Consider the following 56,550-nt stretch of genomic DNA (forward strand, 5'->3'; position numbering starts at 1 on the left):
TCGGGCGGCGGCTGTGGGAGGTCCCGGTCGGCTTCAAGTGGTTCGTCCCCGGCCTCATCGACGGGTCGGTCGGCTTCGGGGGTGAGGAGAGCGCGGGCGCGAGCTTCCTGCGCTTCGACGGCTCGGCGTGGACGACCGACAAGGACGGCATCCTGCTGGCGCTGCTGGCCAGTGAGATCCGCGCGGTCACCGGCAAGTCGCCCTCCCAGCTCTACCGCGAGCTGACCGAGCGCTTCGGCGACCCGGTCTACCAGCGGGTGGACGCGCCGGCCGGCCCCGAGCAGAAGGCGGCACTGAGCAAGCTGGACGGCGAAGCGATCACGGCGACCGAGCTGGCCGGCGAAGCGATCACGGCCAAGCTGAGCCGCGCGCCCGGCAACGACGCGCCACTCGGCGGCGTGAAGGTCGAGACGGCGAACGCCTGGTTCGCCGCCCGCCCGAGCGGAACCGAGAACGTCTACAAGATCTACGCCGAGAGTTTCGTCGGCGAGGAGAACCTGCGCGAGGTGCAGGAGGAGGCGAGGCGCATCGTCGGCGACGCCCTCGGCGCGTGACCGCGCCTCGACGCCCTTTCCCTCCGCCGAAGGGCGCCCTAACGCCCTCAAAACGCGGTTTTAGGGGCGTTGAGGCGCCCTTCGGCGCCTCCCGTCACAGTTAGTGGTATTCGGTTCCGCCCGGCACCCCGAAGAACTCCTCCAGAGTCGTCACGCCGGTCGCCCTCAGTCGGGCGGCGAGCGGCGCTCCGATGTAGCGGAAGTGCCACGGCTCGAATGTGTAACCGGTCACGGCGACCTTGTCGGCCGGGTACCGCAGCAGGAACCCGAACCGCCAGGCGTTGGCGGCCAGCCACCTGCCCTGCGGGGTGTCGGCGAAGCACGCATCGAGCGAGCACTTCGCCGGCACGGCGCTGATGTCGACCGCGAGTCCGGTCTGGTGCTCGCTGTGGCCGGGCCGCGCGGTGTCGGTATCGGCGTACGCCTGGCCGTGCCGCGCCATGTCGTCGTCATAGACGCGGGTCTGCGACTCGAACGAGCGGTAGGCGCTCTGCACGGAGAAGTCGAGACCGGCCTCCGCCCTTCCCGCCGCGAACATCGCCACGAGCGCTGCGGCCACGTCCGGGCGCATCGGCTGGCGGTTGACGTAGGTGACGTCCGGGTAGACCAGGGAGGGCGGCGTGAAGTCGATCGGGTTCAGCGGCCGGGGCTTGTTCACCACGACCCAGGTGCTGTTCGGGTCGTCTACCGACTGGGCCGCCTTGTCGAAGCCGACGGCCGTCGGGGTCGGGCTGACCGTCGGCAGCGCACGCGGGGTGTGGGACGCCTGTGTCTTCTGCGGATGCGGCTGGCGCCGGTGCGCCGCGGGCGACATGGCCATGCAGCCGGACACGGCGAGCACGACGCTGAGCGCCGCCGCCGCTGCCATCACGGCACGTCGGCGCGCACGCCTCCCTGCGCCCGGCTCCCGGCGGGAACCCCCCAGAATCACGGGATGAGCATAGCGCCTCCGCGTGACGCGTCCCGCCGACGGCCCGCGGAGCCGCGGCCGCCCGAAAGCTACTTCGACAGGCTCCAGAAGTGGCCGACCGCACCCGGGTGCTCGACGGTGATGGTGTGGTCGAAGTCGCGGTAGTTCGTGTCTTCGTTGTGCCCGACCATCTGGATGGTGATCTTGCCGTTCACGTTCTGCACACCGGAGACGATCTGCACATGGTCGAGCGAGTCGTTGTCGTTCCAGTCGAACATGACGATGTCGCCGATCTTGATCTTGTCGCGCTGGTCGAACGAGTATTCCGTCAGGCCGAGCTTGGCGGCGTTCTCGCGGAAGTAGTCGTCCATGGCCGGCACGTAGCCCCAGGCCGGGCTCCAGTCGGCGGCCGCGTCGTGGTTGTACCAGTCGGCGTTCATCTGCCAGCCGCGCGCGATCAGAGTCTGGCTGACGAAGTTCGCGCAATCGCCTCCGACGGGGTTGAGGTCGCCGTACTGCGCGGTGTTGTAGTTGTTCCAGTGCGCCATCGCGTAGGCGAGCTGCTGGTCGACGGGCGTGACGACCTGGTAGGTGTACGTCTTGCCGTCGGTCGCCACGGGCTTGCCGGCGGAGTCGGTGACGGCGACCGGGACGGCTCCTGCCGCGAAGTTCTGGGCCGCGGGCACGGTGACCACGACCTTGTCGGATGTCGCCTGCGTGATGGCGGCCGGCTGGCCGCCGATCGACACCGAGGCGACCTTCTCGAGGTTGGCCCCGGTGATCGTGACCGTGCCGCCGGACACGCTGCCCGACGCGGGCTGGAGGCCGGAGACGACCGGGTCCTTCGACTCGGCGACGGGAGCTGCGCCCGCGATCGCCTTGGTGACGGGGGACGGCTCGCCCGCGCATCCGGTGAAGAGGAGCGCGGCGGCTGCAGCGACAGCTGCGAGAGAGAACAGGCGGGAACGGCTGAGAGAACTCATACGACCTTAAAGGAGGGTTCGGAGGATTATTCGGGTCGGCTCCCCCAACGTACGCCTGGCTCCTTTGCGGCACCTGGACGGGGGGCAATCCGGTCATCGAGAACCCGAACGAACGGCGGATGAACCGCGTGATCTCGCGACATTCACCCGTTCGTTCGCCCGTGGCGAACGGCCTCCCGAGGGCGTAGTCTCACGTTGCTGAAAGACTCGCACCGGGTGTAAGTTTGCACTCTCCGCAAAATTCTTTGCCCCACACCGGTGTGACGTTCGAGTGACGGGCGTCCCCGCACACGACTCTCGACACGGAGACAGATGTCCAGTCAGACCAGCGCGGCGGTAGCCGCACCCAAACCGATCATGTCGCATCGCCAGATCCTGCTGGTGATCTTCGGCCTGATGGCCGGCATGTTCCTCTCGGCCCTCGACCAGACCATCGTCGGTACCGCCATCCGCACCATCGGCGACGACCTGCACGGGCTCAGCCAGCAGGCGTGGGTCACCACGGCCTACCTGATCCTCTCGACGATCTCGACCCCGATCTACGGCAAGCTCTCGGACATCTTCGGTCGGCGCCCGCTGTTCATCATCGCCATCGTCATCTTCATCGTCGGATCGATCCTGGCGTCGTTCTCGACCTCCATGCTCGAGCTCGCGGCCTTCCGCGCGATCCAGGGTCTCGGTGCCGGCGGTCTGATGTCGATGCCGCTCGCCATCATGGGCGACATGCTCGCCCCGCGCGAGCGAGCCAAGTACCAGGGCTACTTCCTCGCCGTCTTCGGCATCTCGAGCCTCATCGGCCCGCTGATCGGCGGCCTCTTCGCCGGAGCCGACCAGATCCTCTGGATCGCAGGCTGGCGCTGGGTGTTCCTCATCAACGTGCCGATCGGCATCGCCGCGCTGTTCATGGTCATGCGCTTCCTGCACCTTCCGAAGCACGACCGCGGCTCCGCCCGCATCGACTGGTGGGGAGCCGCCGGCGTCATCGTCGCGCTGGTGCCGCTGCTGCTGGTGGCCGAGCAGGGCCGCGAATGGGGCTGGAGCAGTGCCGGCTCCATCGCCTGCTATGTGATCGGCGCCGTCGGCATCATCGCCTTCATCCTGATCGAGCGGGCCATGAAGGACGACGCGCTCATCCCGCTCAAGCTCTTCCGTTCCAGCACGTTCTCGATGGCAACCGTCATCGGCGTGCTCGTCGGCTTCGGGATGTTCGGCGCGATGCTGACCCTGCCGCTCTACCTGCAGATCGTGCTCGGCGCGACCCCCACCGAGTCGGGCCTCCAGCTGCTGCCGATGATCCTCGGCCTGATGATCTCCTCGATCGCCTCGGGCCAGATCATCGCCCGCACCGGTCACTACCGGCAGTTCCCGATCATCGGAACCGCGATGCTCGCGGGCGGCTTCTTCTACCTGACCTTCCTGAAGTTCGGTGACTCCTACTGGTTCATCGCCGGCGCGATGCTCCTGATCGGTCTCGGCCTCGGCCAGCTGATGCAGACGCTGACGATCGCCAGCCAGAACTCGGTCGGCCTGCGCGACATGGGCGTGGCCACCTCGGCCTCCACGTTCTTCCGCCAGATCGGTGGAACGCTGGGCACCGCCGTGCTGCTCTCCCTGCTGTTCACGGTGTTCCCCACGAACATCCAGACCGCGCTCACCGACAAGCCCACGCTGACCAGCGCGATGGAGGCCGCCCTGACCCCCTCGGTCGCCTCGGCACCCGAGAACAAGGGCATCATGGACAAGATCTACACGCCGATCACCAGCAAGGCGACGGCCGCGACGCAGCAGGCCCTCCAGAAGGCCGTCGACGGCGCGAAGTCGGCCGCCACCGCGGCAGTCGACGCGCAGGTCGCCGCGGGGCGCATCCCGGCCGAGGCCCAGCCCCAGGCCGAGGCGGCCGCCCAGCAGCAGGCCATCCAGGCGGCGGCGACGAAGATCGAGGCGCAGGCCCCCTACGCCAAGGTCGCCGGCGACGGAACGGTCACGCTCGACTTCTCCGACGAGGCCGCCCGCTCGGCGTACGTCGACACCCTGGTGCCCCGGCTCCAGAGCGAGCTGAAGAAGAGCAACAACGCGAACAACAGCTCGGATATCAACGACACCTCGTTCCTGAACAGCGCCGACGCGCGACTGTCCAAGCCGTTCCTGGTCGCCTTCAACGCGTCGGCCGTTCAGGTCTACTGGGTGGCGATGATCGTGGTCCTGGTCGCGTTCGTGCTGTCGCTGTTCTTCAAGACCCCGCCGTTGCGTGCCAAGTCGGCGCTGCAGGAGGCCGCGGACGCCCGCACGGAGGCGGCGGCTGCCGAGGCCGCAGCCGCCGGCGAGCGCGAGCCGGTGCCGGCGGGTGCGATGGCATCCGATGCCTCCGAGCGGGAAGAGCTCGAGGAGACCGACCTGGGGCTCATCGCGAGCCGAGTGGCCGGCGAGACCGGAGCGCTCATCGAGCCCGTCATCGACACCGCGTCGGTCGCCGCGCAGCGACCGCGGCCCGCGACCGACTGAGCCGCGGACTAATCCACCTCACCGACGGGACGGCCGTCGCCCACCCGGGCGGCGGCCGTTCCGCCGTCGTGTGCCGCCACCCGTCGCAGCACGAGCGGCGTCGCCACACCGTGCAGCAGGATGCTGCCGACGACGGTGAGCACCGTCACGCTCAGCACGTCGGCGCTGTCGCTGTCCGGCAGGTGGTTGAACGCCAGCAGGCCGAAGACGATCGTCGCCGTTCCACGCGGACCGACCAGCCCGATGTAGGTGCGCTCCCGCCAGGTCACCGGCGAGCCGAGCATGGCGAGGTACACCGGCAGGGCGCGGAAGAGCGTCAGCGCGAGCACAGCGATGATCAGGATGCGCCAGTCGATGCCGTCGGCTATCACGGCCGTGGTCATCCCGCCGAGGATGAACCAGACGAAGTTCGCCGCGACGGTGCTCGCCTCCTCCACGAGCAGGAGCTCGTCGTGCGGTACGGCTCGCTCGGCGCTGCGCCGCGTGCGGAGGACACGGAACATGACCCCGGCGACGAAAGCGGCGACGAAGCCGTTGGCCGCCACGTCGTGCAGCGTGGCGATCCCGTAGGTCAGCAGAGGCGCCAGCAGCATCACGAAGCGGATCCCGGACGCGTCGGCCCAGCCGCGGGTGGCGGCCCAGCGCGTCAGCAGGCCGAGCAGCGCCCCGACCACCACGCCGACGAGGATCGCGAACAGGGTGGCCGGCACGGCGCCGAAGAAGGCGAAGACGGCTTCGGACAGGTTCTTCTCGAGCTCTTTCTCGGTGGCGCCCGTGACCTGCTCGCCGGTGTTCGCGACTCTGAGCAGCGTCGGGAGCGCGACGGCGATCGCGAGCGACATGCTGAACAACGGCGAGATGAGACCGTCGTTGTAGCCGCTCTCGACGTTGAGGATCTGCCGGACCCGTGCGGGGACGCGCCCGCTGCGCAGGAGGGCCGTCGCGGGCGCGAAGTCGGTGGGCATCACGATGCAGGCGACGACGATCAGCACGAAGACGTTCAGCTCGGGCAGGAGCCATCCGGTCGCGAGCACGACGAGCACGAGCGAGATCGGGAGCGCGATCAGGACCAGCCGCGCGAGGCTGCGCCCCTCGCCGCCGAAGATCCCGCCGCGGACCTCGCAGGCGTCGACGAACAGCAGCACGGCCAGGATGAGCTCGACGACATGCTGCGCCACATCGCTGTCGATGGCGTCGGTGAACCCGTGCACATCGACGAGGACGACGATCGCGCCGAGCACCGCGAGCGCAGCCGGGCCGGCGATCCCGAAGCGTTCGAACCGCCGGGCCACCAGAGACCAGAGCGCAACGGCCGCGAGACCGACGAGGATGATGACCGGCATCCGCTGCTCCTCCCCTCGCCTCCGCGTTCGCGCTGCCCCCGCTCAGTCTCTCCCGCCTCACCCCCGCGCGCCAACCTCCGAGGGATCCCGGGGGCGCCCGAACGCCCTTATCCGCGCGTTTCAGGGGCGTTTAGACGCCCTTCGGGCACCCCTCGGACCCCTCGGGCGCCCCTGGAGGCTCGGGTCAGGGCGACGCGAGGAGGTCGAGCGCGAGGGCGCGGGCCTCGCGGAGGCGGCGGCGGTCGGCGTCGAGTCCGGAGCGGGCGAGCGCGCCGTGCAGCACGGAGGAGAGAAGCTGCGCGGTCCGCTCCGCGCGCACGCGGTCGGTGAGCTCGCGCAGGCTCGCAGTGAGGATGCCGTCGACCTCGGCACTGTGCCGGCGCACGACCTCCCGGCCGGGGTCGCCGAGCGGCAGCTCGGCCGCCGCGTTCAGCAGAGCGTCTCCGCGGTAGCCGGAATCCGGGGCGAGGGCGGCCTGGTCGAGATACGCGTCGAACACCGCCAGGGTGCGCGTGATCGGATCTGCTGCCCGGCGCGCTCGGCGGGCGTAGAGGGCGAGCCACTCCGCATGGCGGGCCTCGAGCGTGGCCGAGACGAGCGCCGACTTGGAGGCGAAGTTGTTGTAAAGGCTCATCTTCGCCACGCCGGCGTCGGCCGTGATGGCGTCGATCCCCGTGGCGGCGATGCCGTCGGCGTAGAACCTGCGCGCGGCCGCTTCGAGGATGCGCCGACGTGCGGCGCCCGTTCGTGCGCCGGTGTTGCGCGGCCCTTCGGCCATTGCGCCTCCTGTTATCTAGGTAGGTCAGTCTATCTAAAACCCTTCGGCCGAAGATCACGGTTCGGTCACGACCGCCGTCGGCCGGCCGCGAGATTCCGCGGCGCACGAGCGGTCGGCGGGTATCCCCGGTTTTCCAGCGATGAGAGCGCGACCACGTTGTGTCTTGACAAGTACGACACAACGGTCCTACATTCGCTTTCGATCCGTGAGAGCGCTCTCACCACACCCGAAGAGAGCGCTCTCACCGAGAACTAGACCCAACAACTCACACGCACAAGGGAGTGATCCGTGAAGCTTTCACGTCGCACCACGGTCGCGGCGGCAATCGCCGGCGCGGCCTCGTTCGCCCTCCTCGCGGCCGGCTGCTCATCGAGCGGCGGCGATGCGGGGACCAGCTCGAACCCGATCACGCTGACCGTCACGACGTTCGGCACGATGGGCTTCGACAAGCTCTACTCGCAGTACGAGAAAGAGCACCCGGGCATCAAGATCAAGGCGACCAACATCGACACCGGTGACAACGCCCTGACCGACTGGCAGACCAAGGAGGCCGCCGGCAGCGGGCTCCCCGACGTCCAGGCGGTCGAGGAGGGCTGGCTGTCCAAGGTCATGCAGGTCTCCGACCAGTTCAACGACCTCAAGGACTACGGCGCGAACGACATCAAGAGCCGCTGGGTCGACTGGAAGCTGAAGCAGGCCACCGACAAGAACGGCCGCATCATCGGCTACGGCACCGACATCGGGCCGGAGGGCCTCTGCTACAACGGCAAGCTCTTCGCCGCTGCGGGCCTGCCGAGCGACCGCGATTCCGTGGCCAAACTCTTCGGCGGCGCCAACGCCACCTGGGACGACTTCTTCAAGGTCGGCGAGCAGTACAAGGCCGCCACCGGCAAGGCCTTCTACGACCAGTCCGGCTTCATCTGGAACGCGATGGTGAACCAGCAGCCCGAGGGCTACTACACCAAGGACGGCAAGCTCAACATCGAGAACAACAGTGATCTGAAGGCGCTGTGGAGCAAGCTGGCCGCCGGCGCCGCAGCCGGCCTCTCGTCGAACCAGACCCAGTGGGACTGGGGCAAGGGCAAGGCGTTCACCGACGGCTCGTTCGCCACGTTCGTCTGCCCGGGCTGGATGCTCGGCGTCGTGCAGGGCCAGGTCAAGGCGGGCGGCGGCGACGCCTCCACCGGCTGGGACTTCGCCAACGTGTTCCCGGGCGGCGCGGCCAACTGGGGCGGCTCGTTCCTGACGGTTCCGAAGCAGTCCAAGCACCCGAAGGAGGCCGCGGCCCTCGCCGCGTGGCTGACCACCGCCAAGTCGCAGGTCGCCACCTTCCAGGCGGCCGGCACCTTCCCGTCCGTCACCGCGGCGCAGTCCGACCCCGGCGTGACCGGCCCGAGCGACCTCACGAAGTTCTTCAACAACGCACCGGTCGGCCAGATCCTGGCGAAGCGCGCGAAGGGCGTCGTCGCTCAGTACAAGGGCCCGGACGACTCGGTCATCCAGAGCCAGGTCTTCGGACCGTCGGTGCAGCAGCTCGACTCCGGCAAGGCGAACGGCGACCAGGCCTGGGCCAACGCGATGAAGCTCCTGAACCAGCTCGTCGTCAACAAGTAGTACACCTCACCAGTTCGGGCCCCGCTGCCGCAGGCGGCGGGGCCCGAATCCCGAACCATCCGCCCCACCCCCACCGGAGAACCGCATGACCACCGTCACCCGCACCCCGGACGCCGCGACCGCGGCCACCCGGCGCGACCGCGACGACCGCCGGGCGCTCACCTTCAAGCAGAAGCTCAGCCGCTTCGACGTCAAAGCCTCCCCCTACTTCTACATCGCGCCGTTCTTCGTGCTGTTCGCCCTGGTCGGCCTGTTCCCTCTCGTCTACACGTTCGTCGTCTCGCTCAACAACTGGAACCTCCTCACCGGCCCCGGCGAATGGGTCGGTTTCGCCAACTACCTCGCCGAGTTGAATGACCCGTTCTTCTGGAACTCGCTCTTCAACACCGTCAGCATCTTCCTGCTCTCCGCCATCCCGCAGCTGATCGGCGCCGTGTTCATCGCGGCGATGCTCGACCAGAACATCCGCGCGAAGACCTTCTGGCGGATGAGCGTGCTCCTCCCCTACGTGGTGACGCCCGTGGCGGTGACGCTGATCTTCTCGAGCGCGTTCGACGAGAAGTACGGGCTCATCAACAACATCCTTCATGCCGTCGGCCTCGACCCGGTGATGTGGAAGACCGAGGTGTTCCCGTCGCACCTCGCCATCGCGACCATGGTCAACTGGCGCTGGACCGGCTACAACGCGCTGATCCTGCTCGCCGCCATGCAGGCGGTGCCGCGCGACATCCACGAGTCCGCCGCACTCGACGGGGCGGGCCAGTTCCGGCGGTTCTTCTCGATCACGCTCCCCAGCATCCGGCCGACCATGATCTTCGTCATCATCACGGCGACGATCGGCGGCCTCCAGATCTTCACCGAACCCAAGCTGTTCAACCCGTCGAGCGCGGTCCCGGGAGGCCCGCAGCGGCAATACCAGACCACCGTGCTCTACCTCTGGGACATGGCCTTCAACCGCCAGAACTTCGGAAAAGCCTCCGCGATCGCGTGGATGCTCTTCCTCATCATCGTGGCGTTCGGCGTTCTCAACTTCCTCATCTCACGCCGGATCGCGTCCACCGAGGCACGCGTGCACCGGTCGAGGACGGCCCGACGGCTGGCGCGCAGCCGCGCGGCCACGACACCCGACGCCACCGCGATCGACACCGCAGCGACCGACGCGGAGGGGACCGGCGCCGACGGCGCCCTGAGCCTGGTCGCGGCGAGCGAGGAGAAGAACGTATGACCACCGCGATCCGTTCCGCGACCGACCGTCCCGCCCCGCGGGAGCCCCGGCGACGCGCGCTCGGCATCGACCGTCGGCCGGGCTTCCTCACCTACGGCATCCTGCTCGCGATCTTCATCGGTGGGGCCTATCCGCTGTGGTGGTCGTTCGTCGCCGGCTCGAGCGACAGCACGGTCCTCACGGCCACCTGGCCTCCCCTGCTCCCCGGCGGGCAGTTCTGGAAGAACATCGGGGCCGTGCTCGACACGGTGCCGTTCTGGCAGGCGCTGGCCAACTCGATCATCGTCTCGACGGTCATCACGCTCTCGGTGGTCGCCTTCTCGACGCTCGCCGGCTATGCGTTCGCCAAGTTGCGGTTCCGCGGCCGCGAGGGCCTGATGGTGTTCGTCGTCGGCACGCTCGCCGTCCCGACGCAGCTCGGCATCATCCCGCTGTTCATGGTGATGAAGCAGTTCGGCTGGACGGGAACCCTCGGCGCCGTGATCGTGCCGACCCTGGTGACCGCGTTCGGCGTGTTCTTCATGCGGCAGTACCTCGTGGACGTGATCCCGGAGGAGCTGATCGAGGCCGCGCGCGTGGACGGCGCGAACATGATCCGCACCTTCTGGCATGTCGGCGTCCCCGCCGCCCGGCCGGCCATGGCGATCCTCGGCCTGTTCACCTTCATGACGGCATGGACCGACTACCTGTGGCCGCTGCTCGTCGCCCCGCAGAACCCGACGCTGCAGGTGGCGCTGAGCCAGCTGCAGTCGGCCAAGTACGTCGACTACTCGATCGTGCTGGCGGGCGCCGTGCTCGCCACCATCCCCCTGCTCATCCTCTTCGTGCTCGCCGGCCGGCAGCTTGTCTCCGGCATCATGGCCGGAGCCGTGAAGGGCTGAGCGTGAGCGCGACCGACGACCGCACCCCTGAAAGCCCTGCCGCCGCCTCCGGATTCAGCCGGTCGGGGCGCCGTGAAAGGCCAAGAATGACCCTCTCGCCCCTCGCCCCCGACACTCGCTGGCCCGACGGCTTCCTCTGGGGGTCCGCCACGGCTGCCGCCCAGATCGAGGGCGCAGCCCACGAGGACGGCAAGGAGGACTCGATCTGGGATGCGTTCGCGCGCGTCCCGAACGCCGTCGCCGGCGGTGACACCCCCGAGAATGCGGTGGACCACTACCACCGGATGCCCGACGACGTCGCCCTGATGAAGCGGCTCGGCCTCCAGTCGTATCGTTTCTCCACCTCGTGGGCGCGCATCAAGCCGGGCGACCGCGCGGTCAACGCCGCCGGGCTCTCGTTCTACAGCCGCCTCGTGGACGAGCTGCTCGACGCCGGCATCCTGCCCTGGTTGACGCTGTACCACTGGGACCTCCCGCAGGCCCTCGAGGAGCGCGGCGGCTGGGCGAACCGCGACACCGCCTACCGGTTCCGCGACTACGCCGCGTCGGTCTACGAGTCGCTGGGCGACCGCGTCTCGCACTGGACGACGTTCAACGAACCGTTGTGCTCATCGCTCATCGGCTACGCCGGCGGCGAGCACGCCCCCGGCCGCCGCGAACCGCGCGCCGGTCTGGCCGCTCTGCATCACCAGCACCTCGCGCACGGACTCGCCGTGTCGGCGCTGCGCGAGCTCGCCGGCGAGGCGGACGCCGCCCGCGACCTCCGGCTCGGCATCACGCTCAACCTCACCACGGCGGTGCCGAACGATCCGGCGGACCCGGTCGACCTCGACGCGGCCCGTCGCATCGACGGTCTCTGGAACCGGATGTACCTGGAGCCGCTGCTGCTGGGAACCTACCCGGCCGACGTGCTGGAGGACGTGCGCGAATACCGCTTCGAAGAGCTGGTTCGCGACACCGACCTGCGGACCATCGCCCAGCCGATCGATTTCCTCGGCGTGAACCACTACCACGACGACAACGTGAGTGGCCACCCGCTGCCCGCCGATGCCGCGCCGGGGCTGCAGCCCACCGACCGCCCGAAGTCGTCGCCGTTCGTCGGCAGCGAGTTCGTCACCTTCCCGTCGAGGCACCTGCCCACGACGGCGATGGGCTGGGAGGTCAACCCGAACGGACTCCGTGACCTTCTGGTGCGGCTCACCGCCGAGTATCCGACGCTGCCGCCGCTCTACATCACCGAGAACGGCGCCGCCTACGACGATGTGCCCATGCCCGACGGGCACGTGCACGACACCGAGCGGACGGCGTACATCCTGGCGCACATCGACGCCGTACGGGAGGCGATCGCGGCGGGGGCGGACGTGCGCGGCTACTTCGTCTGGTCATTGCTCGACAATTTTGAATGGGCGTGGGGCTACGAGAAGCGCTTCGGCATCATCTCCGTGGACTACTCGACACAGGTCAGAACGGTGAAGGACTCCGGCCTCGCCTTCGCGGACGTCATCGCGGCGGCGCGCGAGACCGAGCGTGCCCTGCCCGCGGTAACAGCGTCCGCACGCGTCTAGCATGTGAGACGGACGACGAAGGGACCTCTATGACCACGGAACGGGTGGACGGCCGCGCCGTCCCCACCCTCGAGGCGGTCGCCGCGCGCGCCGGCGTCTCGCGGGCCACGGTCTCCCGTGTCGTCAACGGCTCCCCCAAGGTGACGCCGGAGGTGGTGGAGGCGGTCACGCGCGCGATCGCGGATCTCAACTACGTGCCGAATCGCGCCGCGCGTTCGCTGGCCTCCCGGCGCACCCAGGTGATCGCGCTGGTGGTGCCCGAGTCGACCGCGAAGGTGTTCGCCGACCCGTTCTTCGCCTCCATCGTGCAGGGCGTCGCCCTGAGCCTCGCCGACACCGAGTACACGCTCAACATGGTGATCTCGTCGGAGACCAACCCCGACAAGACCCGGCGCTACCTGATGGGCGGCAATGTCGACGGCGCCCTGGTGGTCTCGCACCACTCGGGCGACCACTCGTACGCACAGCTCGGCTCGACCCTCCCGATCGTCTTCGGCGGCCGCCCGGTGAGCGAGTCGCAGCACGAATCGTATTTCGTGGACGTCGACAACGTGGCCGGCTCGGCCGGAGCCGCCGAGCACCTGATCGCTCGGGGGCGCAGGAACATCGCCCTCATCACCGGCCCGCAGGACATGCCCGCCGGCCTCGACCGCTTCACGGGCTGGCGGGACGCCCTCCGGGCGCACGGGCTCGACACGTCGCTCGTCGAGTACGGCGACTTCTCCCCGTACTCCGGCTTGGAGGCCATGCGGAGACTGCTCGCGACCGGCCGGCCGATCGACGGCCTGTTCGCCGCGAACGACCAGATGGCCGCCGGCGCATACTCGGCGATCCACGAGGCCGGCCTCGACATCCCGGGCGACATCGCGGTCGTCGGCTTCGACGACGACAACTTCGGGCTCACGGCGACCCCGCCCCTCACGACGGTGCACCAGCCGTCGATCGGTCTCGGCGAGACGATGGCCCGCGTGCTCGTGCGCAGGCTCGCCGGCGAACCCGTCGACCGGGTGACCCTGCTGCCCACCGAGCTGGTCGTGCGCCAGAGCTCCTGAGCCGGTCTCCAGCGGAACGGATGCCCGTCAGCCGAGGCGGCGGTACATCCGGTTGCCCACCACGGCGAGCGCGAAGCCGGTCGTCGCGATCGCGGAGACGCCTCCCGCGTAGGCGATGAAGAGGTGCTCGGTGCCGTTCTGCGTCGAGTCGTAGGTGACCACCAGGGCGACGGCGGCGGCGATGCCGCAGGCGCCTGCGATCCACACCAGCGCCCACAGCTTCGACCGCACGGGCGGGTCGGCGGGCCGCAGCCCGAGGCCGGCGAGCAGCAGCCCGGCGATGCACGCCCAGAACGCCACCACGAGCATGCCCGCGATGACGTCGCTCGGCCGGTGCCACTGCTCCACCAGCGTCGAAGCGCCCGCGGCGATCGTGAAGATCGAGCCGAGCACTGCGGCGAGCGGACGGTATCGCGGCGCCGTCACCAGGAAGACCAGCAGTGCGGCGGAGGCCGCCACGGCCGTGTGGCCGGACGGGAGAGAGTTCGCGAGGCCCGTGTCCACACCCTTGGCGGGGCGGGACAGCACCGAGTACTTGAGCACCTGGGTGCTCACGTTGGCGGCGATCGCCGCCCCTGCGGCGATGGCGAACACGAGCCAGTTGCGTCGCACGATCACGATGACGAGTGCCATGATCGCCCCGATGACGACCGCGGCCACGGGCAGGGCGTTGAGGAACGAGTGGGCGAATTCGATCAGGTCGCCCTTCCACGCGTTGGCGCCGGCGAACGACCGCTCGTCGATCACCTGGCCGACGTAGCTGCGCACGAAGAACAGGTAGACCCCGACGAACAGAGCAGTCGCTCCCAGGGCACCCCAGAGGAACGGGAGGGCTCGGAGTGCGGCGGGTCGCATAGTCATCAACCCTCCCACACCGTTCCCGGGAACTCCTGGAAAGTCCGAGGGGGTTCCGCATGCAATCGGGTGGTGCGCCGGCCGCGCGCACGGTAGGACGAGCAGCATGAGGAGTTTCACCAACGTGATCGACATCGACGCGCCCGCGCACGACGTGTTCGTTGCCTTGCGCTCCGTCGACGGCTACGCCGCGTGGCTCAGGCACTCGATGGTCTACCGCGGCACCCGCACACCGGCACATCCGGCGGACGCGTCGCCACCGACCTACGAGGACTCGACGATGATCGGGAGGATGCGCGGCGAGCTGCTCGAGGAGCGGCGGGACCGCGAGCTCCGGTTCCACCAGGCCAAACGGTCCGGGCGCGTCGATGCGCTGATCGTCTACCGGGTCGCGAACTCCGGAGACCGCACCACGGTCACCCGCGTCGGCGAGCTGACCACGCACGGCATCTACCGCATGGTCGAACCCGTCTTCGTGCGGATGGCCTCCACCGAGAGCGCCCGCACGATGCGAGCGCTCAAAGCACACGTCGAGCGCGAAGTCCCGTCGAAGGGCGCGTAGACGCCCTCATTCGGGGGTTTTGAGGGCGTTTACGCGCCCCTCGGCGGCCCCTCGAACCGCACGTCGTCGGCGAACCGCGCACGCATCACGGCGATCGCGTCCGCGCTGCTGTCCACCAGCAGGAACCTGCGGCCGAGCCCCGCCGCCACGGCGCCGGTCGTGCCGCTGCCGGCGAAGAAGTCGAGCACCCAGTCGTCCTCTCGGCTGGAGGCCTGCACGATGCGGCGCAGGACGCCCTCCGGCTTCTGGGTGGGATAGCCGGTCTTCTCACGGCCGGTCGGCGACACGATGGTGTGCCACCAGACGTCCGTGGGCAGTTTGCCGAGCTCGGCCTTCTCGGGCGTGACGAGTCCCGGCGCCATGTACGGCTCGCGGTCGACCGCCGCGGAGTCGAAGTAGTAGCCGCCCGGATTCTTCACGTACACCAGGATCGTGTCGTGCTTGGCCGGCCACCGGTTCTTGGCCTTGGCGCCGTAGTCGTACGCCCACACGATCTCGTTCAGGAACGCCTCCCGGCCGAAGAGCGCGTCGAGCAGCACCTTCGCATAGTGCGACTCGCGGTAGTCGAGGTGGAGGTACAGCGTCCCACTGTCGGTGAGGAGCCGCCACGCCTCGATCAGTCGCGGCTCCAGAAACCCCCAGTAGTCCTCGAACCGGTCGTCGTAGCTCAGGAGGTCGCCCTTGATGCGCTCGTAGCTGCGTCCCTGGAACCCGATCACGCTACCGGCGCCGGCTTCCGTTCGGACGGCCGTGGTGCGCCGGCGCGCCTGCGCGCGTCCGGTGTTGAAGGGCGGGTCGAGGTAGATGAGCTGGAAGGCTCCGGACGGAAGGCCGGTCACGACGTCCAGGTTGTCGGCGTGGACAACCGTGCTGGGTCCGTCCGGCCGCCACAGCGCGGCGGGAGGCGCAGCGGGAGCGGGCTCGGACATACGTCCATTCTCGCGCATGGGCGGTGCCGGCGCGGGCAGAGGGTAGCCTGACGGCATGACGCTGACCGTCGAGAAGCAGCCCGACCAGTCCCGCTACGCCCTGGTGAAGGACGGCGAGGTGATCGGGGTCGCCGAATACGAGCTCCGCGACGACGCGATCGTCTTCGTGCACACGGAGGTCGACCCCGAGAAACGGGAGCGCGGAATGGCGTCCGAGCTGGTGCAGACGGCGCTCGACGACGTGCGCGACCGCACGTCGCTGCGGGTCGTCGCGACCTGCCCCTACGTGCGGCGGTGGCTGCAGGACCACCCCGAGTACCAGGCGTTGCAGCGCCGCTGACCGCACCCGGCCCGCGGTGACGCGGCCCGTCGGCGTCAGCCGCGGTGGGAGTCGGACGTGCGCGTCGTGGCGCGACCCTCCTCGGACGGCGTACGGCCTTCGGAGCGCTGCCCACGGCCGGCCGAGCCGAGGTCGATCGTGATCTTGCCGGCCTCCCAGACGCCCGGGCCGCCGTCGCCCGGGAGCGGGGCCGGCGCGGGGAGGAACGACTGGCGGTCCAGCTCCTGCTGAGCCTCGTGGCGGGTCGGCGCGAAGATCTCGTCGAAGGAGCCGCCGATGGCGCCGCTCACGGTTCCGGAGCCCCGGTTCGCCTTGTTGGAGAGGTCGATCCAGCCCAGTTTCACGCCCGTCACGATCACCGCGACGAGCATGCCCACGACGATCACGACCCACCAGTTCACCCGTCAAGGGTACCGGAGCGGCCGCGGAGGCCCGGTGGACGCACAGGAAGGACAAAGGCTGCGCGGGCCGCTCGCCGGGCGGACCGGCGTCACGGCACGCGGTAGAGCCAGGCGTCCGTCGCGAACTTCTCGGCCACCAGCCGCTCGGCCTCGGCGTACTCGGCGTCGGTGAGGTCGCCTTCTGTGGCTCCGTACAGGTTGCGGAACGTCAGCTTGAGCTGCTCGATGATCTCGGCCCGGGTCAGGCCGGTCTGGCTGCGCAGCGGATCCACCCGCTTGGCGGCGCTGGTGATGCCCTTGTCGCTGATCTTCTCGCGGCCGATGCGAAGCACTTCGGTCATCCTCTGGCCGTCCATGTCGTAGCTCATGGTGACATGGTGCAGCACGGCGCCCGAGCCCAGCCGCTTCTGGGCGGCGCCGCCGATCTTGCCCTTCGGGCTGGTGATGTCGTTGAGCGGAACGTAGCTCGCGTCGATCCCGAGCGACTTGAGCGCGATGATGGCCCATTCGTCGAGGAAGGCGTAGCTGTCGGCGAAGCTCATCCCCTGCACCAGGTCGGCGGGAGCGTAGATGGAGTACGTGACGACGGAGCCCGCCTCCATGAACATCGCACCGCCTCCCGTGATGCGGCGGACCACCTGCACGCCGTACTTCTCGGCGTTCACCGGGTCGACCTCGTTCTTCACCGACTGGAAGCTCCCGATCACCACCGCCGGCTCGTCCCACTCCCAGATGCGCAGGGTCGGCCCGCGCCGGCCCTCCCCCACCTCCGTGGTCAGCACCTCGTCGAGCGCCAGGTGGAGCTGCGGCGAGACGGCCTTCGCGTGCACGATCTGCCAGTCGTAGTCGCGCCAGCTGGTGGCGCGGGCGAGAGCGCGGCGGACGGCCACCGCGACGGCCTCCGGCGAGAAGCCGAGCAGCAGGGCGCCCTCCGGGAGGGCCTGCTTGACCGCGGCGGCGATCGCCTTGGAGTCGCTCTCGGCGGGGAGGCCGTTGACCGCGGCGTCGATGGCCTCGAGCGCCGTGTCGGGCTCGAGGAAGAAGTCGCCCGCGAGCCGGAACCCGGAGATCAGGCCGTCCACGACCTCCAGATCGACGACGACGAGCTTGCCACCGGGCACCTTGTACTCACCATGCATGCCCCCAGCCTAAATCCGCCGCCGAGCACCCATCGCTTCCGGACTCATACACGCTGCAGCCCGGCGCGTCGCGTGCAGAAGTCCGGGAGTGATGGATCAGCGGGCGGGGATGCGGGGGTCGAGCCAGGCGGTGAGGTCGGCGAAGACCTCCTCGCGATTCGTCTCGTTGAAGATCTCGTGACGGGCGCCCGGGTAGACGATCGTGGTCACGTCGCTGAGCCCCGAACGCGTGCGGTACGAGCGCTCGAGCTTGCGGGCCGAGGCCTCGCCGCCCAGCGGGTCGTCGTCGCCGACCTGGATGAGCAGCGGGAGGTCGCGCTCGAGGTGCCGGGCCGGCCGGCCGAGCAGGCGGGCGGCGTCGGCCATCCCGAACAGCTTCTGCAACGGCACCAGCGTGCAGAGCGGATCGTCGATGAACGCCTGGGCGACCGCCGGATCGCGGCTCAGCCACTCGGCGCCCGTGGTGCCGAGGTGCGCGTGCCGCTTGTTGAGGTCGCCGCTGTTCATCGAGCCGACCATCCGGTAGGCGGTGCCGGAGAGCACCGCGGCGTCGTAGTCGGCCGAATGGCGGTTGAGGGTCATCTGGCCCATCAGCGACCCCCAGCTGTGACCGACGAACACGAGGGGCAGGTCGGGGTTCTCGTCGCGGATGAGGCGGGTGAAGGCGCGGAGGTCCCGGAGCGCCGCACGCAGGCCGCCGGGGCCGAGCCTGCCGAGCTTCGACGCGTCGCCGTGCCACTGTTCGAGCCCGGTGCGCCCGTGGCCGCGGTGGTCGTCGGCGTACACGCGGTATCCCGCGGCGATCAGGTGCTCGGCCAGCGCGCGGTAACGGCCGGCGTGCTCGCCCACGCCGTGTGCGAGCTGAACCGCCGCCCGCGGGCGCTCGGCGTCGTAGACGTCGAAGAAGATGCGGAGGCCGTCGTCGGCGCTGAACTCTCGCTGCACGGGCTCATTCTGGCACGCTGCGGGCGAACGCATCTTTGTTTAGCCAGCCTAATTTGTTAGGCTAACTATCTATGGGACGGCTCTCGACACACGACCTCAGCAGCGCACTGCGTGTCGCCGTCGCACGCCTCTCGCGGCGGCTCCGCGCCGAAAAGGAGGACGACGAGCTGAGCGACACCCAGACCTCCACGCTCGCCTTCCTCGTCCGCGAGGGGTCCGGCACGATCGGGAGGCTGAGCGAGCACGAGCGCGTCACCCCGCCCTCCATGAACCGCACGGTCAACCACCTCGAGGAGGCCGGCTACGTGCAGCGCACCGCCGATGCCGTCGACGGGCGCAAGGTCGTCGTCGTCCCCACCGAGGCCGGTCTCCGATTGGTCGCAGAGACCCGGCGACGGCGCGACGCGTGGCTGCACCAGCGGCTGCGCACCCTGACACCCGAACAGCGCGAGACGCTCGCCGAGGCCGCCACGATCCTCCGAGAGCTCGCCGACTCGTGAGCGCGATGTTCCGGTCGCTCGCCGGCGTCAACTACCGCATCTGGGCGGCCGGGGCGTTGGTCTCCAACGTCGGCACATGGATGCAGCGCACGGCGCAGGACTGGATCGTCCTGACCCAGCTCACGCACAACAACGCTGCCGCCGTCGGCTTCGTCATGGCGCTCCAGTTCGCGCCGCAGCTGCTGCTCCTGCCGGTGACGGGCTGGGCCGCCGACCACCTCGACCGCCGCCGCCTGCTGATGATGACGCAGGGGCTCATGGGCCTGCTCGGGCTGGGTCTCGGCATCCTCACCGTCACCGGGGCCGTGCAGCTCTGGCACGTCTACGTGTTCGCGCTGCTGCTCGGCGTGGTCGCCGCGTTCGACGCGCCCGCCCGGCAGACCTTCGTCTCCGAGCTGGTCGCCGGCCCGAACCTCTCGAACGCCGTGGCGCTCAACTCGGCATCGTTCAACGCCGCCCGCCTGCTCGGCCCCGCGGTCGCCGGCCTCCTCACCGCCGCCGTCGGCGCCGGCTGGGTGTTCCTCATCAACGCGGCGACCTTCGGCGCCGTTCTGCTGTCGCTCATGATGCTCCGCACAGAGAAGCTGTACCGCGCCGAGCGCGCCAAGCGCAGCCGCGGCGGCCTGGTCGACGGCTTCCGCTACGTGCGACGGCGTCCGGACATCCTGGTCATCCTGGTCATGGTGTTCCTCATCGGGACCTTCGGTCTCAACTTCCCGATCTTCATCTCGACGATGTCGGTGACCGTCTTCCACCAGGGAGCCGGCGAGTACGGCCTCCTGTCGTCGATCATGGCGATCGGATCGGTCGTGGGCGCACTGCTCTCGGCGCGACGCGAACGGCCGCGGATCTCGCTGCTGTTCGCCGGAGCGGCGTTCTTCGGCGCGGGCTGCGCGATCGCCGCGGTGATGCCGACCTATTGGCTGTTCGCCGTCGCGCTCATCCTCATCGGAGTCTCGTCGCAGACCCTGATGACCACGGCGAACGGCACGGTGCAGATGACGACGGACCCGCTGCTGCGCGGCCGGGTGATGGCCATCTACATGGCGATCTTCATGGGCGGCACCCCGATCGGCGCACCGATCGTCGGCTGGGTCGCCGACACGTTCGGGCCGCGGTGGGCGATGGGCGTCGGCGCCGCGAGCGGCTTCGCCGCGGCGCTCGTCGGCGTCTTCTACCTGGTGAGATACCGCGGGATGCGGGTGCGCTTCTCCGGGCTGCGACCGCGCGTGGAGCTGAGCCCGCGCGAGGAGGCCCGCGAAGAGCTCGAGGAGGTCGAGGCGACCGCGACGCGCGCAAGCTGATCGCGCGGCGTGCTCAGCGGGGGCGCAACATGCCGTCTCCGCACGCGCGCAGCGGCGTGTTGCGTCCCCGCTCGTGGGCGCGGGAACGCTCGCACCACCGGGCGGCGCACAGGCAGCGCCCTCACGAGTATTCGGGAGGGGCGGTGCGGTAGCGCCAGGCGAGCTCGTTGTCGAGCACGAAGCGTGACAGCGTCTCCTCGTGGGGCAGCGCGTCGCCGACCGCAGCCTCCACGACGGCCAGCAGCGCGGAGGCGGTCACCGGCGACGGCTCAGCGATCACCGCGTCCAGCAGTCCGCCGAACCCTGGAGTCGCCGACGGCAGCCCTGCGACGCGCTCCCGCAGGTACTTCGGTCCCGGGAAGAACACCCGGTTGTGGGCGAGCAGCGCCCGCGCGGCGGAGGTCGCCAGGTGCACGGACGCGTGGGCGAGCAGCAGCGGGTCGTCGTGCTCGTAGGCCTGCTGCAGGAAGTACCCGCCGTGCAGGCGACACTGCGCGACGAACCCGGCGACCCGGTCCGACCAGTCCGACGCCGGCAGCTCCACGACTCGCGCGAGCCGCGCCTCCAGGTCGGGCACCCGGCTGAACACCACGCGCGCCGATGCGAAGGAGTCGCGCACCGGGTCGTCGCCGCGCTCGGCGGCGTCGTCGAGGTAGGGGAGCGTCGCGAGCTTGATGTCGAAGTAGCCCTCGTCGTACCCGATGCCCTCGGTACTCGTGTACATCAGGCGGCGCGCTGCGTAGGCTTCGTCCCAGCGCCGCTCGCCGACCACCAGGTAGAGGTCGACGTCCGAGTCCGACCGCTCCGCGCCGCGCGCCACCGAGCCGCTCACGATCACCGCCAGCACCTCCGGATCGGCCGAGACCTGGTCGACGTAGCGCTCGATCGCCCGCTCGTGGTGCTCCATCAGCGCACTCCCACCCGTGCGGGCTCGTATCGCACCGGCGCGTAGTGGCGAGCGATCAGCGCCCGCAGGGTCTCCAGGTCGCCGGAGATGAAGCCGGCCGCCCGCGCCTGGACCAGCGCGTTGCCGAGCGCCGTCGCCTCCACGGGACCGGCCAGCACCGGGAGCCCACTGCGGTCGGCCGTCGCCTGGCAGAGCAGGGCGTTGCGCGCTCCCCCACCGACGATGTGCACCGTGTCCACCGGCACGCCGGAAAGCTCGGACGCGGTTCGCACGGAGCCGGCGAACGCCTCGGCCAGGCTCTCGATGATCACGCGCACCGTCCCGGCCGGGCTCGCGGGAGCGCGCAGCCCGCGCTCGGCGAACCAGTCGGCGATGCGCGATGGGAGGTCGCCCGGCGCGAGGAACCGCGGATCGTCGGCGTCGAACAGCTCCGAAGGCCGCGGCAGCTCGGCCGCCTCCGCCAGCAGGGTCTCCAGGCTCACGGGGAGGCCGCGCCGCTGCCACTCGCGGATCGACTCGCTCAGCAGCCACAACCCCATCACGTTGTGGAGGTAGCGGACGCGGCCGTCCACGCCCCCCTCGTTCGTGAAGTTGGCCGCGCGGCCCTCGTCGCTGACGACCCGCTGCGACAGCTCGACGCCCACCAGTCCCCAGGTGCCGCACGAGATGTAGGCGGCCCGGGTCGCGTCCATGGGCACGGCGACGACCGCGGACGCGGTGTCGTGCGATCCGACCGCGGTGACGGCGGGGCCGGCTCCGGCGAACGGGAGGTCGAGCGACGGCAGCAGCGCTCCGACGGTCGCACCTGCGTCGACGAGCTGCGGGAACAGCGACCGACGCAGGCCCAGTCGTTCGATGAGCGCATCGTTCCACGACCCGTCCGCGCTGAGCAGCCCGGTCGTCGAGGCGTTGGTGCGTTCGGCGATCGGCTGTCCGCTCAGCCAGTAGGTGATGAGGTCGGGCACGAGCAGGAAGCCGTCTGCGGCCTCCGACACCCCGGTCTCCTGGTCGTGCACCAGCTGGTAGAGCGAGTTGAACGGGAGGAATTGGAGGCCGCCCTCGCGGTACAGCTGCTCCGCCGGCACGCGCGCGTGCACCAGCGAGACGCCCTCGGCGGTGCGCTCGTCGCGATAGTGGTACGGCTCGCCGAGCAGCCGGCCCGCGCGCAGCAGCCCGTAGTCGACGGCCCAGGCATCGACGCCCACGCTCGCGAGCCCCGGCTCCGACCGCGCGACTGCACCCAGCCCCTCCACGACACGCGAGAAGAGGCCGGTCACGTCCCAGTGGAGCGCCGGGCGGTCGCCTTCCCACAACCGCACGGGCGTGTTCGGGAAGCGTGCCGCCTCGGTGAGCTCGAGCGTGTTCGCGCCGACGCGCGCGTGCATGACGCGCCCGCTGGTCGCGCCCAGGTCGACGGCCGCGACCGCTCCCGTGCGCCCGGCGCTCACCGCAGGGCCGGTGCTCATCGCAGGAAGGCCGCCGCGACGCCCGCGTCGACGGGGATGTGGAGTCCGGTGGTGTGGTCGAGGTCGCTGGAGGTGAGCACGGCGACCGCGTTGGCGACGTTCTCCGGGAGGACCTCGCGTTTGAGCAGCGTGCGCTGTGCGTAGTACGCGCCCAGCTCTTCCTCCGGCACACCGTAGACGGCGGCGCGTTTGGCGCCCCAGCCACCGGCGAAGATGCCGGAGCCGCGCACGACGCCGTCGGGGTTGATGCCGTTGACCTTCACCCCGTAGTCGCCGAGCTCGGCCGCCAGCAGCCGCACCTGGTGGGCCTGGTCGGCCTTGGTCGCCGAGTAGGCGATGTTGTTCGGTCCGGCGAACACCGAGTTCTTGGAGGAGATGTAGACGATGTCGCCGCCGAGGCCCTGCTCGATGAGGACCTTCGCCGCCGCCTTGGACACCAGGAACGACCCCTTGGCCATGACGTCGTGCTGGAGGTCCCAGTCGGCCTCGGTGGTCTCCAGCAGCGGCTTGGAGATGGACAGGCCGGCGTTGTTGACGATCAGGTCGAGGCCGCCGAACTGCAGCAGCGCCTCCTGGATGGCCGCCTGGATGTCGGACTCGCTGGTGACGTTCGCCGCCACGCCGATCGCGACGTCCGTGCCACCGAGCTCCGCCGCGGCGGCCTGCGCCTTCTGAAGGTCGAGGTCGGCGATGACGACGCACGCGCCCTCGGCCGCCAGCCGCGTCGCGATGGCCTTGCCGATGCCGGAGGCCGCGCCGGTGACGAGCGCGATCCGGCCGGCGTGCGACTTCGGCTTGGGCAGCCGCCGCAGCTTGGCCTCCTCCAGCGACCAGTACTCGATGTTGAACTTCTCGGCCTCGTCGATCGGGGCGTAGTGCGAGAGCGCCTCGGCGCCACGCATCACGTTGATCGCGTTGATGTAGAACTCGCCGGCGACCCGGGCGGTCTGCTTGTCCTTGCCGTAGGAGAACATCCCGACGCCCGGGATGAGCACGATCGCCGGGTCCGCGCCGCGCATGGCGGGTGACTCGGGCGTCGCGTACCGCTCGTAATAGGCGGTGTACTCGGCGCGGTACTGCTCGTGCAGCTCCGCCAGCCGGGCGATCGAGTCCTGGATGGAGGCGTCGGCCGGGAGGTCGAGGATCAGCGGCTTGACCTTGGTGCGCAGGAAGTGGTCGGGGCAGGAGGTGCCGAGGCCACCCAGCCGGGAGTGTTCGGCCGACGCGAGGAAGTCGAGCACCACGTCGTCGTCGGTGAAGGAGCCGACCTGCGGCTTGTCCGTCGACGCCAGCCCGCGGATCGTCGGGGCAAGCGCGGCGGCCTTCGCCCGGCGCTCGGCGGGGGCCAACGGCTCGTTCGCCGCGATGCGCGGACCGAACGGCTCGGGCCTCCCGTTGGCCTGGATGTAGTCGGCGGCGGTCTGGATGATCCACAGCGAGTTGGCCTCCGCCTCCTCACTGGTGTCGCCCCACGCGGTGATGCCGTGCCCACCCAGCACGGTGCCGATCGCATCCGGGTTCGCCTGCTTGATCGCGGCGATGTCGAGGCCCAGCTGGAAGCCGGGACGCCGCCACGGCACCCACACCACACGACCGCCGAACACCTTCTCGGTCAGCGCCTCACCGTCGGCCGCGGTCGCGATCGCGATGCCCGAGTCCGGGTGCAGGTGGTCGACGTGCGCCGCATCCACCAGCCCGTGCATGGCCGTGTCGATCGACGGCGCGGCGCCGCCCTTTCCGTGCAGTGTGTAGTCGAACGCCGCGACCATCTCGTCCTCGCGCTCCACACCCGGGTAGACGTTCCGCAGGGCGCGGAGCCGGTCCAGCCGCAGCACCGCCAGACCCTGCTCGGTCAGCGTGCCGAGATCGCCACCGGAGCCCTTCACCCACAGCAGCTCCACCGGCTCGCCGGTCACCGGGTCGGTCTCCACGCCCTTGGCGGACGTGTTGCCCCCGGCATAGTTCGTGTTCTTCGGGTCGGCGCCGAGGCGGTTCGAGCGGGCCAGGAGGGCCGCGATGGTCTCGTTCGTCATTCTGCGTGGTTCCTTCTGCGTGGAGGTCTGGGGATGGTGCGGGCGCTCAGGCGCCCCAGCCGGCCTGGGTGCCGCCGACGCGCTCGGTCTCGATCTTCTGCTGGTAGCCGGAGGCCTTGTACGCGGCCATCGGATCGGCGGGCAGGCCGCGCGACTCGCGCCAGGCGGCCAGGTCGGCGCGGACATCCGTGTTGAACGCGTCCATGAACACCGCGTTGGCCGCGAGTACGTCGCCGGCGGCCTGCGCGGCAGCCAGCGCCTCCGTGTCGACCAGCAGCGCCTTGGCGGTGGCCTCCTGCACGTTGAGCACCGAGCGGATCTGCCCCGGGATCTTCGCCTCCAGGTTGTGGCACTGGTCGAGCATGAACGCCACGTCCGGGTTGGCGTAGCCCCCGCCCTGGATCACCTCGAACACGATCCGGAACAGCTGGAACGGGTCGGCCGCGCCCACGATCAGGTCGTCGTCGGCGTAGAACCGGCTGTTGAAGTCGAACGAGCCGAGCTTCCCCAGCCGCAGCAGCTGCATGACGATGAACTCGATGTTCGTGCCCGGTGCGTGATGGCCGGTGTCCAGGCACACCACCGCACGGTCGCCGAGAGCGGCGGTCTGCACGTAGCTGGTCCCCCAGTCCGGCACATCCGTGTGATAGAACGCCGGTTCGAAGAACTTGTACTCGAGCACCAGCCGCTGACCCTCGCCGATCCGCTCGTAGATCTTCTGGAGGCTGTCGGCCAGCCGATCCTGCCGCGCCCGCAGCGAGTCCTGGCCCGGGTAGTTCGTGCCGTCGGCGAGCCAGATCTTCAGGTCGCGCGACCCGGTCTCGTTCATGATGTCGATGCACTCGAAGTGGTGATCGATCGCCTTCTGCCGGATCCGGTCGTCCCAGTGGGTCACCGACCCGAACTTGTAGTCGTCGTCCTGGAACGTGTTCGAGTTGACCGTGCCCAGCTCGACCCCGTTGTCCTCGGCGTGCTTGCGCAGGTCGGCGTACGAGTCCACCTTGTCCCACGGGATGTGCAGAGCGACCGTCGGCGCGAGCCCGGTGTGCTTGTGCACCTGCGCGGCGTCCGAGATCTTCTCGAACGGGTCGCGGGCCGTGCCCGGCGTGCCGAAGACGCGGAACCGCGTGCCCGAGTTGCCGAACGCCCACGAGGGCAGCTCGATCGCCTGCAGCGCGAGCTGCGAACGGATGTCGTCGGTGAGGGTCATGTTCTCCCTTTCGTGGGTGTCTTGGAAGTCGTGGTGTGCCGGGCGGCGGGCGGACTCAGGGGAGATGGAAGTACTCGTCGAGGCGCCTCATGGTGGAGTCGGGAGCGGCCTCCTCGGCGAAGAAGCCGGCCATGGTCTCCTGCCAGCGTGCGTTGACGTCGCGCTCGTTCATCGCGGCGACGGCGCCCTCGAAGTCGTCGGTCTCGAGGTAGCCGACGACCAGCGCGGCCTCGCGGTCGATGAAGAGGGAGTAGCCGCGCCAGCCGGTGTCGCGCAGCGCGTCGAGCATGTCCGGCCAGACCGTCTCGTGAGCGATCAGGTACTCGTCCACGCGCTCCGGCTTGAGCCGCATCGTGAAGCAGACCCGTTCCACGTCAACTCCTTCGTCGTACTGAATCGATTCAAGCTGAATCGATTCAAAGGATAGCACGGTGCCCTCCTCCACCGCGCATGCGGCGCGGAGTCGAGCAGAGACGTCCGCGCCGCATGCCGATCACCTCCCCATCGCTCTCAGCGCGCCGCGCCGACGGATGCGGGAAGCTCCGCGGTGACCGAGACCGGTCCGCCGCTCAACTGCTGGTCCTCGCGGCCGGGCAGCCGCAGGATGCCGCCGACCCCGTCGGGGAGCTCGGCGTCGACCGTCAGCAGGTCGCCATCGAGGCTCCAGCGCACCGACACCCGGCCGTGCGGGGTCTCGAGCGAGGTGGCCGCCTCCGTGAGACCGCCGCCCGGCTGCGGAGCGACGAGCACCGACGCGTAACCCGGCTCCAGTGGCGCGAGGCCGCCCACGACGCGGTGCATCCAGTCGGCGACCGCGCCGAGCGCGTAGTGGTTGAAGGAGGTCATCTCGCCCGGGTTGATGGTGCCGTCCGGCAGCATCGAGTCCCAGCGCTCCCACACGGTCGTCGCGCCCATGGTGACCGGGTAGAGCCAGGACGGGCACTCCTTCTCCAGCAGGAGCCGGTAGGCGACGTCGGTGTGCCCGGTCTTGGTCAGCGCGTCGGCGATGAACGGCGTGCCGGCGAAGCCCGTCGAGATGCGGTAGCCGGCTTCGGCCGCGAGCTCCGCGAGCCGATCGCCCGCGACCTCCTCGTCGGCCGGGTCGAGCAGCCCGAACTGGATGGCCAAGGCGTAGACCGTGGTGCAGTCGCTCGTGACGACGCCATCACGCACGTACTCCCGGTTGAAGGCCTCCCGGAGGTCGTTCGCGATCGCACGGAACTCGGCCTCCTCGTCGGCGCGGCCGAGCAGTGCGGCGGTATCGGCCACGATCCGCGCCGAGTGGTAGGCGCACGCGGTCGCCACGACGCCCTTGTCGGCCTTGGCGGCCGCCGGGTTCTCCGGCGGCGCATCCGGGTCGAGCCAGTCGCCGAACTGGAAGTTCGCATCCCAGACACCGGTCGGCGACAGCAGCGATTTCACCCGCCGCACGTGCGAGGTCATCGAGCCGAACTGCCGCTTCAGCACCTCCCGATCGCCGTACGCCTGGTACAGCGTCCACGGCACCCACACCGCAGCGTCCGACCAGATCGCCGTCGAGTCGGGAACACCGAACTCCGACGAGCGGTCGCGGTCGTGGAACTTGAGCACGTCCGGGATGACGAAGCCGACGATCCCGTCGTGGTGCTGCTGCTCGAGGTCGAGGTCGACCAGCCAGTCGGACAGGAAGGCGTCCACGTCGTACAGGAACGCGGCCGTCGGCGCGAACGCCGCGATGTCGCCGGTCCAGCCGAGCCGCTCGTCGCGCTGCGGGCAGTCGGTGGGTACGTCGAGGAAGTTGCCGCGCATCCCCCACACCACGTTCTCGTGGAACTGGTTGAGCAGCGGGTCGGAGCTGCTGAACTCGCCGATGCGCGTCAGCTCCGAGCCGACCGCGATGGCCGTCAGGTCATCCGCCTGCAGCTCGCCCGGCCAGCCCTCGATCTCCGCATAGCGGAAGCCGTGGAAGGTGAACGTGGGCTCGAACTCGTCGGCTCCACCGCTGAGGATGTAGCGGTCGGTGGCCTTCGCCGAGCGCAGCGGACGCACCCCCAGCTCGCCGTGCTCGAGCACCTCGGCGTGCCGGATGGTCACCTCCGTGCCGGCGGGGCCCTGCACGCGCACCTTGATCCAGCCGACCAGGTTCTGCCCGAAGTCCACCAGCGTCTTGCCCGAGGGGGAGGTGCTGATCTCCTGCACGGGGAGACTCGCCCAGCGCTTCACCGACGGGCCGATGTACGGCTCGAGCTGGGCCGTGTCGAAATCGACTGCATGGGTGCCGGTCCAGCCTTCGCCCGAGAACCCGGGCATCTTCCAGGCGTCGTCGCGCAGGCGGGCGTCGATGGTCTCGCCGTCGTACAGATCGTTCTCGAGCACAGCGCTCGGGCCGCTCGCCCAGCTGTCGTCGGTGACCACGAACTGGGTGCTGCCGTCGGCGAACTCCACCTCCAGCTGCGCGAAGGCCCCGAGGGTGTCGCCGTACCAGGAGCCCTTGCCCGACCAGCCCAGGCGGCCGCCGAACCAGCCCTTGCCGAGCGCGATTCCGAGCACGGCGCTGCTCTCGGAGGATGCCGCGTGCACCAGGTCGGTGACGTCGTAGGTCGCGTAGCGCAGCCGCCACTCGTAGCTGCTCCAACCGGGGGTGAGGAGGTCGTCGGAGACCGCGCGACCGTTGAGCCACGCCTCCAGCACGCCGTGGGCGGTGATGGCCAGGGTGGCGCGGGTCACGGCGCCGTGACCCTCCTCGAGCGTGAACTCCCCGCGCAGCAGCGGGGCTCCGGCGAAGTCTTCGTCGGCGGCGATCATCTGGGCGTGCCAAGTCATGGTTGTCGTCTCTCTCGTTTTCGTCTCGTTCGGTTGTCGTGTTCTGCGATGGTCGGATTCGTCCGCCGTCAGCCCTTGACGGCGCCGCTGGTCATGCCGGCGACGATCTGGCGGTTGAAGAAGATGTAGGCGACCAGCGGCGGGATGGTGATGAGCAGGATGTCCATGAAGAGCAGGTTGTAGAAGCTCAGGTTCTGCCCCGAGAACGTGTAGAGCGTGGTCTGCACGGTCGCGTTGTCGGAGCCGGGCAGGAAGTACAGCGGACCGGCGAAGTCGTTGAACACGAACACCGACTGCACGACGATCACGGTCACGATCACAGGGCGCAGCAGCGGCAGGATGACCTGGAAGAACAGGCGCACCCGGCCGGCGCCGTCGAGCACCGCCGCCTCGTCGAGCTCCTTGGGCACCGTGTTGAAGAACGCCCGGAACAGCAGGATGCAGAACGACAGGCCGAAGGTCGTCTCGATGAGGATCATGCCCGGCATGGTCTTGTAGAGGCCCACGCCCTGCAGCACCCAGATGGTCGGCACGACGGCGGGCGGCACGATCAGGCCGGCGAGCACGAAGAAGTTCACGACCGGGCCCCACTTGCTGCGCTTGCGCGCCAGGATGTAGCCGGCCATCGCGGACAGGATCACCATGAGCGCCACCGACCCGACCGTGAGCACGAACGAGTTCAGGAACGCCCGCCAGATCAGGCCGTCGTTGCTCTGGAGCACCGCGACCAGGTTGGGGAAGAACAGCCACTCCTTGGGCCAGGTGAAGGAGAGGCTGGAGGCGTCCTCGGGGGTTTTGGCGGCCTGGAGCACGACGAAGGTGAACGGGATGAGGAAGACGACGACGGAGACCAGGATCGCGATGACGCCGACGATCCAGGCGCGGGTCTTGGCGGCGGTCACAGCTCCACCTGCTTTCTGTTGAGGACGTACGACAGCGGCACCATGATCAGCGTGACCACGAGGAAGAGCACCACGTTGCCTGCCGTGGAGAGGCCGTAGAAGCCGGCCTGGTACTGCTTGTAGATCACCGATGCGAGTACGTCGCTGGTGAAGCCCGGGCCCCCTCCGGTGGTGGCCCAGATGATGTCGAACGAACGCAGTCCGCCGATCAGCGACAGGATGATGACCGTCGCGGTCGCCCCGCGACTGAGCGGGATGGTGATCCGCCGGAGGATCTGCCCGTATCCCGCGCCGTCGATGCGAGCCGCCTCGTAGTACTCGTTCGGGATGGCGACGATTCCGGCCATGAAGATCAGGGTGGCGATGCCGACGCCCTTCCAGATGTCGACTCCGGCGATCGTGTAGAGCGCGAGGTTGGGGTCGGTGAACCAGCCCGGCTGCGGCAGCCCGAAGAAGCCGAGCACGGCGTTGACCATGCCGTGGAACGGGTCGAGCAGCGCCTTCCAGAGGATGCCGACGCCGATGGTCGACAGCAGCACCGGGAAGAACACCACGGCGCGCAGGTAGCCGCGCCCGACCACCGGGGCGGTCAGCAGCAGCGCGAGCGCGAACCCGATGATCACCTTGGCGCCCGACGTGAGGACCGCGTAGATGAGGGTGTGGATGAAGCTGGTGTAGAGCTGCGGGTCCTGGAAGAACTGCACGTAGTTCGCGAACCCGATGAACTGCGAGTCGAACAGCGACCACCGTGTCAGCGAGAAGTAGAAGGACGAGATCGTCGGGATCGCGAAGAAGACCACATAGAGGACGATCGCGGGGATGAAGAACCACGTCGGATAATGCGATCGCATCCGCGATCTCCGGGGTTTGCCGGTGTGCGAGGCCCCCACCTCGCTGATGATGTCGGCCGCTTGGGCTGCGGTCGCGGGACTGGCCGTCGACATAGTCTGCTCCTCGTCGAGTCTTCCGGGGGGGTGTGTGGTGCCGCCCGGGCCGGCCGCGAGGCCGGCCCGGGCGAGGGCTCACCAGCCCTTGATGCCGAGCTGCTGGGCCTGGGCCTTCACGTCCTGGTCGTACAGGGCGGCACCCTGCTGCGCGGTCGAGATGCCCGAGCCGACCTGGATCAGGATCTTCTCCAGGTTCGGGCCCTTGATCGGCGACAGGAACTCGAGCGCGAGGCCCGTCTTCTTGTCCTCCTGGTACTTCAGCTCGTCCTGCACGAGCGCCGGAGCGTTCGCGGGGAGCTTGCAGGTGCTGATCGCGAACGGACCGGCCGGGGTGCCGGCGCTGTTCTGGATGTCGCAGCCCGTGGGCGAGTTGATGAAGGCGACGAGCTTCTTGGCCGCCGTCAGCTTGTCACCGGTCGTGGTCTTCGGGATGTAAGCCGCGGCCGGCTCCCAGACCGTCGCGTGCGGCTCACCGGAGTCGGCCGGCATCGCGAAGTAACCGATGTCGTTGATCTGGTCGGGGTTGGACTGCAGCACGTTGCTGATCACGGCCGTGATCATCGGGTACTGCGCGCCCTCGCCGGTGGCCAGCATCTTGAGGGCGTTGACGTTCGTCAAGGATGCGTAGTCCTTGTTCATCAGGCCCTTGTCGAAGATCTCCTGCGTGTGCGTGAACCCCGCGAGCGCCGGCTCCTTCGAGTACTTGGCGTCGGGCTTGTTCGCCGTGTAATCGGCTGCCCACTTCGGGTCCTGGGCGTTGACGTTGGCGAAGTCGGCGAGCACGAACAGCTGACTCGTCCAGGTGTCACCGTAGGACTGGATCACCGGGACGATTCCGGCTGCCTTGATCTTCTCGCTGTTGGAGATGAACTCGTCCCAGGTCTTCGGCACGGTCAGACCGAGCTTCTCGTAGACCTTCTTGTTGTACATGATGCCGCCGTTGAACGACGTGCTCATCGGGGCACCGTAGGTGGCCTTGTCCGTACTGACCGTCTTCTTGAAATCGCTGGTGAGGTCCTTCACCCACGGCTCGTCGGTGAGCGGCTGGAGCTGGGTGTCGGGGTGCAGCGCCTGGAAGAGCGATCCCGAGTTGTAGAGGAAGACGTCGTTCATCTCGCCCGTCGAGAGGCGGGTCTTGATGAGGTTGTCGCCGTCGGTTCCGCCGGGACGGGTCTCGACCTTCACCGTGATCTTCGGGTTGGCCTTGTGGAACGCCGACGCGAGGTCGTTCGCGAACTTGGTGCTGGCGGGGTCGTTGCCACCCGCGAGGAGCGAGATCGTGGTGGAGCCGTCGGAGCTGCCGCCCGACGAGCTGCAGCCGGCGAGCGCGAGCGCCGCGATGGCGAGCCCGCCGAGAGTGGCGACGACCTTGGTCGTCGTCCTGCGAGAGAACATCAAATACCTCCTTGTATTCGGGACGCTTCCGCCCCTGGGTGCGTGGGGTGTTTTGAAACGCTTCACCTGAAGGTAATTGCTGGGGCGGATCCCGTCAAGAACAAATTGTGTCGATTCAGTAACGAGCCCGCAAGCCGAACCTGAAACGTGCGTTCAATCCCGATCGGTCCTGATCTTGTCCTGATAATGCTCCTTTGATCAGGCTTTTTCATAGCTTTTGTTCTCTGAGAATGTCCACATCTATCCGCCCTATTGAAAATTGTTTCGTTTCAACCACCGCATCCATTACTATGGCCCGCGGGAGGAATGACTCATGGCTTCTGCAAGCGTCAAAGACGTCGCCGCGCTGGCTCAGGTGTCCGTCGGAACGGTGTCGAACGTGCTCAACCGGCCCGACATCGTCTCTCCCGAGACCGTCGAGCGCGTCCATCTGGCGATGGAGAAGCTCTCGTACGTGCGCAACGAAGCGGCGCGTCAACTGCGCCTCGGCCACAGCCAGGCGATCGGGTTGATCTCCCTCAGCGGCGCCAACCCGTTCTTCACCGATGTGGCCGCGGCCGCCGAGAACGCGGCGTCCGACGCGGGGTACGAGGTCATCGTCGGCAACAGCGACGAGCGCAGCGAACGCGAGGCCGGCTATCTCAACCTCTTCGAGGAGCTCCGCGTGCGCGGCGTGCTCCTCTCCCCCGTCGGCGACGTGGCACCGCGCCTCCGCCGGATGCGCGACAGGGAGATCCCGGTCGTCCTGGTCGACCGTGAGAGCAGCGACAGCACCTTCAGCTCGGTGTCGGTGGACGACGTCGCGGGAGGCGCCCTCGCCGCGCAGCACCTCATCGACACCGGCCGCACCCGGATCCTCTTCGTGGGCGGCCCGGCTGCGATCCAGCAGGTGAGCGACCGCCTCGCCGGCGCCCGCTCGGTCGTCGATCGGCACCCCGGTGTGACTCTGGAGGTCGTCTTCGGCGACGCGCTCACCGTGCACGAGGGCAGGCGGATCGGCCAGACCGTCGCCGATCGCACCGCAGCGGATCGCCCCGACGCCGTCTTCGCCGCCAACGACCTGCTGGCCATCGGCCTCCTGCAGTCGCTGCTCATCGGCGGCAAGCTGGCCGTGCCCGACGAGATCGCTCTCGTCGGCTACGACGACATCCTCTTCGCCGGAGCGTCCGTCGTACCGCTCACCTCGGTGCGGCAGCCGAGCCACCTCATCGGCGAGACGGCCGTGCAGATCCTGCTCGAGGAGGCCGACGACCGTTCACTGGAGCCGCGGCACATCCGCTACCAGCCCGAACTGGTCATCCGCGCCAGCACGACCCCCCGCTGACCGCACCACCGGCGCCGCCACCACCGGCGCCGCCACCACCGCCGTCGTCGTCGGTCACGACATTCGTGACGAATGTCGTGATTCGTGGCACGAATGTCGACATTCGTGACGAATGTCGCACGCACTCAGGGGCGTTCGCGCAGCCCTGGGATCATGGACAGGCCGGCGAACGCCTGACGGGCGAACCGCGCGACATAGCGCCGCAGGTTCTCGACCTCCTGGGGATCCCACCCCAGCGTCACCTCATCCACCTGGGCCTGTGCCACCTCCATGATGCGCTCACCGAGTTCGCGACCCGCGCCGGTGAGCGCGACCAGCACGCTGCGCTCGTCGCGCGGGGCGGGCACACGCGCGACCAGGCCGATCTCCTCCAGCCGCCGGACGATCTTGGAGATGTTGGCCTTGCCCGTGCCGAGGGTCGCCGCCAGGTCGGTCGGGCGCAGCGCTCCGCGGTAGGCCAGCTGGTTGACCACCACGAACATCGGGATGTCGTCGACCGGGAAGGCAATCTTCTCCATCACCCGCACGCGCACCTCGCGGCTGTCGGCCCAGTGGACGATCGACGCGATCGAGAGCCGGAGGTCCAGCGGGTCCTGCTCGATCACCGGCGAGAGGTCGGGGTCGTCCGACACGCTGCCACCTCCTCTGTTGGGCGCGCTGCCCAGTATCTCAGCCGCGCTCGCTCTCAGCTGCGCTCGCTGACGATCGTCACCGGGCCCAGGAGGCCGTGGGGACGCACCACGGTCACGTGCGCCTCCTGACGGCCGAGCAGCAGAGTACCCATGTCGGGGATGTCGTCGTAGTAACCGCGCGCGATGAGCCGGTTGTTGAGCGAGCTCGCGACCCGGACGACGATCGCGTTGCTCCCGGCGTGCACCGCATCGGTGATGTCGACGACCGGGCGTGAGGTGTCGAAGCCACGCGCCGCGCCATCGCCCACGACCACCGAGCCGAGTCCGCCCGCCGTCGAGCCGAGGTCAAGCAGGAGGCGCTCGCCCGGCTCCGCCGCCCGGCCGAGCTCCACCGACGCGCGGTACTCCGCCACCCCCGACACCTCCGGGCCGACGCCCGCGAGCTCGGTCCACGGCCGGAGCGCGGCACCATCGACTGCGATCGCGGTCACCTTCGTCGTCGGCCGCACCTCCCGGCTCTCGTAGCCCAGACCGCGGTCTTCCACGATCAGCTCGTCGTCGCCGGCATCCCAGCTCTCGACGGTGATGCTCCAACCGCCGACCGTCTGCAACGTTTCCCGGGCCACGGGCTCCGACTCCGCACCAGGCCGCGAGCGGTCCACGGTGAGCAGCGCGATCTCGCCTGGGGCGAGGGCGACGGATACGAGCGTGCGGTCGGCCTCGAGCCGCACACCGCGGTGCTCGGCGACGTCGCCGCTCCAGTGGTCGATCCGGTAGGGGATGCCGGCGCCGGGGAGGGCGACCTCCACGACGGTGTCCTCGCCGGTCTCGTAGAGGAAGTTGTAGAGGTAGACGTGCAGCAGCTCGTTCTCCTCGCGCAGGTAGCCGAGCACGCTCTGGTTCGCGGTCGTGAACTCGGCGCGGCCGGCCACACCGAGGCCACGCAGCGCGGCGACGGTCGCCGCCGGGTCGCCGACCTCTGCGACGGTCGCCTCGGCGCGCAGCTCGGCGAGGATCGCCGCGAGTTCCTCGTCGCGGCCGTCGAGGCCCGGGGTGCGGGAGGCGGCGCGCTCGTGGACAATGTACTCCCCGGTCATCAGGAGCTTGAGCTCACGGGCGCCGTCGACGATCAGTACGCGCAGGCCCGCCCGCGCCCAGTCCAGCAGCCGCCGGGCGACGTCGGCGTCGAGGGCCTCCTGATACACGATCAGTGCCTGGTAGCCCGGCCCGTCGGGCTGCACCATGCCGTCGGCGAACGACACCTCGTCGCGCAGCAGCAGCGATCCGTCGAAGAACTCGTAGCTCCAGCCGGCGTCCTGCATGCCGAGGTCCTGCCACCAGTGGTTCTGGCGGTCGCGCATCCACATCGTCCCGTAGGCGACTTCGTCGGGGATGCGGGCGCCGTCCTGATCGAGGAAGAACATGCCCGACATGTTGTCGACGAAGTGGTCTGTGCGCAGGATCCCCACGTCGATGCGCGGGCGCCCCTGGCGCAGGAGGTACTGCACCCGGCCGATCGCCGCGTTCCACTGCGGGTAGAACTCGCTGGCCGGCTGGCGCAGGTCGAAGCGTTCGGAGAACGCCGGCCACATCCCCTCGTGCCCCGGCCATTCCGTCGCGCCCTCGGCGCCCGCGGTGCTCGCCCACCCGTGCAGCACGGTCTTGGTGATGCCGGCGGCCAGCTGCGTCGCGATGATCTGGTCGTAGAACCGGTGGTCGAGCATGTGGTTGCGGGTCGTGGCGCCCGTCTCGGACGAGTACTGCTTGCCGAACAGGTGGGCCGGCCCGGCGAGCAGACGGTAGGCGTCGATCTGCGAGCCGAACTCGAGCGACTCGGTCTCGATGCCGTCGACCTCCGGGCCGGGGCGCGTCAGCTCGAACGGCAAGCCGTAGCTGATCTCCGAGCGCAGCAGGATGCCGTTCTCGTGCAAGAACGCGGCGAACGGCCGCAGCATGTTCTCGATGTACAGATCCGTGAGGGTCTGCACGTAGTCGTGACGGACCTTCTCGACGGTGACCCGCTGCGCCTCCGTCGGCTCGTAGTGGTACGTCGTGGCGGACGCCATCAGCTGGACGCTGCGCGTGAGGAACGGCAGCCACGGGGTGATGTCGTACCCGCGCCGCTCCCGGAACTCGCGGGCGACCGAGGCTCCCCAGAACAGGCCGCCTTCTCCCCAGGTGGTGAGCTCGAGCGAGTCCATGTACATCTGCGCCCGCGGGTTGCGTTCGATCAGTGCGCGGAGCTCCGGCGTGAGGACGGTCGAGCCCCAGTAGTCGATCACGGCATCGGCACCGGCGCGGTCGAGGTAGTTGACGGTGTAGTTGACGCTGGCCGACGGGGAGGCGGTCTGACCGGTTCCGTGCGACCAGAACACGAAGAGCTTCCAGTCGCGGTCGTCGGCGGGGGCCCAGTCGAGTGCGCCGTCGACGACCTGTGCCGTCAGGTCGAGCACGTCGTCCGCATCGAGCACCGGAACCCGGCCGTCCGCCCCGTCCGCTACGACCGGGGCCGCCACGACCGCGACGAACTCCTGCGTCTTGGGCGGGATCCGGTGGCCGGGCAGCAGGCTCTCGGCGCGCGGAGCGTCGAGCTCGATGCGCGGTAGCGACCCCCGGCGACCGCCGCCCACGCGCACATCCTCCACGACGACGTTCAGTTCCCGCGCCGCGGCCGGATGGTCGGGATCGATCGTGGGAAGGTTCGCGTTCGACCAGTTCGTCCCGGAGGTGAAACTCACCGACATCCCGCGCGCGGTGGTCTCCTCCACCACGATCTGTGAATCGTGGACCCACTCCTCCGAGCCCCAGCCGTAGCGGGCGTGATCGATCGCCTGCTCGTCCATCGCGAGGAACTCCATGCCGCCGAAGCCCAGCCGATGCGCGGCGTCGATCTCGAACCGCAGGGTGCGATCGGTGTGGAGGCCTTCCGCGAGCCACCAGCGCAGTTCGGGGCGGAACTCGATGGGCGGGTCCAGCAGCGCGTCACGGTGCCGGTCGAGAGCGGAGCGCTGGTCGGGCTCGGACATGGGTCGGTTCTCCTTCGAACGACGATCTGTTGTCGCAAGCATATCATTTACTGTCTTGAGGACAACATATACATGTCAAAGGCCGTCGCAGGGCGCTAGAGCGAATTCGCACCGAGAATGGTGGACATGGAATCCGACCGGCCCCGGACCGACCCCGCAATCCTCGCCCGGCGCGCGGCGGCACTGGTGCCCGACACGGGCAGGGCCCTCGTGGGGATCGCCGGCAGCCCCGGTTCCGGCAAGACCACGCTCGCCCGAGCGGTCGTCGCGGCCGCGAACGAGCAGGCCGGCCGAGAGGTCGCAGCGTATCTGCCGATGGACGGCTTCCACCTCGCCGACGCCACCCTGGCGTCCCTCGGCAGGAGCGAGCGCAAGGGCGCGATCGACACCTTCGACGGCTGGGGGTTCGTCGCCCTGCTCCAGCGCGTGCTCTCCGAACGCGACCGCACGGTCTACGCGCCCGCGTTCGACCGCGCGGTCGGGGAGCCGGTGGCCGGGAGCATCCCGATCGGCCCTGCGGTCCGGCTCGTCGTGGTCGAAGGCAACTACCTCCTGGCGCCGGAGGAGCCATGGGTGCGCGTCCGCGACCTCCTGGCCGAGAGCTGGTTCGTCGCGACCGACGACGACGAACGACTGCGGCGCCTCGTCGAGCGGCATGTGCGGCACGGCCGCAGCCCGGAGGCCGCCCGCGCCTGGGCGACGGACGTGGACGGTGCCAACGCCGCCCTCATCGAGCCGACCGCCGCGACGGCGACCCTGATCGTGGACGGCGGACTCCCAGTCGCGGCTGCTTAGGCTGGCAGGATGACCGACTCCGCTTCCTCCAGCAGCCCCACCGGCACCGTGACCATGTACGGCGCGGACTGGTGCCGCGACTGCATCCGATCCAAAGCGCTCCTCGACCGTCTCGGCGCCGACTACGAGTACATCGACCTCGTCGCCCGCCCCGAGGAGGCCGACCGCGCCCGGGCGATCAGCGGCCGCACCAACATCCCGGTGATCGTGCTCCCCGACGGCCGGCACCTGGTCGAACCGAGCGACTCCGAGCTCGAGGCGGCACTGGCCCTCTAGGGCTGGTCAAAACGCTCGAGTACGCGGATTCTCCGCGTACTCGAGCGTTTTCCGCTGAATTGGGGCGTACTCGGCGCTACGTCAGGCGGTCCGGCGACCCGTGGCCGGGGCAGACGAGGCGCGGCGCGGAGGCGACGATCGCGGCCAGCGTCGCGTCGGCGGTCGCGCGGTCGCTGATCAAGAACCCGGGGAAGTGCACGAGCCGCCCCTTCGAGACGCGGGCCGCATCACCGATGAACGCCACCCCGCGCCAGCGCACGAGATGGTGCCCGGGCGTGTGGCCGGGCGCGGGCACCGCCACCACCGCGGGGGCGACCTCCCGTTCTGCCTCGTCGGGCAGTTCGGTCAGCTCGGGAACCTCTGCGCGCCCCAGCCAGCCCGACCGGAACATCACGCGTCGCGTCCGCGTGGGCGGTTCCTCCTCGCCGCGGAGGATGCGGGTGTCCGCGGCGCCGAGCCAGACCCGTGCGCCGGTCGCGCGCTGCACGGCGGCCGCCGCGCCCACATGATCGGGGTCGTAGTGGGTGAGCACGACATCGGTGATGGTCGGGATGCGGGCCCCGGCCAGCTCCGCCAGCACGGCGTCCGCGCCCGACCGGAGGCCGGTGTCGACCAGCACCGCCCGGTCGCCCTCCTCGATCAGATAGGCGTTGCCGCCGCGGGACGCCTGCAGCCGGTGCACTCCCGGGATCACTTCGCGCATGAGAGGGATGCTATCCCTACCCATCACTCGAATCGCACAATCTCATCCACACCTCCTGTTGGACTTCTCGCCGATTCGGGCGGAGGCTGGCGCCATGACAGACATGCAGTACACGCACCTGGGCCGTTCCGGCCTGTCGGTGTCGCGGCTGGTGCTCGGCACGATGAACTTCGGGCCCGAGACCACGCCGGAGGACTCCTTCGAGATCATGAATGCCGCCCACGCAGCCGGCATCAACTACTTCGACACCGCCAACGTCTACGGGCGCAGCAAGGGTCGGGGCGCGACCGAGACGATCATCGGCGACTGGTTCGCCCGGGGCGACGGCCGACGCGAGCGCACCGTGCTGGCCACCAAGCTCTACGGCGCCATGGGCGACTGGCCCAACGAGGGCAAGCTGTCGGCGCTCAACATCCGGCGGGCGCTCGACGCCAGCCTGAAGCGGCTGCGGACCGACTACATCGACATCTACCAGTTCCACCACGTGGACAGGGACACGCCGTGGGATGAGATCTGGCAGGCCGTCGAGGTCGCGGTCGCCCAGGGCAAGATCCTCTACGCCGGTTCGAGCAACTTCGCGGGCTGGCACATCGCGACGGCGCAGGCCGAGGCACGCAGGCGCGACTTCCTCGGACTCGTCAGCGAGCAGTCGATCTACAACCTCCTCACCCGTCAGGTCGAGCTCGAGGTGCTGCCCGCCGCCCAGGCGAACGGGGTCGGCGTCATCGCCTGGTCGCCGCTGCACGGCGGCCTGCTCGGCGGTGTGATCCGCAAGCAGAACGAGGGCCGACGCCGCCTGGAGGGCCGCGCAGCCGACACCCTGGCCACGCACCGCGACGCGATCGAGGCGTACGAGTCGTTCGCCGACGAGCTCGGCCACGAGCCGGGAGACATCGCCCTCGCCTGGCTGCTCTCGCGACCGGGCGTGACCGGTCCGATCATCGGGCCGCGCACGCGCGAGCAGCTGGAGGCCGGCATCCGCGCCCTCGACGTCCACCTGGACGACGCCGCGCTCGCCCGTCTCGACGAGATCTTCCCCGGGCACAAGACCGCGCCCGAGGACTACGCCTGGTAACGAGAGGACAGCAGTGAAGCAACGCACTATCGGCGACGTCGAGGTCTCGGCCATCGGACTGGGCGGCATGCCCATGTCGATCGAGGGCCGGCCCGACCGCAAACGTTCCATCGACACCCTGCACGCCGCGCTGGACGCGGGCGTGACCCTGCTCGACACCGCGGACGCCTACCACCTCCACGCCGACGAGGTCGGCCACAACGAGGAGCTCTTCGCCGAGGCCCTGCGAACCTGGAGCGGCGACGCCTCCACGGTGCTGGTCGCGACGAAGGGCGGCCATCTGCGCCCGGGTGACGGCAGCTGGACGCTGAACGGCCGTCCCGACTACATCAAGGAGGCCGCCAAGGCCTCCCTCGCCCGCCTCGGCGGCGATGCGCTCGGTCTGTACCAGTTCCACCGGCCCGACCCCGAGGTGCCGTACCCGGATTCGGTCGGCGCGATCCGCGACCTCCTCGACGAGGGCGTCATCCGGCTAGCCGGGATCTCGAACGCGAACCCGGAGCAGATCCGGCAGGCGCAGGAGATCCTGGGCGGGCGCCTGGCGTCGGTGCAGAATCAGTTCTCGCCGGCGTTCCGCTCCAGCGAGCCGGAGCTGCGGCTCGCCGACGAGCTCGGTATCGCCTTCCTGCCCTGGAGCCCGCTCGGCGGCATCAGCAACGCCGGCGAGCTGGGCGACCGGTTCGCCCCGTTCGCGGAGGTCGCCTCTGCGCGCGGGATCAGCCCGCAGGTGGTCGCGCTCGCGTGGCACCTCGCGCAGAGCCCGCATGTGATCCCGATCCCCGGATCGTCACGACCGGAGACCATCCTGGACTCGATCACCGCCGTAGATGTCGAGCTCACCCCCGACGAGCTCGCCCGCCTCGACGCCGCCTGATCCTGCCCGCGCTGCGCCCGGTCTCCGCCCGTTCCCCGCCCGTTCCCCGGTGAGGGGTCTCCGAAGGGCGCCCAAACGCCCCTAAAACGCAGTTTTAGGGGCGTTTGCGCGCCCCTCGATCGGCTCAGGCCGGCTGTGCCTGGGTCGGCGCCTCGACGCGCGCGAGCTGGCGCAGGAACGCGGCGGCCGCCGGGCTGGGCTCCTCCGAGACGGCCACCGCGACCGTCCACTCCGGCACGTCGCCGCTGAGCGCGACGGCCCGCAGCTGGTCGGGTCGCTTGCGGGCGAAGCTCTGCGGTACGACCGCGACGCCGAGGTTGTAGCCCACGAGGTCGAGCAGCGGGTGCACGTCGTTGACCTCCATCGCCGCACGGTAGTCGAAGCCGGCGGCGGCGAACGCCCGCCTGGCCAGGGCCTGGGCGCCCCACCCCTCCTGGAACCCGACGAGCGGTTCGCCGCGCAGGGCGTCGATGGGGATGCTCTCCTGCGACGCGAAGCGGTGCTCCGGGTGGCAGAGCACCAGCAGCTGTTGCGTGCTCAGGGCGCGCAGCCGCACGCCGCTCGGCGCGTGTCCGGTGTCGACGACCACGGCGACGTCGGCGCGCCCGCCGGCGACCGCCTCCACCAGCTCCTCCGAACCGGAGTACCGCAGGCGCACTTCGACTCCCGGGTTCGCCGTGCGGAACGCGGCGAGCTCGGCGGGCAGGTCGACGGAGCCGAGGCACGGCTCTGCTCCGATGGTGAGCCGCCCACGCAGCAGCCCGCGCACCGCGGCGACCGCGTTGCGCGCTGCGGCCGCGCTCGCGAGCGTGCGCACCGAGTCGGCGAGCAGCGCTTGGCCGGCCGTCGTCAGCTCGACCCGGCGCGTGCTGCGGATGAAGAGGGAGGTGCCCAGCTCCTGCTCGAGCGACCGGATGGAGGCCGAGAGGCCCGACTGCGAGATCTGCAGCAACTCGGCCGCGCGTGTGAAGTGCCGTTCTTCGGCGACGGTGACGAAGTGCTCGAGCTGACGAAGTTCCATTCAGCAAGGATACTGGTCAATCCGTCCAGCATCATCGACGCGGGCGGATGCGGACGGGGCACCGGCGCACGGAGGCTTCCCGCCCCGCGCCCCGACCGAGCACAATGAGCACCATGCGCATCCTGCTGATCGGCGCCGGTGGCGTCGGAAACGCCATCGCGAAGATCGCCGCCCGCCGCTCGTTCTACGAGGCGTTCGTCGTCAGCGACTACGACCGGGCCAGGGCGGAGGCGACGGTCGAGTGGATCCGGGCACGGCACGGCGACCGCGTCGCCTCCCGCTTCACCGCGACCCGCATCGACGCCTCCGACCCCAGCTCGGTCGCCGCCGTCGCGCGCGAGCACCGCACCACCCACGTCATGAACGCCGTCGAGCCCAAATTCGTCGAGTCCATCTTCGCCGGCGCGCTGTCGGCGGGAGCCGACTACCTCGACATGGCCATGAGCCTGTCGCACCCGCATCCCACCGACCCGTACAGCCGGCCCGGCATCAAGCTCGGCGACGCGCAGTTCGCAGAGAACCAGCGGTGGGAGGCCGCCGGCCGGCTCGCCCTGGTCGGCATGGGGGTCGAGCCCGGCCTTTCCGATGTCTTCGCGCGCTACGCCGCCGACGAGCTGTTCTCGGAGATCGACGAGCTCGGCACCCGCGACGGCGCCAACCTGGTGGTGCGCGACGACGACGGCAACGAGATCTTCGCGCCGTCCTTCAGCATCTGGACGACCATCGAGGAGTGCCTCAACCCTCCGGTCATCTTCGACAAGTCGCGGGTCGGCGAGGAGGACGGCGGCTGGTACACGACGCCGCCGTTCAGCGAGCCGGAGGTCTTCGACTTCCCCGACGGCATCGGCCCGGTCGAGTGCGTGAACGTCGAGCACGAGGAGGTCCTCCTCATGCCCCGGTGGCTGGACGCCGAACGCGTCACCTTCAAGTACGGCCTCGGCGAGGAGTTCATCGGCGTGCTGCGCACCCTGCACCTCCTCGGGCTCGACTCGACCGTCCCGATCAGGGTGCGTTCGGCGGCCGGCCCGGTGGAGGTCGCCCCGCGCGACGTGGTCGCGGCGGCGCTCCCCGACCCGGCCGCCATCGGCCCGCGCATGACCGGCAAGACCTGCGCGGGCGTCTGGGTCACCGGCACCGGGAAGGACGGGCTCCCGCGGAGCGTCTACCTGTACCACGTCAGCGACAACGAGTGGACGATGCGCGAGTACGACGCCCAGTGCGTGGTCTGGCAGACCGCCCTCAACCCGGTGATCGCCCTGGAACTGCTCGCGCACGGCACCTGGACCGGTTCCGGCGTGCGCGGCCCGGAGGCCTTCCCTGCCCGGCCGTTCCTGGAGCTCATGGAGCGCCCGGAGTCCGAGGGCGGTTACGGCCAACCGTGGGGTCTCCGCGAGCCGTGAGCCGCGCGTCCGCCGTCCAAGCGGCGCAAACTCCGGGTTGGAACATGCACACGGGCGATTTCGCGCCGCCTCGGCGGATCGCGCGCCCATGGTCCGATCCTTCCAGCTACAGCCGCAGCACGCTCGGCCGCGGCAGGCCGAGGTCTTCGAGGAGGTCGCCGAGCATGCGGTCGAGCTCGTAGCCGGCCTGCGTGATCTTGTTGTTGCCGAAGTTCCGCAGCGGCGCGCTCGGCTGGTCGGCGCTCAGAACCGTCCTGCCCTCCCCGGCCGCGTGCAACTCGACGCGGAACGGCGTGTAGAGCGCGGTCCCCGCGTCGTGCCGGAACATCCGCGCGGCCGTCGCGTAGTCGCCGATCAGGTAGCCGACGCTCGGGAGGTCGACGCCGCCCGCCCGCATGACGGCGGTCGGGTCGCCGCTCCAGAACCGCACCAGCCGGTGCGAGCCCGGCCCGGCGAGCGAGCGCGTGAGGGTCGACCAGTCGGCGCCGGAGCCCAGCAGGCTGCGAAGCAGGTCGGTGTCGAGCTCGGGGACCTCCGCCTCGAACGCGGCGCGCAGGGTCGCGAACGGCACCTCGGCCTCCAGCTCGATGCGGGTCCCGTCGATCGGGTGCAGGCGCTCGGTGGCGCGGTAGGTCACGCGGCCCCGCCGGCCGGCCCGGACAGGTCGACGCCCGACGACGCCACGGCGAACGGGGGCGTGCGCGTCTCCTCGTCGAGCGCCTCGGCCGGGTCGGTGCCGATCTCCACGATGCGGTTCGCCGCGTCCACGTGGACCACCGTCGGCACGAACCCACGCGCCTCCGCGTCGTCGAGCTGCGCGTAGGAGATGACGATGATCGTGTCGCCGACCTCGGCCAAGTGCGCCGCCGCGCCGTTGACGCCCATGACCCCGCTGCCGCGCTCGCCCGCGATCAGGTAGGTCTCGAGCCGGGAGCCGTTGGTGACGTCGACGACCGCGACCTGTTCGCCGGGAAGGAGGTCGGCGGCCTCCATCAGGTCGAGGTCGACGGTGAGCGAGCCGACGTAGTGGAGGTCGGCGTGGGTGACCGTGGCGCGGTGGATCTTGGACTTGAACATGGTGCGGAGCACGGCCGTTCCTTTCGTCGTCTCGCTCCATTCTCCCGCGCGTTCGGAGGCCCCCGGCCCGGCACGGGAGAATGGAGCGTGCACAACCTCGGACTCCTCTTCGATGTCGACGGCCCCATCGCCAGCCCCGTCACGCGGACGATCGCCATCCGCAGCATCGTCACCGACCTCGTGGCGATGACCGCCGCCGGCGTGCCGATCGCGTTCATCACCGGCCGCTCCGGCGATTTCATCCGCAACCAGGTCGTCACCCCGCTGTGCGACGCCGGCCTCGGCGATGCCCTCGCTTCGCACGGCGCGCGGATGTTCGGTGTGTTCGAGAAGGGCGGCGCCTGGGCGCCGATCACGGGCGACGGGATGGGCGAGGTCGCCGTCGATGCGTCGGTCGCCCTGCCGGCTGCCGCGGTCGACGGCATCCGGCGCCTGGTCAGGGATCGCTTCGCCGACACGATGTTCTTCGACGAGACGAAGCGGGCGATGATCTCGGTCGAGCAGCGCACCGATGTCGATTCCGAGACCTACGCCGAGTCGCAGGCGCTGTTCCAGGATGCCGCCTTCGACCTGCTGACCGGCATGGGCCTCGGCCTCCGCTACGGCGACCGGGTCGCCGCCGACGACGAGGGCGAGGTGCCGTTCCGCATCGATCCGACGATCATCTCCACCGACATCGAGTCCGTCCTCCTCGACAAAGACCGCGGTGCCCAACGCGCGTTCGACTACTTCGCCGCACGCGGTCCGCTCCCGAACCGCTGGCGCTCTGTCGGCGACTCCCGCAGCGACTACAAGATGGCCGACTTCGTGCACGCCTCCGGCCGCGAAGTGGCGCATGTGGACGTGCGCCCGGCCGACGGAGTGCTCGACCGCCCGTACGAGGTGATCACGATCGGCGACGCCGTCCACGACACCGCGGGTGCCGCGTTCCTTGCGCATTGGAGGCGGGAGCTGGGGCTGGACGAGGCAGGGAACCTGCCCGACGGGAACGCCTGACGTCCGCTTCCCGTTCAGACCGCCCGGCCGCGCACCTTCGCGATCGACTCGGTCATCTCGCGGTGGAGCTCGAGCCGGCCGTCCGCCTCGGCGGCGAGGAGGGCGTCCGCCTGATCGCGGTCGGCTCCGGAGAACCACGACGCGATCGTGACGCCGTGCCCCGGCCGGCGCACGACCTCCACCGCGTCGCCGGCAGCCACCGTGCCGGTGTGCACGACGGCGAGATAGGCGCCGACGCGGCCGGCCTCGGTGAAGCGCCGCACCCACTGCGGCTCACGCATCCGTCGCTGGAAGGTGGCGCACGGCGTGCGCGGACAGGTGACCTCCACGACGAGGGAGTCGCCGATGCGCCAGCGCTCGCCGATCTCGGCGCCGTCGACGTCGAGCCCGGCTGTGCGGAGGTTCTCGCCGAACAGGCCGGGCGGGATGGGCCTCCCGAGCTGGTCGGCCCAGTACGCTGCCGCTTCGTCGGCGTACGCGTAGAGCGCCTTGCCGACGCCGCCGTGGTGCTTCCGGTCGGCCTGCACGTCGCCGTAGAGGCCGAGGGTGCGCACCTTCAGCCGCGGTTCGACCGGCTGCTTGTCGATCGCGGTCACGCCGACGTTGCCGGAATCGGGCCGCAGTCGCGCCACCCGGCAGACGGCGAGGATGCGTGCGGTGCTGTCCAGCGGTGCCATGCCCTCCAGTATGGCAAGCCCCGCATGACACGTCCCGGCCGGCACGTCCCCACCGGCTGCTTCGCGACCGCTATCGCACCCCGCGCATCATCCGCAGCACCCAGGGACTCAGCAGAGCGAGGGCGAGGCCGATCACCACGGCGACCGCGCCGATCACGCCGAAGTAGATGCCCTCGGTCGCCGGCGAGTACAGCTTCGCCAGCTGCCCGGACATCGCCGTCCCCAGCGCGACCGACAGGAAGTACAGCGCCACCACCTGCGCCTGGAAGGCGTGCGGCGCCAGCTTGGTCGACGCCGAGAGCCCGACCGGCGAGATCAGCAGTTCGGCGACCGTGAACACCAGCAGGATGCCGACCATCGCCAGCAGCGGGGTGCTGTTCTTGCCACCGCCCGCCCAGAACAGGAACAGGAAGAACGCCAGACCCATCACGACCGTCCCCGCAGCGAACTTCAGCGGGGTCGACGGCTGCCGGTCGCCCCATTTCGTCCAGATCGCGGCGAAGACACCCGAGAGGATGATGATGAAGATCGGGTTGATCGACTGCACCCATGAGACCGGGAACACCCAGCCGAACAGGTTGCGGTCGAGCCGCTCGTCGGAGTAGATCGTGACGACCGTGAACTGCTGCTGGTACAGCGACCAGAAGGCCGCATTCGTGATGAACAGCGGGATGAAGGCGATGATCCGGCTGCGCTCCTCCGCACTCAGCAGTCGCGAGCTGAGGATGACGATGAAGTAGGCGATCGCGGCCGCGATCGTGACGCCGATCACCCACAGCGCCAGGTTGATCGCGTTGATCACGCCCGTGAGCACGAGCGCGACGATCACGATGATCCCGCCGACGCCGATCCCGATGGCGAGCGGATAGCGGGAGCTCGGGAGCGGGTTGGGCACTTCGCGTGACCGGTCGGGGAGGCGCTTGCGGCCGACCGAGTACTGGATGAGGCCGATCGCCATTCCGACGGCGGCGAGCCCGAAGCCCCAGTGGAAGCCGAGCGTGGACTGCAGCAGTCCGGTCAGCAACGGCCCGAAGAACGCGCCCAGGTTGATCCCGAGGTAGAAGAGCGAGAACCCGGCGTCGCGCCGGGAGTCGTGCTCGTCGTACAGCGTGCCGACGATGCGGGTGGCGTTCGCCTTGAGTCCACCGCTGCCGATCGCGACGAGCAGCAGACCGACGATGACCCCGGCGAAGCTCGGCAGCAGGGCGAGCGAGATGTGACCGGCCATGATCACCACGGCGCTCCAGAACAGCACGCGCTCCGACCCGAAGAGGCGGTCGGCCAGCCACGCCCCGAGGATGGTCGACAGGTACACGGCCCCGCCGTACGCGCCGACGATGCCGGCCGCGGTCGCCTGGTCGACTCCCAGGCCGCCCTTCTCGGCCGAGTAGTAGAGGTAGATGAGCAGGATGCCCTGCATCCCGTAGAACGAGAAGCGCTCCCACATCTCCACGCCGAAGATGTTGGCGAGCGAGCGCGGCTGCCCGAAGAAGCCGTGGCTCCCGCCGCTCGAGGTCGCCGCGTCCGCCGTGCGGGTCCGCCCTTCCGGTCCGTTGCTGCTGCCCGTGTCGGTCATGCCGCCCATGCTCCCACCGCGGGCGGCCGAGGTGAACGCCCTCTCGCGCTTCACGGCGATCGTGGAATCTGCGGCCGCCTGGGAGGGCGCGGGGCGCGGAGGGCGCGAGCCGCGGAGGGCGCGAGCCGACGAGCCCACCGCTCGTCAGGATCGGGCGCCGAGGTCGACCAGCACCGCCTCCACCTGTTCGACCGCCCAGTCGAGGTCGGCGGGCTCCGTCACGATCGGCGGCGCCAGGCGGATGGTCGAACCGTGGGTGTCCTTGGCGAGCACTCCCCGCTCCAGGAGGATCTCGCAGACCTCCCGGCCGGTGGCGAGCGTGGGGTCGATGTCGACACCCACCCAGAGGCCCGCGCCGCGCACCTGCAGCACGCCGCGACCGACGAGCCGCTCGAGGTCGGCGCGCAACCGACGGCCCAGCAGCTCGGCGCGCTCCTGGGGCTCGCCCGTCGCCAGCAGGGCGACGACGGCCCGGCCGACGGCCGCCGCGAGCGGATTGCCGCCGAACGTCGAACCGTGCTCGCCCGGACGCAGCACTCCCAGCACGTCCCGATCGCCGACCACCGCCGACACCGGCACGATTCCGCCGCCGAGCGCTTTGCCAAGCAGGTACAGGTCGGGTACGACACCGACGAGATCGCACGCGAAGGTCGAGCCCGTCCTCCCCAGGCCCGATTGGATCTCGTCCGCGATCAGGAGCACCCGGCGCTCGTCGCACAGGGCACGAAGCGCGGGGAGGAACTGCGGAGGCGGCACGACGATCCCGGCCTCGCCCTGGATCGGTTCGACGAGCACCGCGACGGTGTCGTCGTCGATCGCGGCGGCCACTGCGGCGGCATCCCCGTAGGGCACCGTGCGGAAGCCCGGCGTGTAGGGGCCGAACCCTTCACGTGCGTCCGGGTCGTCGGAGAAGCTCACGATGGTGGTGGTGCGCCCGTGGAAGTTGCCCGCCATGACGATGATGTTCGCGCGTCCGTCGGCGACGCCTTTCGTGCGGTAGCCCCAGGCCCGCGCGACCTTGATGGCCGACTCGACGGCCTCCGCACCGGTGTTCATCGGAAGCACCAGGTCTTTGCCGGCCAGGGCGGCGAGTTCGGCGACGAATGGGCCGAGCTGATCGTTGTGGAAGGCGCGGCTCGTCAGCGTGATGCGTTCGAGCTGTGCGCGGGCGGCATCGAGCAGCACCGGGTTGGAGTGACCGAAGTTCACGGCGGAGTAGGCCGCGAGGCAGTCCAGGTAGCGCCGGCCGTCGATGTCGGTGACCCAGGCCCCCAGCCCCTCCGCGATCACGACGGGGAGCGGATGGTAGTTGTGTGCCGTGTGGGCGTCCTCCAGCGCGATGGCTTCCGCCTGCCGCTCCGTCGGCGCAGGGGTCGACGGGTGGAGGCGGTGGGCGACGGTCTCGGACATGACGACAGTGTCACACACGATTGTCGGCGATTGACTGCGTCTCAGCGCAAGGAATCGGCGCACGGAGGCAGCTCGCGCAGGTCTGTTGCGCTGCGGCGGCGGCCGAGCTCGGCAGGCCGACACCGACGCGTATCCCTTGCGCGAGTGCGCACGATACTCGCGTAATCTTCACCTTCGCGCAACGATCCACCGTATGCTTGCGCCGTGGACAACCTCGATCGCAGCATCCTCGACCTGCTCCGCCAGAACGCGCGCGCCGGCTACGGCGACATCGGCGGCGTCGTCGGCCTGTCGGCCTCCGCCGTCAAGCGCCGGGTGGACAAGCTGGTCGCCGACGGCGTGATCCGTGGCTTCACCATCCAGGTCGACCCCGCGATCGACGGCATGAGCACCGAGGCGTACGTGGAGCTGTTCTGCCGCGGCACCGTCTCCCCGGAGGAGCTGCTGCGCATCCTCTCCGCCGTTCCGGAGGTCGTGGACGCCGGGACCGTCACCGGCAGCGCCGACGCGATCGTCCACATCCGATCGCGCGACATCCCGAGCCTGGAGGCCGCGCTCGAGAAGGTGCGGTTGGCGCCGAACGTCGATCACACCCGCAGTGCCATCGTGCTGTCGCGGCTGATCAACCGCGGCAACAGCTGATCGGTCGGCACGCTCGGCCAGGCGGCGCGACCCCCACGCCTGAGCCTGCTCAGGTCGGCGATCGAGCAAACCTGACGGTCGTTCTGCGAGAACATTCAGCGGACGCTCAGCGTCGGTGGCCGTGATCCGAGCACGGACACGGCGATCAGTGGCACGATGGGCGCATGAAGCTTCTCGTTGTCGAAGACGATCCGGACATGGGAGGCCTCGTCGAGCGCGGCCTGGCCGCTGAAGGCTACGACGTCACCCTGGTGACCAACGGTGTCGATGCCCTCATCGCCCTCCGCGGCGACACCTTCTCCGCGGCCGCGATCGACGTGATGCTGCCCGGGATGAGCGGGTTCGAGCTGTGCCGGCACATCCGCGAGGCCAACAACCCGATGCCGATCCTCCTCCTGACGGCGCGCGACGCGATCGAGGACCGCGTCCACGGCCTCGACTCCGGTGCCGACGACTACCTGACCAAGCCGTTCGCGTTCGCCGAGCTCGCCGCGCGGGTCCGGGCACTGCTGCGTCGCGAGCCGAGCGGGATGCGGCCGCAGGTGAGCGTCGGCCGGCTCACGATCGACTCGCACGAGCACCAGGCGTTGGTGTCGGGCCATGAGATGCCGCTCAGCCGCCGCGAGTTCACCCTGCTCCGGCTGTTCGCGACGAACCCCGACAAGACACTGTCGCGCTCCGACATCCTCGAGTCCGTGTGGGGCACGACCGACAACATCGGGACGAACGTCATCGATCAGTACGTGTCGTATCTCCGCAAGAAGCTGGACCTCGCCGGCGCCGGTCTCTCGATCGTGACCGAGCGCGGCCGCGGTTACCGGCTCGACGCCAAGAACGCGCTCGACTCGAAGCAGCCGTCGGCGGAGGCCCCGGCGCCGTGACCTGGCTGCGGCGCCTGTCGATCACCGCGCGCATCACGATCGGCAGCCTCGTCGTCGCCACGCTCTTCGGCCTCGTCGCGGTGGTCGTCATCCGGGTGGGGGTGGCCTCCATCCTCCACAACGCCACCAACACGCTGCTGACGAACGACGTCACCGCTCCGGCGGCGTCCGTCGAGGCGAATCCGACCGGACCCTTCGACTTGCCCGGCGGCGGGCAGGAACTGGCCGTCGTCGACGCCAACGGCGAGATTCTGGCTTCGACGCTCCCCGAGTCGCTGGAGGACCGCATCCCCCGACTCCTCGCTCTCGGCGATTCTCCCGCCACGATCGAGGCGAACGGCAACACCTACGACGTCCTGGTGCGCAGTGTGGCGACGACGGCGGGCGAGATGCACGTGATCGCCGCCCGCAACGACGAGACGACCTCGCTGATCCTCGACCGGCTCACACTGGCACTCCTGGTCGGCGCTCTGGTCCTGATCCTGGGGTTCGGCGCCGCCTCATGGCTGCTGGCCCGCACGGCGCTGCGCCCGGTGAGCAGGATGCGTGAGCAGGCCGACCGCATCGCCGGCGGCGAGCGCAGCGGCTCGGGCGACGATCCGCAGGGCCTGCTCACGGTGGGCCCGGCGCAGGACGAACTGTCGGAACTGGCCACGACGCTGAACGACTTGATCCGCAGGCTGCGCGCCTCGGCTGATCGCGAGCGCCAGATGGTGTCGGATGCCAGTCACGAGCTCCGGACGCCGCTGGCCGTCCTCCGCGGCCAGCTCGAGCTGGCCGAACTCGACGCCGGCGACGCGGACGCGCTGCTCGACGACATCCGTTCGTCGCATTCGACCGCGCTGCGGCTCGGGCAGCTGGCGAACAACCTCCTCGAGCTGTCGCGCATCGAGGCGGGACCGACGAGCGGTCGCATCGATTGGCGCACCCTTGTCGACGAGCTCACCGACGCGATCGACCGGGCGCGGCTGCTGGTCAGCAGCGACGACGACGCCCGCCCGATCTCGGTCGACTTCGATTACGACCCGAGGCGCCGGCCGGACGCGGACGCCAGGGTCGCCCTCTCACCGACGGACTTCGGACGCATCCTGGACAATCTCCTGGGCAACGCGATCACCGCGATCCGCGGCCGGGCGGCTGGTCCCGGGTCTGAGGACGTGGTGAGCGCCTCCCTGAACGTCGAGTCGCACGCGGTGGTGCTCACCGTCCACGATTCGGGGCCGGGGATGCCGGAGGAGTTCATCCCGGTGGCTTTGGACCGCTTCACCCGCGCCGACGGTGCCCGGACGTCCACCTCGGGCGGCAGTGGCGGGCTCGGCCTGGCGATCGTGGCGGCGCTGGCCGGCGCGGCGGGAGGCTCGGTGCAGCTCGCGAACGCGCCGAGCGGCGGCCTCGTCGTCACCGTTCGGCTGCCGCTGGTGCGCGCGTAGGAGCTCCCCGTCGTCGGGCGCTCGATCGCGGGGTCGCTCGATCGAGGCACGCCCGGTGAAGGCCTCAGTGCCCTGTGCGGTCGGAGTCGACGCCGGCGTCGGGACCCTCGTCGAGGCCGTCGAGCGCCGCGAGGTCGTCGGCGTCGAGCTCGAAGTCGAAGACCGCCAGGTTCTCGGCCATCCGCTGCGGGTTGCGCGACTTGGGGATGGCGACGAGCCCGTTCTGCACGTGCCAGCGGAGCACGATCTGCCCGGCGGTGCGTCCGTGCTTCTCGGCGAGCGCCGCGAGCACCGGGGAGGCGAGCAGGTCGCCCGTACCGCCGATCGGGCTCCACGATTCGGTCACGATCCCGTGCTCGGCGTCGTAGGCGCGCTGCTCGCGTCGCGTGATGGCGGGGCTGAGCTGGATCTGGTTGACCGCGGGCGCCACACCGGTCTCCGAGAGGAGGCGATCGATGTGCGCGGGCTTGAAGTTGGAGACCCCGATGGCGCGGGCTTTGCCGCTCTGCTGCAGGGCGATGAAGGTCTGCCAGGTCGAGAGGTACAGGTCGCGCGCGGGCAGCGGCCAGTGGATGAGGAGCAGGTCGACGTACTCGAGCCCGAGTCTCCGGAGGCTGGCGTCGAGCCCGGCGATCGCGCGGTCGTCGCCCTGGTAGCCGCCGTCGAGCTTGGTGGTCACGAACCAGTCCTCCCGTGCCACGCCGCTGGCCTGGAGGCCGCGGCCGACGCCGGTTTCGTTGCCGTACTTGGCGGCGGTGTCCACGTGCCGGTACCCGACCTCGGCCGCCGCGACGATGGCGCGCTCGACCTCGGCGTCGTCGAGCGGCCACGTTCCGAGTCCGAGCTGCGGGATGCTGCCGCCGGTGTTCAGAGCGATCGCGGGTACGGCGGCGGAGACGGACGGATTCTCGGTCATGCGTCTCAGCGTACGCCCGGGTAAGGTGGCGTTCGTCGGAAGGAGTGCCGTGACCGCGACCCCGCCCGTTTCACCTGAGCCGGACCCGGATGGCTCGTCCGACCCGGATCTCCCGTCCGACCCGGATCAGGTCGCCCTCGCCGTGGAGTCCGCGATCGAGAGCGAGGATCTCGTTGCGCTCCGCCGCCTCGCCGACGCCGGCCGTGGCGATGCCGAGGACGCCCTGGTCGAGCTGGCCGCCGAACGCGGCGACCTGGACGAGCTCCGCCGCCTCGCTGCCGCAGGCAACGCCGACGCCGCCGATGAGCTCCTCGAATTGGAGGAAGAGGAGGAGTGACGGGCGACCCGCTCGGCGCCGGCCCGCTCGGCGCCGGCCCGCTCGGCTCCGGTCTCTAGATCACCCCCTCCGACAGCCGCGTCGGGTTGCCGAAGCGGTGATTGGTGATGGAGATCGCCTGCTCGTGGAGGAACGGCAGCACCTCGATCCGCCCGGACGCCGTGACCGGCCCGCTGTAGACGGCGACGTCGGGGCTTCCACCCAGGGCCGCAGCGAGCGCCGCCGGGTCACCGCCGATGAGGCGGATGCGATGCGCCGCGATCCGGCGGGCGCGCACCCGTGAGAGCCAGTGCGCGTCGCTCTCGACGACGACCTCCACCTCTCTCGTCTTGAGCACCTGTTGGGTGGCTCGTGGGAGGGCGATGCTCGTGCTCACCGTGAACGGCGAGCGCGCGACGGTTGCGGCGGCCAGCACGCGCAGCAGTTCAGGCAATCCGCTCCCTTCCGACAGCCGGATCGCGACGGGCACGGGCCGGTACCGGAGGATGTTCCGCTCGACGCCCAGGCCGGAGACGTCTTTGGCCTGGTGGTATTCGGTGGCGACGGCGATCGCGTCGCTGAGGGCGGACCGGCGAACCAGGTCGAAGGCCGGGTAGTCCATCGCGGACTGCCCCGATTCGATGAGTTCGGTGACCCGCGGTTCGAGGCCGCGCAGGTGCAGGCTGGAACTCGACGTACCCGTCTCCGCCTCCCACGATCCCAGGCCGATCAGGTAGTTGGGCCCCCCTGCCTTGGTGCCGGCGCCGACGGAGGACCGCTTCCAGCCGCCGAACGGCTGCCGACGCACGATGGCGCCGGTGATGCCGCGGTTCACGTAGAGGTTGCCCGCCTCGACGGTGTCGATCCAGTGCGCCAGCTCGTCGGAGTCGAGGGAGTGCAACCCGGCGGTGAGCCCGTATTCGATCGCGTTCTGGTACCGGATCGCGTCGTCCAGCGTCCGGGCGGTCATGATGCCGAGCACCGGGCCGAAGAACTCGGTGAGATGGAAGTACGACCCCGGCTGCACGCCGGTGCGGATGCCGGGCGACCAGAGCCGGCCGCTGTCGTCGAGGCGCCGCGGCTGCACCAGCCACTCCTCGTCGGCGCCGAGCGTCGTCAGGGCGTGGAGCAGTTTGCCCGACGCCGGCTCGATGAGCGGACCCATCTGCGTGACCGGATCGCTGGGGTAACCGACGCGGAGGCTCTTCGTGGCGTCGACGAGCTGGTTGCGGAACCGCTCCGAACGGGCGGCGGACCCGACGAGGATGACGAGGCTGGCTGCCGAGCACTTCTGCCCGGCATGGCCGAACGCGCTCTTCACGATGTCGGCGACGGCGAGATCGTAATCGGCGCTCGGCGTGACGATGATCGCGTTCTTGCCGCTGGTCTCGGCCAGCAGCGGCAGGTCGGGCCGCCACGAGCGGAACAGTTTGGCCGTCTCGTACGACCCGGTGAGGATCACCCGGTCGACGCGCGGGTCGGCGACCAGTTGCTGCCCGAGCTCGTTCTCGGCGACGTCGATGAGCGCCAGGGTGTCCTGCGGGATGCCGGCCTCCCACAGCGCCTCGACCATGACGGCCGCAGCTCGACGCGCCTGCGGCGCCGGCTTGATGATGACTCCGCTGCCCGCGGCGAGCGCCGCGAGCACTCCCCCGGCCGGGATGGCGACGGGGAAGTTCCAGGGCGGGGTGACCACGGTCAGCGCAGAGGGCACGAACCGGGCGCCCTGTACGACATCGAGTTCACGCGTGAGGGTCGCGTAGTAGTGAGCGAAGTCCACCGCCTCGCTCACCTCGGGGTCGGCCTCCGCGATGGTCTTTCCGGTCTCGGCCGCCATGACCTCGATCAGGCGGTCGCGATTGGCCTCCAGAGCGTGCCCCGCCCGGTCGAGGAGCACAGCGCGCTCGGTGCCGCTGCGTGCGCCCCAGGCCCGGCCGGACGTGCGCACAGCGGCGATGACCCGGTCGAGGTGACCTGCATCGACCACTCGGGCGTCCGCGATCGTGCGGATACCCAGCTCGCTCGACAGCGATCGCGCGAGGATGCGGCGACCCCAGCCGCGGTTCGCCGCGAGCGACGGGTCGGTGTCCGCTGTGTTGCGGAAACCGGTCGTCGCCGAAGCGGCCGCCGACGCGGGCACCGTGGGCACAGCAGGCGTCGCTCCCGTCGCCGAGGGCTCGAGCGCACTACCGCCCGATCCGCGGCTCAGCCCGAGCACGACACTCGTCAGACCCTCCGCGGGTGCCGGATCGGCGGCGGCGGGCGGGCGCAGGAACGACTCGGCGCTCTCCTGCTCCCACTCCCGCGAGCGGTCCTGCCGGCGGTTGGGCAGCGGCGCGGCGCCGTATGGCAGCTCGTCGGCCTCGAGTTCGGCGATCGACGCGAGGAAGCGGTCGCGCTCCCGGTCGAAGAGCGCGGGGTCGGAGCCGAGCTCGAACACCGCCGACATGAAGTTCTCCTGGCTGGCGTTCTCTTCGAGCCGCCGGATGAGGTAGGAGATCGCGACGTCGAACTCCGCCGGGTCGACGACCGGTGTGTAGAGCAGCAGCCGCCCCACCGTGCGCTTCACGGCCTCCGCCTGCGCGGTGGCCATTCCCAGCAGCATCTCGAAGTCGATCCGGCCGGTCACGCCGCGGTGCGTGGCGAGCAGCCACGCGTAGGCCACATCGAACAGGTTGTGGCCGGCGACGCCGATCTTCACGGCGTCCGTGTGCTCGGGGGTGAGCGCCCAGTCCAGGACGCGCTTGTAGTTGGCGTCGGTCGCCTGCTTGCCGGCGTAGGTGGCGAGCGGCCAGTCGTGCAGCGCAGCGTCCACCCGCTCCATCGCCAGGTTCGCGCCCTTGACGACGCGCACCTTGATCGGGGCTCCGCCCTGGATACGGCGCTGTGCAGCCCACTCCGTCAGCCGCTGGAGCGCGTCGAGCGCGTCGGGCAGGTAGGCCTGCAGCACGATTCCGGCCTCCAGGCCGAGCAGCTGCGGACGGCCCAGGATGCGCTCGAAGACCGCGATCGTCAGGTCGAGGTCCCGGTACTCCTCCATGTCGAGGTTGATGAACTTCGGCGTCGGCGACGACGCCGCGAGCTCGTACAGCGGCACGAGTCGGTCCACGACCCGATCGACCGTCTCGTCGAACGACCACATCGAGAGCTGGGACGCTATCGACGAGACTTTGATGGAGACGTAGTCGACGTCGTCGCGGGCGAGGAGGGCGCGCGTGCCGTCGAGTCGCCGGGCGGCCTCGGTCTCGCCGAGCACGGCCTCCCCGAGCAGGTTGAGGTTGAGTCGTGCGCCGTGTCCGGCGGGATCGCTCGGAGTGCGGAGGTGCGCGAGCGCCGGGCCGAGCTTCTCGGGCGTCGCATCGACGACGAGGTGACCGACCATGCTGCGCAGCACGCGCCGGGCGATCGGGATGACCACCCAGGGCAGCACCGGGCCGAACACGCCGCCGAGCCAGATGG

At 69.8% G+C, this 56,550-nt stretch carries 50 protein-coding genes and 1 pseudogene (1 of these 51 only partly in view); 22 read left to right on the forward strand and 29 right to left on the reverse strand.

Annotated elements, in window-relative coordinates; genetic code table 11:
- A pseudogene (locus Q0Q23_RS08475) lies at positions 1–554 on the forward strand (phosphoglucomutase, alpha-D-glucose phosphate-specific); the annotation flags it as partial.
- Between the two features lie 100 nt (positions 555–654).
- On the opposite strand, the gene Q0Q23_RS08480 reads toward Q0Q23_RS08475, so the two are convergent.
- A complete protein-coding gene (locus Q0Q23_RS08480) occupies positions 655–1,422 on the reverse strand; it encodes a M15 family metallopeptidase (protein WP_295122009.1) in 768 nt (255 codons plus the stop codon).
- Between the two features lie 131 nt (positions 1,423–1,553).
- On the reverse strand, positions 1,554–2,447 hold the full coding sequence (locus Q0Q23_RS08485; protein ID WP_295122011.1) for an amidase domain-containing protein: 894 nt from the start codon (positions 2,445–2,447) through the stop codon (positions 1,554–1,556).
- A 312-nt stretch (positions 2,448–2,759) separates the two neighbouring features.
- Between Q0Q23_RS08485 and Q0Q23_RS08490 the strand changes: the two genes are divergently transcribed.
- Positions 2,760–4,949, forward strand: coding sequence for an MDR family MFS transporter (locus Q0Q23_RS08490; RefSeq protein ID WP_295122013.1), 2,190 nt, complete (start codon positions 2,760–2,762; stop codon positions 4,947–4,949).
- 8 nt (positions 4,950–4,957) lie between these two features.
- Here the strand turns inward: Q0Q23_RS08490 and Q0Q23_RS08495 are convergent, their stop codons facing one another.
- Positions 4,958–6,292 carry a cation:proton antiporter gene (locus Q0Q23_RS08495; protein ID WP_295122015.1) on the reverse strand — a complete coding sequence of 445 codons (1,335 nt, stop codon included), beginning with the start codon at positions 6,290–6,292 and terminating at the stop codon, positions 4,958–4,960.
- Positions 6,293–6,476: 184 nt separating this feature from the next.
- Positions 6,477–7,070 (reverse strand): TetR/AcrR family transcriptional regulator, encoded by a 594-nt coding sequence (locus Q0Q23_RS08500; protein WP_295122017.1) that lies wholly within the window; start codon positions 7,068–7,070, stop codon positions 6,477–6,479.
- Between the two features lie 288 nt (positions 7,071–7,358).
- On the opposite strand from Q0Q23_RS08500, the gene Q0Q23_RS08505 reads away from it, so the two are divergent.
- From Q0Q23_RS08505 to Q0Q23_RS08525, 5 genes are all read left to right on the forward strand, one after another.
- The gene (locus tag Q0Q23_RS08505; RefSeq protein ID WP_295122019.1) at positions 7,359–8,684 is read left to right on the forward strand and encodes an ABC transporter substrate-binding protein; all 1,326 of its coding nucleotides are present in this window, start codon (positions 7,359–7,361) and stop codon (positions 8,682–8,684) included.
- A gap of 85 nt (positions 8,685–8,769) precedes the next feature.
- Entirely contained in the window at positions 8,770–9,909 is a 1,140-nt protein-coding gene (locus tag Q0Q23_RS08510; protein ID WP_295122021.1) for a carbohydrate ABC transporter permease, read from the forward strand.
- Complete coding sequence (locus tag Q0Q23_RS08515) at positions 9,906–10,790, forward strand: carbohydrate ABC transporter permease (RefSeq protein ID WP_295122023.1); 885 nt, start codon at positions 9,906–9,908, stop codon at positions 10,788–10,790. Before Q0Q23_RS08510 ends, Q0Q23_RS08515 begins: the two co-directional genes overlap by 4 nt.
- An 86-nt stretch (positions 10,791–10,876) precedes the next feature.
- Positions 10,877–12,355, forward strand: a complete 1,479-nt coding sequence (locus tag Q0Q23_RS08520) for a GH1 family beta-glucosidase (RefSeq protein ID WP_295122025.1) — start codon at positions 10,877–10,879, stop codon at positions 12,353–12,355.
- A gap of 29 nt (positions 12,356–12,384) precedes the next feature.
- Positions 12,385–13,407, forward strand: coding sequence for a LacI family DNA-binding transcriptional regulator (locus Q0Q23_RS08525; protein WP_295122027.1), 1,023 nt, complete (start codon positions 12,385–12,387; stop codon positions 13,405–13,407).
- A 27-nt stretch (positions 13,408–13,434) separates the two neighbouring features.
- Here Q0Q23_RS08525 and Q0Q23_RS08530 read toward each other — a convergent pair whose 3' ends face one another.
- Positions 13,435–14,268: a phosphatase PAP2 family protein gene (locus tag Q0Q23_RS08530; protein WP_295122029.1), complete on the reverse strand. Its 834-nt coding sequence runs from the start codon at positions 14,266–14,268 to the stop codon at positions 13,435–13,437.
- A gap of 100 nt (positions 14,269–14,368) precedes the next feature.
- Between Q0Q23_RS08530 and Q0Q23_RS08535 the strand changes: the two genes are divergently transcribed.
- Entirely contained in the window at positions 14,369–14,824 is a 456-nt protein-coding gene (locus tag Q0Q23_RS08535) for an SRPBCC family protein (protein WP_295122031.1), read from the forward strand.
- Between the two features lie 29 nt (positions 14,825–14,853).
- On the opposite strand, the gene Q0Q23_RS08540 is transcribed toward Q0Q23_RS08535, so the two are convergent.
- Positions 14,854–15,753 (reverse strand): site-specific DNA-methyltransferase, encoded by a 900-nt coding sequence (locus tag Q0Q23_RS08540; protein ID WP_295122033.1) that lies wholly within the window; start codon positions 15,751–15,753, stop codon positions 14,854–14,856.
- 55 nt (positions 15,754–15,808) lie between these two features.
- Between Q0Q23_RS08540 and Q0Q23_RS08545 the strand changes: the two genes are divergently transcribed.
- The gene (locus Q0Q23_RS08545; RefSeq protein ID WP_295122036.1) at positions 15,809–16,093 is read left to right on the forward strand and encodes a GNAT family N-acetyltransferase; all 285 of its coding nucleotides are present in this window, start codon (positions 15,809–15,811) and stop codon (positions 16,091–16,093) included.
- A gap of 35 nt (positions 16,094–16,128) precedes the next feature.
- On the opposite strand, the gene Q0Q23_RS08550 is transcribed toward Q0Q23_RS08545, so the two are convergent.
- The 3 genes from Q0Q23_RS08550 to Q0Q23_RS08560 all read right to left on the reverse strand — a co-directional run bounded on the left by Q0Q23_RS08550 (position 16,129) and on the right by Q0Q23_RS08560 (position 18,578).
- Positions 16,129–16,494 carry a hypothetical protein gene (locus Q0Q23_RS08550; RefSeq protein WP_295122038.1) on the reverse strand — a complete coding sequence of 122 codons (366 nt, stop codon included), beginning with the start codon at positions 16,492–16,494 and terminating at the stop codon, positions 16,129–16,131.
- Positions 16,495–16,583: 89 nt separating this feature from the next.
- The gene (locus Q0Q23_RS08555; protein ID WP_295122040.1) at positions 16,584–17,633 is read right to left on the reverse strand and encodes a biotin/lipoate A/B protein ligase family protein; all 1,050 of its coding nucleotides are present in this window, start codon (positions 17,631–17,633) and stop codon (positions 16,584–16,586) included.
- A gap of 96 nt (positions 17,634–17,729) precedes the next feature.
- On the reverse strand, positions 17,730–18,578 hold the full coding sequence (locus Q0Q23_RS08560) for an alpha/beta fold hydrolase (protein WP_295122041.1): 849 nt from the start codon (positions 18,576–18,578) through the stop codon (positions 17,730–17,732).
- A gap of 71 nt (positions 18,579–18,649) precedes the next feature.
- Between Q0Q23_RS08560 and Q0Q23_RS08565 the strand changes: the two genes are divergently transcribed.
- A complete protein-coding gene (locus Q0Q23_RS08565) occupies positions 18,650–19,078 on the forward strand; it encodes a MarR family winged helix-turn-helix transcriptional regulator (protein ID WP_295122042.1) in 429 nt (142 codons plus the stop codon).
- 5 nt (positions 19,079–19,083) lie between these two features.
- Positions 19,084–20,382, forward strand: a complete 1,299-nt coding sequence (locus Q0Q23_RS08570) for an MFS transporter (RefSeq protein ID WP_295122131.1) — start codon at positions 19,084–19,086, stop codon at positions 20,380–20,382.
- 121 nt (positions 20,383–20,503) lie between these two features.
- Here the strand turns inward: Q0Q23_RS08570 and Q0Q23_RS08575 are convergent, their stop codons facing one another.
- The 9 genes from Q0Q23_RS08575 to Q0Q23_RS08615 form a co-directional block, all read right to left on the reverse strand.
- The gene (locus Q0Q23_RS08575) at positions 20,504–21,289 is read right to left on the reverse strand and encodes a nucleotidyltransferase domain-containing protein (protein WP_295122043.1); all 786 of its coding nucleotides are present in this window, start codon (positions 21,287–21,289) and stop codon (positions 20,504–20,506) included.
- Complete coding sequence (locus tag Q0Q23_RS08580; RefSeq protein WP_295122045.1) at positions 21,289–22,755, reverse strand: rhamnulokinase family protein; 1,467 nt, start codon at positions 22,753–22,755, stop codon at positions 21,289–21,291. Before Q0Q23_RS08580 ends, Q0Q23_RS08575 begins: the two co-directional genes overlap by 1 nt.
- Entirely contained in the window at positions 22,752–24,788 is a 2,037-nt protein-coding gene (locus Q0Q23_RS08585; RefSeq protein ID WP_295122047.1) for a bifunctional aldolase/short-chain dehydrogenase, read from the reverse strand. Before Q0Q23_RS08585 ends, Q0Q23_RS08580 begins: the two co-directional genes overlap by 4 nt.
- 46 nt (positions 24,789–24,834) lie before the next feature.
- Entirely contained in the window at positions 24,835–25,998 is a 1,164-nt protein-coding gene (gene rhaI, locus Q0Q23_RS08590) for an L-rhamnose isomerase (RefSeq protein WP_295122049.1), read from the reverse strand.
- A gap of 55 nt (positions 25,999–26,053) precedes the next feature.
- Positions 26,054–26,371: an L-rhamnose mutarotase gene (locus Q0Q23_RS08595; RefSeq protein ID WP_295122051.1), complete on the reverse strand. Its 318-nt coding sequence runs from the start codon at positions 26,369–26,371 to the stop codon at positions 26,054–26,056.
- 137 nt (positions 26,372–26,508) lie between these two features.
- Positions 26,509–28,800: an alpha-L-rhamnosidase gene (locus Q0Q23_RS08600; RefSeq protein WP_295122053.1), complete on the reverse strand. Its 2,292-nt coding sequence runs from the start codon at positions 28,798–28,800 to the stop codon at positions 26,509–26,511.
- 68 nt (positions 28,801–28,868) lie between these two features.
- Entirely contained in the window at positions 28,869–29,702 is an 834-nt protein-coding gene (locus Q0Q23_RS08605) for a carbohydrate ABC transporter permease (RefSeq protein WP_295122055.1), read from the reverse strand.
- Positions 29,699–30,553, reverse strand: a complete 855-nt coding sequence (locus Q0Q23_RS08610) for a carbohydrate ABC transporter permease (protein ID WP_295122133.1) — start codon at positions 30,551–30,553, stop codon at positions 29,699–29,701. The genes Q0Q23_RS08605 and Q0Q23_RS08610 overlap by 4 nt, the downstream gene beginning before the upstream one ends.
- Before the next feature lie 171 nt (positions 30,554–30,724).
- Positions 30,725–32,044 (reverse strand): ABC transporter substrate-binding protein, encoded by a 1,320-nt coding sequence (locus tag Q0Q23_RS08615; RefSeq protein WP_295122057.1) that lies wholly within the window; start codon positions 32,042–32,044, stop codon positions 30,725–30,727.
- A gap of 313 nt (positions 32,045–32,357) precedes the next feature.
- Between Q0Q23_RS08615 and Q0Q23_RS08620 the strand changes: the two genes are divergently transcribed.
- Entirely contained in the window at positions 32,358–33,368 is a 1,011-nt protein-coding gene (locus Q0Q23_RS08620) for a LacI family DNA-binding transcriptional regulator (RefSeq protein WP_295122059.1), read from the forward strand.
- 125 nt (positions 33,369–33,493) lie between these two features.
- Here Q0Q23_RS08620 and Q0Q23_RS08625 read toward each other — a convergent pair whose 3' ends face one another.
- Positions 33,494–34,000, reverse strand: a complete 507-nt coding sequence (locus Q0Q23_RS08625) for a MarR family winged helix-turn-helix transcriptional regulator (RefSeq protein WP_295122061.1) — start codon at positions 33,998–34,000, stop codon at positions 33,494–33,496.
- Between the two features lie 53 nt (positions 34,001–34,053).
- Complete coding sequence (locus Q0Q23_RS08630; RefSeq protein ID WP_295122063.1) at positions 34,054–37,026, reverse strand: glycosyl hydrolase; 2,973 nt, start codon at positions 37,024–37,026, stop codon at positions 34,054–34,056.
- 126 nt (positions 37,027–37,152) lie between these two features.
- Between Q0Q23_RS08630 and Q0Q23_RS08635 the strand changes: the two genes are divergently transcribed.
- On the forward strand, positions 37,153–37,821 hold the full coding sequence (locus tag Q0Q23_RS08635; protein WP_295122065.1) for a nucleoside/nucleotide kinase family protein: 669 nt from the start codon (positions 37,153–37,155) through the stop codon (positions 37,819–37,821).
- 9 nt (positions 37,822–37,830) lie between these two features.
- Complete coding sequence (locus Q0Q23_RS08640) at positions 37,831–38,097, forward strand: glutaredoxin family protein (RefSeq protein ID WP_295122067.1); 267 nt, start codon at positions 37,831–37,833, stop codon at positions 38,095–38,097.
- A gap of 76 nt (positions 38,098–38,173) precedes the next feature.
- Here the strand turns inward: Q0Q23_RS08640 and Q0Q23_RS08645 are convergent, their stop codons facing one another.
- Complete coding sequence (locus Q0Q23_RS08645; protein WP_295122069.1) at positions 38,174–38,800, reverse strand: MBL fold metallo-hydrolase; 627 nt, start codon at positions 38,798–38,800, stop codon at positions 38,174–38,176.
- A gap of 103 nt (positions 38,801–38,903) precedes the next feature.
- On the opposite strand from Q0Q23_RS08645, the gene Q0Q23_RS08650 reads away from it, so the two are divergent.
- Positions 38,904–39,875 carry an aldo/keto reductase gene (locus Q0Q23_RS08650; RefSeq protein ID WP_295122135.1) on the forward strand — a complete coding sequence of 324 codons (972 nt, stop codon included), beginning with the start codon at positions 38,904–38,906 and terminating at the stop codon, positions 39,873–39,875.
- Between the two features lie 13 nt (positions 39,876–39,888).
- Entirely contained in the window at positions 39,889–40,749 is an 861-nt protein-coding gene (locus Q0Q23_RS08655) for an aldo/keto reductase (protein ID WP_295122071.1), read from the forward strand.
- A gap of 124 nt (positions 40,750–40,873) precedes the next feature.
- On the opposite strand, the gene Q0Q23_RS08660 is transcribed toward Q0Q23_RS08655, so the two are convergent.
- A complete protein-coding gene (locus tag Q0Q23_RS08660) occupies positions 40,874–41,770 on the reverse strand; it encodes a LysR family transcriptional regulator (protein WP_295122073.1) in 897 nt (298 codons plus the stop codon).
- A 113-nt stretch (positions 41,771–41,883) separates the two neighbouring features.
- Between Q0Q23_RS08660 and Q0Q23_RS08665 the strand changes: the two genes are divergently transcribed.
- Positions 41,884–43,170, forward strand: a complete 1,287-nt coding sequence (locus tag Q0Q23_RS08665; protein WP_295122075.1) for a saccharopine dehydrogenase family protein — start codon at positions 41,884–41,886, stop codon at positions 43,168–43,170.
- 106 nt (positions 43,171–43,276) lie between these two features.
- On the opposite strand, the gene Q0Q23_RS08670 is transcribed toward Q0Q23_RS08665, so the two are convergent.
- Complete coding sequence (locus Q0Q23_RS08670; protein ID WP_295122076.1) at positions 43,277–43,807, reverse strand: hypothetical protein; 531 nt, start codon at positions 43,805–43,807, stop codon at positions 43,277–43,279.
- Positions 43,804–44,259: an aspartate 1-decarboxylase gene (gene panD, locus Q0Q23_RS08675; protein ID WP_295122077.1), complete on the reverse strand. Its 456-nt coding sequence runs from the start codon at positions 44,257–44,259 to the stop codon at positions 43,804–43,806. Before panD ends, Q0Q23_RS08670 begins: the two co-directional genes overlap by 4 nt.
- 75 nt (positions 44,260–44,334) lie before the next feature.
- Between panD and Q0Q23_RS08680 the strand changes: the two genes are divergently transcribed.
- A complete protein-coding gene (locus Q0Q23_RS08680; protein ID WP_295122078.1) occupies positions 44,335–45,243 on the forward strand; it encodes a hypothetical protein in 909 nt (302 codons plus the stop codon).
- Between the two features lie 14 nt (positions 45,244–45,257).
- On the opposite strand, the gene Q0Q23_RS08685 is transcribed toward Q0Q23_RS08680, so the two are convergent.
- The 3 genes from Q0Q23_RS08685 to rocD all read right to left on the reverse strand — a co-directional run bounded on the left by Q0Q23_RS08685 (position 45,258) and on the right by rocD (position 48,906).
- A complete protein-coding gene (locus Q0Q23_RS08685) occupies positions 45,258–45,920 on the reverse strand; it encodes an MOSC domain-containing protein (protein ID WP_295122080.1) in 663 nt (220 codons plus the stop codon).
- Between the two features lie 70 nt (positions 45,921–45,990).
- Complete coding sequence (locus Q0Q23_RS08690) at positions 45,991–47,496, reverse strand: peptide MFS transporter (RefSeq protein ID WP_363316248.1); 1,506 nt, start codon at positions 47,494–47,496, stop codon at positions 45,991–45,993.
- Positions 47,497–47,640: 144 nt separating this feature from the next.
- A complete protein-coding gene (gene rocD, locus Q0Q23_RS08695) occupies positions 47,641–48,906 on the reverse strand; it encodes an ornithine--oxo-acid transaminase (RefSeq protein ID WP_295122082.1) in 1,266 nt (421 codons plus the stop codon).
- Positions 48,907–49,110: 204 nt separating this feature from the next.
- Here rocD and Q0Q23_RS08700 point away from each other — a divergent pair, with 204 nt between their 5' ends.
- From Q0Q23_RS08700 to Q0Q23_RS08710, 3 genes are all read left to right on the forward strand, one after another.
- Positions 49,111–49,548: an Lrp/AsnC family transcriptional regulator gene (locus tag Q0Q23_RS08700; protein ID WP_185275485.1), complete on the forward strand. Its 438-nt coding sequence runs from the start codon at positions 49,111–49,113 to the stop codon at positions 49,546–49,548.
- Between the two features lie 164 nt (positions 49,549–49,712).
- Complete coding sequence (locus Q0Q23_RS08705) at positions 49,713–50,429, forward strand: response regulator transcription factor (protein WP_295122087.1); 717 nt, start codon at positions 49,713–49,715, stop codon at positions 50,427–50,429.
- The gene (locus tag Q0Q23_RS08710; protein WP_295122089.1) at positions 50,426–51,859 is read left to right on the forward strand and encodes a cell wall metabolism sensor histidine kinase WalK; all 1,434 of its coding nucleotides are present in this window, start codon (positions 50,426–50,428) and stop codon (positions 51,857–51,859) included. Before Q0Q23_RS08705 ends, Q0Q23_RS08710 begins: the two co-directional genes overlap by 4 nt.
- Before the next feature lie 64 nt (positions 51,860–51,923).
- On the opposite strand, the gene Q0Q23_RS08715 is transcribed toward Q0Q23_RS08710, so the two are convergent.
- Positions 51,924–52,775: an aldo/keto reductase gene (locus Q0Q23_RS08715; RefSeq protein WP_295122091.1), complete on the reverse strand. Its 852-nt coding sequence runs from the start codon at positions 52,773–52,775 to the stop codon at positions 51,924–51,926.
- A 49-nt stretch (positions 52,776–52,824) separates the two neighbouring features.
- Here Q0Q23_RS08715 and Q0Q23_RS08720 point away from each other — a divergent pair, with 49 nt between their 5' ends.
- Positions 52,825–53,112, forward strand: a complete 288-nt coding sequence (locus Q0Q23_RS08720; protein ID WP_295122094.1) for a hypothetical protein — start codon at positions 52,825–52,827, stop codon at positions 53,110–53,112.
- Between the two features lie 55 nt (positions 53,113–53,167).
- Here the strand turns inward: Q0Q23_RS08720 and Q0Q23_RS08725 are convergent, their stop codons facing one another.
- Positions 53,168–56,550, reverse strand: partial view of a bifunctional proline dehydrogenase/L-glutamate gamma-semialdehyde dehydrogenase gene (locus tag Q0Q23_RS08725; RefSeq protein ID WP_295122096.1) — the 3' portion only. The gene runs 319 nt beyond the window's last position; the window shows 3,383 of its 3,702 coding nt (coding positions 320–3,702); its start codon lies beyond the right edge, outside the window; it ends in the stop codon at positions 53,168–53,170.

The sequence above is a fragment of the uncultured Leifsonia sp. genome (genome assembly GCF_945957465.1).
In the GTDB taxonomy this organism is placed as follows: Bacteria; Actinomycetota; Actinomycetes; order Actinomycetales; family Microbacteriaceae; genus Leifsonia.

Coding starts and splice junctions, on each gene's coding strand:
- Q0Q23_RS08660 (WP_295122073.1), bottom strand. CDS start 41,770: ATGGAACTTCGTCAGCTCGAGCACTTCGTCACCGTCGCCGAAGAACGG.
- Q0Q23_RS08685 (WP_295122080.1), bottom strand. CDS start 45,920: ATGGCACCGCTGGACAGCACCGCACGCATCCTCGCCGTCTGCCGGGTG.
- Q0Q23_RS08715 (WP_295122091.1), bottom strand. CDS start 52,775: ATGACCGAGAATCCGTCCGTCTCCGCCGCCGTACCCGCGATCGCTCTG.
- Q0Q23_RS08535 (WP_295122031.1), top strand. CDS start 14,369: ATGAGGAGTTTCACCAACGTGATCGACATCGACGCGCCCGCGCACGAC.
- Q0Q23_RS08495 (WP_295122015.1), bottom strand. CDS start 6,292: ATGCCGGTCATCATCCTCGTCGGTCTCGCGGCCGTTGCGCTCTGGTCT.
- Q0Q23_RS08525 (WP_295122027.1), top strand. CDS start 12,385: ATGACCACGGAACGGGTGGACGGCCGCGCCGTCCCCACCCTCGAGGCG.
- Q0Q23_RS08690 (WP_363316248.1), bottom strand. CDS start 47,496: ATGACCGACACGGGCAGCAGCAACGGACCGGAAGGGCGGACCCGCACG.
- Q0Q23_RS08565 (WP_295122042.1), top strand. CDS start 18,650: ATGGGACGGCTCTCGACACACGACCTCAGCAGCGCACTGCGTGTCGCC.
- Q0Q23_RS08570 (WP_295122131.1), top strand. CDS start 19,084: ATGTTCCGGTCGCTCGCCGGCGTCAACTACCGCATCTGGGCGGCCGGG.
- Q0Q23_RS08520 (WP_295122025.1), top strand. CDS start 10,877: ATGACCCTCTCGCCCCTCGCCCCCGACACTCGCTGGCCCGACGGCTTC.
- Q0Q23_RS08485 (WP_295122011.1), bottom strand. CDS start 2,447: ATGAGTTCTCTCAGCCGTTCCCGCCTGTTCTCTCTCGCAGCTGTCGCT.
- Q0Q23_RS08705 (WP_295122087.1), top strand. CDS start 49,713: ATGAAGCTTCTCGTTGTCGAAGACGATCCGGACATGGGAGGCCTCGTC.
- Q0Q23_RS08575 (WP_295122043.1), bottom strand. CDS start 21,289: ATGGAGCACCACGAGCGGGCGATCGAGCGCTACGTCGACCAGGTCTCG.
- Q0Q23_RS08630 (WP_295122063.1), bottom strand. CDS start 37,026: ATGTCCGAGCCCGACCAGCGCTCCGCTCTCGACCGGCACCGTGACGCG.
- Q0Q23_RS08635 (WP_295122065.1), top strand. CDS start 37,153: ATGGAATCCGACCGGCCCCGGACCGACCCCGCAATCCTCGCCCGGCGC.
- Q0Q23_RS08580 (WP_295122045.1), bottom strand. CDS start 22,755: ATGAGCACCGGCCCTGCGGTGAGCGCCGGGCGCACGGGAGCGGTCGCG.
- rocD (WP_295122082.1), bottom strand. CDS start 48,906: ATGTCCGAGACCGTCGCCCACCGCCTCCACCCGTCGACCCCTGCGCCG.
- Q0Q23_RS08600 (WP_295122053.1), bottom strand. CDS start 28,800: ATGACTTGGCACGCCCAGATGATCGCCGCCGACGAAGACTTCGCCGGA.
- Q0Q23_RS08515 (WP_295122023.1), top strand. CDS start 9,906: ATGACCACCGCGATCCGTTCCGCGACCGACCGTCCCGCCCCGCGGGAG.
- Q0Q23_RS08480 (WP_295122009.1), bottom strand. CDS start 1,422: ATGGCAGCGGCGGCGGCGCTCAGCGTCGTGCTCGCCGTGTCCGGCTGC.
- Q0Q23_RS08510 (WP_295122021.1), top strand. CDS start 8,770: ATGACCACCGTCACCCGCACCCCGGACGCCGCGACCGCGGCCACCCGG.
- Q0Q23_RS08640 (WP_295122067.1), top strand. CDS start 37,831: ATGACCGACTCCGCTTCCTCCAGCAGCCCCACCGGCACCGTGACCATG.
- Q0Q23_RS08650 (WP_295122135.1), top strand. CDS start 38,904: ATGCAGTACACGCACCTGGGCCGTTCCGGCCTGTCGGTGTCGCGGCTG.
- Q0Q23_RS08545 (WP_295122036.1), top strand. CDS start 15,809: ATGACGCTGACCGTCGAGAAGCAGCCCGACCAGTCCCGCTACGCCCTG.
- rhaI (WP_295122049.1), bottom strand. CDS start 25,998: ATGACCCTCACCGACGACATCCGTTCGCAGCTCGCGCTGCAGGCGATC.
- Q0Q23_RS08490 (WP_295122013.1), top strand. CDS start 2,760: ATGTCCAGTCAGACCAGCGCGGCGGTAGCCGCACCCAAACCGATCATG.
- Q0Q23_RS08610 (WP_295122133.1), bottom strand. CDS start 30,553: ATGCGATCGCATTATCCGACGTGGTTCTTCATCCCCGCGATCGTCCTC.
- Q0Q23_RS08620 (WP_295122059.1), top strand. CDS start 32,358: ATGGCTTCTGCAAGCGTCAAAGACGTCGCCGCGCTGGCTCAGGTGTCC.
- Q0Q23_RS08585 (WP_295122047.1), bottom strand. CDS start 24,788: ATGACGAACGAGACCATCGCGGCCCTCCTGGCCCGCTCGAACCGCCTC.
- Q0Q23_RS08615 (WP_295122057.1), bottom strand. CDS start 32,044: ATGTTCTCTCGCAGGACGACGACCAAGGTCGTCGCCACTCTCGGCGGG.
- Q0Q23_RS08530 (WP_295122029.1), bottom strand. CDS start 14,268: ATGACTATGCGACCCGCCGCACTCCGAGCCCTCCCGTTCCTCTGGGGT.
- Q0Q23_RS08665 (WP_295122075.1), top strand. CDS start 41,884: ATGCGCATCCTGCTGATCGGCGCCGGTGGCGTCGGAAACGCCATCGCG.
- Q0Q23_RS08500 (WP_295122017.1), bottom strand. CDS start 7,070: ATGGCCGAAGGGCCGCGCAACACCGGCGCACGAACGGGCGCCGCACGT.
- Q0Q23_RS08645 (WP_295122069.1), bottom strand. CDS start 38,800: ATGCGCGAAGTGATCCCGGGAGTGCACCGGCTGCAGGCGTCCCGCGGC.
- Q0Q23_RS08555 (WP_295122040.1), bottom strand. CDS start 17,633: ATGCATGGTGAGTACAAGGTGCCCGGTGGCAAGCTCGTCGTCGTCGAT.
- Q0Q23_RS08540 (WP_295122033.1), bottom strand. CDS start 15,753: ATGTCCGAGCCCGCTCCCGCTGCGCCTCCCGCCGCGCTGTGGCGGCCG.